The following is a 55,768-nucleotide window of genomic DNA, read 5'->3' as shown; positions in this document are numbered from 1 at the left end:
GCGATCGCGTCCAGCTCCATGCCCACCGCGTGCAGGCCGTAACCGGAGAGCATGTAGAACGACAGCAGCACTCCGCCGAGCGCCGAGCAGAACCCGCTGATCGTGTAGACCATGATCTTCGTCCGGCCCACCGGCAGCCCCATGAGCAGCGCCGACTGCGCGTTGCCGCCCGTCGCGTGGACCGACCGGCCGAAGCGGGTGTAGTGCAGCACGTACGCCGCCACCGCGACCACCACGAGCGCGATCACCACGCTCGGCGAGATCCACAGATCGGCGAACAGATCGACCCTGGTCTGCGCGAACGCCGTGAACGTGGCGTCCCTGATGGGGATCGAGTCGGTGCCGATCGTGTAGCAGAGCCCGCGCGCCAGGAACATGCCCGCCAAGGTCACGATGAACGGCTGGATGTCGAAGGCGTGCACGATGTACCCCATCACCAGCCCGAGCCCGGCCCCGATGGCCAGCACCAGCGGCACCACGAGGTACGGCGGCCACCCGGGCCCCGACACGAGGCTGGCCGCGATCATCGTCGACAGCGCCACCACCGACCCCACCGACAGGTCGATGCCCCCCGTCAGGATCACGAACGTCATCCCCACCGCCACCACCAGCAGGAACGCGTTGTCGATGAAGACGTTGAGAATGACCTGCCCGTGCGCGAACCCCTCGTAGCGGATCCCGCCCGCCACGAACATGGCCACGAACAGGCAGCCGGTCACCAGGACCGGCAGATACTTCGCCGGCACCGGCACCCGCCCGAGCGCCGCCGTCCCGCTCATCGTGCTCATGACCTCACTCCGTCCGGCGTGCTCGTGGCCTCACTGGGTGCCGCCGCCGTGGCCGGCGGGCCCGGCGGCGCGGCGCGCCCGCGCCGCCGCATCACCTTGGCGCGGAACGCCGGCGACTGGATCAGGCAGACCGCGGTCACGACCAGCGCCTTGAACAGCAGCGTCGTCTCCGGCGGCACGCCGATCGAATAGATGGTGGTGGTCAGCGTCTGGATGATGAGCGCGCCCAGCACCGTGCCGCCGAGCGAGAAGCGCCCGCCGGCCAGCGACGTGCCGCCGATCACCACGGCCAGGATCGCGTCCAGCTCGATCCACAGGCCGGCGTTGTTGCCGTCGGCGCTGGAGACGTTCGAGCTGATCATCAGGCCCGCGACGCCCGCGCACAGGGCGGCGAAGGCGTAGACCATGACGATGATGCCGCGCGACCTGATGCCGGCCAGCCTGCTCGCCTCGGCGTTGCCGCCGACCGACTCGATCAGCATGCCGAGCGCCAGCCGCCTGGTCAGGAACGCGGTGATCGCGAGCACCGCCACCACGATGAGGATGCCGAACGGCACGGTCAGGAAGTAGCCGCCGCCGATCACCTTGTACGCCGGGCTGTTGACGGTGATGATCTGCCCGTCGGTGATGAGCTGGGCCAGCCCGCGCCCGGCCACCATGAGGATCAGCGTGGCGATGATCGGCTGGATGCCGATGCCGGCGACCAGGAACCCGTTCCATACGCCGAGCACCAGGCACAGCCCGAGCGCCAGCGCCACCGCGGTGAACAGGCTCGCCTCCTCGCTGATGAGCAGGCAGGCCAGCGCGCCCGAGATGGCCACCACCGAGCCGACCGACAGGTCGATGCCGCCGGTCGCGATGACCAGCGTCATGCCGAGCGAGACCAGGATGAGCGGCGCGCCGAAGCGCAGGATGTCGATCAGGCTGCCGTACAGGTGGCCGTCCTTGACCTCGATCGAGAAGAAGCCGGGCGTGAAGAACACGTTCAGCGCCAGCAGCAGGGCCAGCACCACGACCGGCCACATCAGGCGTCTCATGAGGCCCGCCCTCCGCTCGCGATCGTCTCCATCAGCACGTCGGTCGTCAGCTCGGCGTCGTTGGGCAGCTCGGCCACCAGCCGCCGGTCACGCAGCACCTCGACCTTGTGGCTGAGCCGCAGCACCTCCTCCAGCTCCGCCGAGATGAACAGCACCGCCATCCCGCCGTCCGACAGCTCCGCCACCAGGCGCTGGATCTCGGTCTTCGCGCCGACGTCGATGCCGCGGGTCGGCTCGTCGAGGATGAGCAGCCTGGGCTCCAGGATCAGCCACCTCGCCAGCACCACCTTCTGCTGGTTGCCGCCGCTGAGGTCGCGGACCAGGTGCTCGGGGTTGGGCGGGCTGATGTTGAGCGCCTTGATGTACCTGCCGACCAGCTCGTCCTGCTGGTCGCGGGGCACCGGCCTGGTCCAGCCCCTGGTGGCCTGCAGGGCCAGGATGATGTTCTCGCGGACGGTGAGGTCGGGGATCAGGCCGTCGGTCTTGCGGTTCTCCGAGCAGAACGCGATCTTGTGGGTCATCGCCGTGCGCGGCGTGCGTAAGGACGCCGGTGCGCCGCCGACCGCGATCTCGCCCGTGCTCGCGTGGTCGGCGCCGAACAGCAGCCGGGCGATCTCCGTACGGCCGGAGCCGAGCAGCCCGGCCAGCCCCACCACCTCGCCTTCGTGGATGGTCAGGCTGAACGGCTCGATCGCCCCGGTACGCCCCAGCTCGCGCGCCTCGACCAGCGGCGTCTCGGACACCGTGGCCGTGCCGTGCAGCCGCTCCAGCGCGGCCAGCTCCTTGCCGATCATCTTCGCGACCAGCTCGACCTGCGGCAGCTCGCGGGTGGCGTACTCGCCGACCAGCCGGCCGTTGCGCAGGATCGTCATGCGGTCGGAGATCTCGTAGATCTGGTCGAGGAAGTGCGAGACGAACAGGATCGCGATGCCCTCCTCCTTCAGCCGCCGCATCACCCTGAACAGCTGGCGCACCTCGTCGGCGTCGAGGCTGGAGGTCGGCTCGTCCAGGATCAGCACCCTGGCGTCGATGTCGATCGCCCGCGCGATCGCCACCATCTGCTGGACGGCCAGCGAGTACGACGACAGCGGCGCCGCCACGTCCAGCTCCAGCTCCAGCCGGGCCAGCAGCTCACCGGCGCGGGCCCGCATGCGCCGCCAGTCGATGCGGCCGAGGCGGCGCGGCTCCCTGCCGAGCAGGATGTTCTCGGCCACGGACAGATTCGTGCAGAGGTTGACCTCCTGGTAGACCGTGCTGATGCCGGCCTGCTGCGCCTCCAGCGGGCTGGCGAACGCCACCGGCGCGCCGCCCAGCTCGATCGTGCCGGCGTCGGCGGCGTACACGCCGGTGAGCACCTTGATCAGGGTGGACTTGCCCGCCCCGTTCTCGCCCATCAGCGCGTGCACCTCGCCGGGCAGCAGCCGCAGGTTCACGCCGTCCAGGGCCGTCACCCCCGGAAACCTCTTGCCGATCCCGCTCATCGTCAGGACCGGCGCGGGTACGGCCATGTGCCTTTCCCCTTCCGTTGGGGCGGCGGCCCGGGCGCCTGCTCCGGGCCGCCGCTCGTCGTCGTCACGCCCCGCAGGTCAGTACTGGCGGGAGGGCAGCGCCTCCTTGGCCTGCTCCTGGGTGAACGTGGTCTCCTCTGTCACCACCCGGGTCGGCACCTCCCCGCCCGCGACGACCTTCTTGGCGAGGTCCATGAGCTGCGGGCCGAGCAGCGGCGAGCACTCGACGATGTAGTTGATCTTCCCGTCGGCGAGCGCCTGCATGCCGTCCTTCACCGCGTCCACGGTGATGATCTTGATGTCCTTGCCGGGCACCTTGCCCGCGCCCTCGATCGCCTCGATGGCGCCGAGTCCCATGTCGTCGTTGTGGGCGTAGAGGACGTCGATGTCGGGGTTGGACTTCAGGAAGGCCTCCATGACCTCCTTGCCCTTGGCCCTGGTGAAGTCGCCGGTCTGCGAGGCGATGATCTTGAACTTCGCGTCGGCCTGGATGACCTCGGCGAAGCCGGCCTTGCGGTCGTTGGCCGGGGCCGAGCCGGTCGTGCCCTGCAGCTCGACGATGTTCACGGTGTCGGAGGAGTCCTTGTACTCCTCGACCAGCCACTGGCCGGCCTTCTTGCCCTCCTCGATGAAGTCGGAGCCGAGGAAGGTCTTGTAGAGGGAGGTGTCCTGGGAGTCGACCGCGCGGTCGGTCAGGATGACCGGGATCTTCGCGTTCTTGGCCTCGTTGAGCACCGGGTCCCAGCCCGACTCCACCACCGGCGAGAAGGCGATCACGTCCACCCGCTGCTGGATGAACGAGCGGATCGCCTTGATCTGGTTCTCCTGCTTCTGCTGCGCGTCGGAGAACTTGAGCTCGATGCCCGCGGCCTTCGCCGACTCCTGGACGGACTTGGTGTTGGCGGTGCGCCAGCCGCTCTCCGCGCCGACCTGGGAGAAGCCCATGACGATCGTGTCGTCCGTCCCGCCACCGGCACCCGCGTCGCCACCGGTGCCACCGCCGCCCTCGCTGCCGCACGACGCCACCGCGAACGCGGTGAGTCCGGCGAGCACCAGCGCCGAGATCCTTCTTAACACGTGGGGGGTTCCTTTCGATGTGAGCGCTAACAAGCCCGGATGGGCACCAGCGCGTCCTGCCTTTCCACAGCTCACTCAGGCCGGAGGGGCCGTACTGGCCCTGGCCACGAACGAGGGCGGCACCACGAGCCGCTCCCGCTCGTCGAGGCCGCCTTTGAGCTGCCGTACCAGCACCTCGATGCTGTGTCTTCCCACCGCGCCGAAGTCCTGTCTGATGGTCGTGAGCGGCGGGGAGAAGTACGCCGACTCGGGCACGTCGTCGAAGCCGACCACGCTCACCTGCTCGGGCACTCTCACCCCCTGCTCACTGAACGCCCGCAGCACGCCGAGCGCCATCTGGTCGTTGGCGACGAAGACCGCCGTGACGTTCCTCATGCTCGCCAGGCTGCGGCCCGCCTCGTAGCCCGAACGCGGGCTCCAGTCACCGGCGAGCGGCCGCGGGACCTCGCGGCCCGCCTCCTCCAGCGCGGCCCGCCACCCCGCCACCCGCCCTTCCGCCTCCAGCCAGTCGGAGGGACCTCCGACGTGCCAGACCGTCTCGTGGCCGAGCGCGAGCAGGTGCTCGGTGGCGAGCCTGCCGCCCGCGACCTGGTCGACACAGACCACCGACACCTCGCCGGCCTGCCCGCCCTCGACGGCGACCGTGGGGATGCCGGACGGCAGGTCGGCCAGCGCCTGGGCGGCCGAGCGCTGCGGCGCGACCACCACGGCGCCGTCCACGCCCTGGTCGGCCAGGTAGTCGAGGGCGTCGCGGACGCCGGCCCTGTCGATCGAGGTGAGGCTGACGATGCTGACGAAGTAGCCGGCCGCCCTGGCCGCCTGCTCGATGCCGTAGACGGTGCTGGCCGGGCCGTACAGGGTGGTGTCGAAGCTGACCACGCCGAGCGTCCTGGAGTGCTTGGTGACCAGGGCGCGGGCGACGAGGTTACGGCGGTAGCCGAGCTTGTCGATGGCCTGGAGCACCCGCGTACGGGTCTCGCTGCGGACGTTCGGATGGTCGTTGAGCACGCGTGAGACGGTCTGATGCGACACGCCGGCCTCTCTGGCCACGTCGGCCATGACCGGTAGGCGGCGCCCCAGGGTGGATCTCACGGCCGTGCTCCTTTCCTGGCTTGGCCCCGACTGTGAACGCTCACAATCACTTCCGTCAAGGGCTCGCCGGATTACGGTCGGGTTACGCAGCCGCCTCTTGACGCCCCTGGTCGGACGTCCCTAACGTGGCGCCGATCGCGCTTGTTAACGCTCACTTCCGTGTTAACGCTAACAACCCGTGAGGAGCCCTCCGCTCATGTCGCGCATCATCCTGTCGGCCCTGCTCGTGGCCGCTTCCCTGGTGGCGCCCGCCCGCGCGCCGGCCGAACCCGCCCCCTTACCCGGCGGCGCCGTCGTGGACGAGTTCGACGGCACCACGCTCGGCCCCGACTGGAGCGTGCTGTCCCCCGACGACTCCCGGTGGAGCCTGTCCGGCGGCGCCCTGCACCTCGACACCTCCACCGGCGACACCCACCAGGCCACCAACAACGCGCGCAACCTCTTCCTCGTGGACGTCCCCGACGGCGACTTCGAGGTGGTGACGCGGCTCAGCGCCCCCGTGGCGCTCGACTACCAGAGCGCGGGCCTGCTGGCCTGGCAGGACTGGGACAACTACGTGCGCGCCGGGCTCGCCCACGTCGGCTTCGAAGGCGGCCCGGTCATCGAGACGGCCACCGAGGTCGGCGCCGCCTTCACCTCCGCCTTCTCGGCCCGGCCAGGCTCCACCGCCGAGGTGCTCAAGCTGGCGCGCACCGGCGACGCGTTCGTCTCCTCCTACTGGGACGGCGCCGCGTGGGTGGAGGCGTCCAGGATGACCGCCCGGCTCGCGGTCGGGCAGGTCGGGCTCTTCGGGCTCTCGGCCCAGAACGGCACCTCCATGCGGGTGGACTTCGACTACTTCGCGATCAAGGCGGCTCCCGGCCGGGCGGTGGTGCCGGAGGGGACGTTCACGCTGCGGGCGGCGGAGCGGCCGTACCTGACGGCCGAGCGCTCGGGCGCGGTGCGCGCCTCGGCGTCGGCGGGCATGACGAGCCTGGCCTTCACCGCCGAGCCGAGCGGTGACGGCGTCAGGCTCAAGGACGTGGCCGGCGGGAAGTACCTGGAGGCGGCGGCCAAGGTGCGCCTGTCCGCCCAGGGCTCGGTCTTCAAGCTCACCGACGCGGGCGGCGGCAAGGTCACGCTCACCTCGGGCGATCGGGCCGTCGCCGTCAGCGGCGGCGCGCTCGTGATGGGCACGCCGCCCGCCAGGTTCCGCGTCGAGGGGTACACCACGGGCGAGCTGACCGTGGACACCCGGGCCAAGGGCACGAAGGTCGGCCCCGACCTGTACGGGGTCTTCTACGAGGACATCAACCACGCCGCCGACGGCGGCCTGTACGCCGAGCTGGTGCAGAACCGCTCGTTCGAGTTCAACGCGACCGACGAGCCCACCTACACGGGACTGACCGCCTGGAGCAAGGCCGAGCGCGGCGCCACCGCCGCCCTGGCCGTCACCGGCGACCTCCCGCTCAACGCGAACAACCGCAACTACCTGCGCCTCGACGTGACCGGGACGGGCACGGCCGGAGTGAGCAACGCCGGCTTCAACCGCGGCCTGCCGCTGCGCAAGGGCGAGCGTTACGACCTGTCGCTGTGGGCCAGGCGCACCGAGCCCGGCACGCTCACGGTGACCGCCGAGGACGGCACGACGGTGGTGGGCCGGGCCACCGTGCGGGTGAAGGCGGGCGGCTGGGCCGAGTACCGGGCGTCGTTCACCGCCTCCGCCACGACCGACGCGGGGCGGCTCGTCGTGCAGGGGCCCGCCGGGCGGACCGACCTCGACATGGTCTCGCTGTTCCCGCGCGAGACGTACAAGGGGCACGGGATGCGGGCCGACCTGGCGAAACTGATCGCCGACCTCAAGCCGCGGTTCCTGCGCTTCCCCGGCGGCTGCGTGACGAACGTCGGCACCTACGACCCGTACGCGGAGACCGGGGACCGGCGCCGCATCTACCAGTGGAAGGAGACGATCGGCCCGGTCGAGGAACGGCCCACCAACTTCAACTTCTGGGGCTACAACCAGAGCTACGGCCTCGGCTACTACGAGTACTTCCAGTTCGCCGAGGACATCGGGGCGAAGGCGCTGCCGGTGCTGTCGGTCGGCGTGAACGGCTGCGGCGAGAACCGGCCGCTCACCGACGAGGCCAAACTGGCCCGCTGGGTGCAGGACACGCTCGACCTCATCGAGTTCGCCAACGGCCCCGCCACCTCCACCTGGGGGAAGAAGCGGGCCGAGATGGGGCATCCGAAGCCGTTCGGGCTGGAGTACATCGGGCTCGGCAACGAGGAGATCTACGAGGAGTTCTTCGCCAACTATCCGAAGTTCGCCGCCGCGATCAGGGCGAAGCACCCCGACATCAAAATCATCAGCAACTCGGGGCAGACCTCGCAGGGCGCCTGGTTCGACCGGATGTGGCAGTTCGCCCGTGACCAGAAGGCGGACCTCGTCGACGAGCACTACTACAACAACCCCGACTGGTTCCTCGCCAACAACCACCGCTACGACTCCTACGACCGCGAGGGGCCGCAGGTGTTCGTGGGCGAGTACGCCTCCCGGGGCAACACCTTCTACAACGCGCTGAGCGAGGCGTCGTACCTGACGGGCATCGAGCGCAACTCCGACGTGGTGAAGCTGGCGTCGTACGCGCCGCTGCTGGCCAACGTCGACTACGTGGACTGGTCGCCCGACCTCATCTGGTTCGACAACGACCAGGCGTACGGCTCGCCCAGCTACCACGTGCAGCGCCTGTTCGCCACGAACGTCGGAGACCGGATCGTGCCCAGCAGGTTCGCGGGCGAGCCGCGGCCGGTCGAGGACATCAGGGGCGCGGTCGGGCTGGGCGCGTGGAACACCGCGGTCCGCTACGACGACGTCAAGGTCACCGCGGCCGACGGCACCGTGCTGCTGGCGGACGACTTCTCGGCCGGCGCCGGCCGCTGGTCGCCGGGGCTCGGCACGTGGGCGGTCCAGGACGGCGCGTACGTCCAGACCGCGCAAATCGAGGACGCCAGGTCCACGGCCGGCTCGGCCGACTGGTCGAACTACACGATCGAGGTGACGGCACGCAAGACCGCCGGCGCCGAGGGTTTCCTGATCATGTTCGGGGTCCGCGACAGCGGCACCTACTACTGGTGGAACGTCGGCGGCTGGAACAACACCCAGTCCGCCGTCGAGAAGGCGGTCAACGGCGGCAAGTCGTCCGTCGCCACCTCCTCCACCACCGTCGAGACCGGCCGAGACTACCGCCTGAAGGTGCAGGTCAGCGGGCGCACGATCACGACCTGGCTGGACGGCGAGAAGGTCAACGAGTTCGTCGACGGCGCCCGGGTGGAGCCGCTCTACCAGGTGGTCTCCAGGAACGGGAAGTCGATCACGCTCAAGGTCGTCAACGCGCAGGACGGTGCCGTACGCGGGAGCGTGGACCTCGGCTCGGCCCGGCTCCGCCCGTCGGCGACCGTGACGACGCTGACCGGGTCGCCCTCGGACGTCAACTCCCTGTCCGACCCCGACCGCATCTCGCCGCGGCGGCAGCGGGTGACCGGCTTCTCCTCGGCCTTCACCTACGACTTCCCGGCGTACTCGGTGACGTTCATCGAGCTCACCGAACGGTGACCGTGCGGAGACGGGCCCCCTTGGGTCCGGGGCCCGTCTCCGCTCACGGCACGACGCGGTAGTGCGTGGTCGTCCTGGCGCCGTCGAACACGTGGAAGGCGATCAGCGGCGGCAGGGCGTAGTCGATGGCCTCGGCGAGGCTGACGCCGCCCTCCCAGGGCAGCTTCAGCGTGGACACCACGCCGCCGCCCACCAGCAGCGGCCGGCCCGCGAACGTGGTGGCGGCGGCCGTGTGCGCATGACCCACCAGCACGGCGGGCACGTTCGGGTGCTCGGCGAGCAGCGCTTCGAGGCGTTCCGTCTCGTGCATCCTGATGCCGTCGATGCCGGGGCCGTGCAGCATGACCGGCGGGTGGTGGAAGGCCACGAACACCGGCAGCCCGCCGCTGCCCGCCAGCACGCCCGCGAGCCAGTCGAGCGTCTCGTCCTCCAGGTGGCCCGCCGCCTCGCCGGGGATGGAGGAGTCGCACATCGCGTAGATCGCGTTCGGCGTGCGCAGCACCTGGTTGACCGGCCGGTCATCGGCCGGCCTGCCCAGCAGGACGCGGCGGAACTCGGCGCGCACGTCGTGGTTGCCGGGGCCGATCAGGACGGGGTGGCGGGAGGTGAGCAGCTTGGCGGCGCTTTCGTACTCCCCGGCCGTCCCGTGGTCGGCGATGTCGCCGGTGACCAGCACGGCGTCGAGGTCGGCGGGCAGCGCGTCGAGGTAACGCATGACCGCCGCCGTACGGGTGGCGGTCTCGGCCGTGGCGCCGATGTGGACGTCACTCAGATGCGCGATCACGATCATGTCGGTAGCCCCTTCCCTAGGTCCTGCTCATAACGTAGACCGAGCCCGCGGTCAGCCTCAGAGCCACTTCCGCGTGCGTACGCGCGACCAGTCCGGGAACCCGGCCGCCGTTCCGGACGTTCTTCCCACTGAGCGCATGACGGTGGAGGAGGGACAGTGGGCTGGCACTACAGCAAGTCGGTCAAAGTGGGTCCGTTCCGGATCAACCTCTCGCGGCACGGCATCGGCCACAGCTTCGGCGGCCGCCGCTTCCACGTCTCGACCACCCCCGACGGCCGCCGTCACGTGTCGGTGCACCTGCCCGGCGGCTTCCACCTCGGCAAGACGTTCGGCGGCCGGCGCCGCCATCACCACTACTGACCCTCGGCGGTCCTCGTGACCGCTTGTCATAGAAACAGGCCGGAGGCTCATGCCTCCGGCCCGCCCCTTTTCTCGCCGGGTCGGGGGCGTAGCGGGCGTCCCGCAGCACCCGCACCGCGTCGGGCGGCTCCTTCCCGGTGGCGCCCAGCGGGCGGGATCCACCCCGACCGCGCTCGCCGCCGCCTCCGCGCCCTCCATGAACGTCGCGGGCAGCGCCCGCAGCAGCTTGCGCAGCGCGGAGAGCATCCTGGTTCCCGGAACCACAACCGGAAGGACATGACATGCTCCGCGGATTCGCCGACCAGGAGGCCGCGCAGGCCTGGTACACCGAGTTCCTCGGCGTCGAGCCGTACTACCGCCGCCCCGGATACGTCGAGTTCCGTCTGGGCGACTACCAGCACGAGTTCGGCATCATCGACGGCCGCTACGCCCCGCCCGGCACGACCGGGCAGCTGGCGGGCGCCATCATGTACTGGCACGTGGACGACCTGGAGGCCACGGTGGAGCGGCTGCTCAGCATGGGCGCCAAGGAGCACCAGCCGATCAGGGAGCAGGGCGACGGCTCCGGCTTCGTGACGGCCTCGGTGGTGGACCCGTTCGGCAACGTGCTCGGCGTCATGCGCAACCCGCACTACCTGGCCGTGCTCGACGGCCGCTGAGCAGCCCCCGGAAACGTGGAACGCCCCGCCATCAGGCGGGGCGCCGCTCGAAATCCTGTGGAGCTATGGGGATTCGAACCCCAGACCTCCTCCATGCCATGGAGGCGCGCTACCAACTGCGCCATAGCCCCTTGCGATCAACAAGTGTAACGGAGGTTCGGAGCCCTCGTGTCACGTCGCGGCTCTGTGGTACGTCTTAGGGTTCATGCCGACCTTCGAGGAGCACCGCAGTCTGCTGACCGCCGTCGCCTACCGCATCCTGGGCAGTGTGACCGACGCGGAAGACGTCGTCCAGGAGGCGTGGCTGCGCTGGTCGGGGGCCGATCGCGCGGACGTCGCCGACCCCAAGGCGTATCTCGTCAGGGTGACCTCGCGGCTGGCCATCGACCGGTTGCGGCAGCTGAAGGCGCGGCGGGAGTCGTACGTCGGGCCGTGGCTGCCCGAGCCGATCTCCACCGGGCCCGACGTCGCCGAGCACGCCGCGCTGGCCGACTCCGTCGAGCTGGCGCTGCTGGTCGTGCTGGAGACGCTGACGCCGCTGGAGCGGGCCGTGTTCGTGCTGCGGGAGGCGTTCGACCTGCCGTTCGCGGAGATCGGGGAGATCGTCGGACGCAACGAGCCGGCCGTCAGGCAGCTCGCCAGGCGGGCGCGTGAGCGCGTACGCGAGCGGCGGCCGCGCTTCGACGTGGACCGCGACGAGCGCCGCCGGATCACCGAGCGGTTCTTCGGCGCGGCGGCGGAAGGCGACCTCGACGGGCTGATCACGCTGCTGTCCGACAAGGTGCAGCTGGTCAGCGACGGCGGCGGCAAGGCCAGGGCGGCGCTGCGCGCCATCACCGGCTCCGCGAACGTCGGCCGCTTCCTCGCCTCCATCACCACGCAGGAGAACATCGCCAAGTTCATGGCCTCGATCGGCCTGCCGGAGGTGCCGGACTGGTCGTTCACCATGGACACGATCAACGGCGCCCCCGGCATCGTCATGTCGGCCGGCGACCGGGTCGTCGGCGTCCTGTCCCTCGTGATCGTGGACGGCCGGGTCGAGACGATCTACCTGATGGCCAACCCCGAGAAGATCGCCCACCTCCATCCCCCCGGCTGATCCGGGGGTGTGGTCAGGCGGCGTCGCGGGTGGGGATGCCGGCCTCGTGGACCAGGGCCGCCACGTTCACGCCTGCGGCGCGCAGCATCCGTTCCGTGCCGTTGGCGGCGTCGGCGAGCAGGCCCCACAGGAGGCGTTCGCCGGTCACGGGGCCGGGGCGCCACTGCGCCACCTCCACCACCTTCCTGGCGTGCATGGTCAGCGGCAGCTCGCCGAGCGGCCCGTACAGGGTGACGCGGAGCGGGCGCAGGCGGGAGCGGCGCAACGACCACCGCCGGGAGTCGGCGGCACCGGCGCGGGTGCGCCGGTGCACCTCGTCGAGGTCGATGCCCAGCGTGGCGAGCAAGGCGCGGGGGTCGGGGAGCGCGGCGTGCCGGCGTACGTCGGCGGGGGCGGCGGTGAAGTGCTCCAGCCGGAACGGCCGCACCTCCGCGAGCCCGAGCAGGAGCGGCCCGGTGTCGAGCGCGGACATCCCGGCGTCGAGCGCGTGGATCCCGCCCGCGACCACGGCCGCGCGGGCGCCCTCGGTGAACCTGGCGAACATCATCAGCTTCTCCCCGTCCTGCGTGCGTGCTTGCGGTGCGCCGACTGCCGCCGGACTCCCAGCGCGTCGGCGATCTGCTCCCAGGACCAGCCCTGCGCGCGGGCGGTGGACACGTGGACCGCCTCCAGTTCCTCCAGCAGCGCCCTCAGCGCGGCCACGGCCCGCAGCCCGTCATGGGGGTCGCGTCCTGCGGCCGTCTCGGCCAGTTCCTTCACGTCCATGGTGTCAGCATGTGCTGACACGAGGCCATCTGTCAACACATGCTGACAGTCGTCCTCATGGTGAGCGCCGCGTCGTCCAGCGTGAGCGCGACCGAGACGCGGCCCAGCTCCGACGTACGGGTGAGGTGGGTGCCGCCGCACGGGATCGACGCCTCCCCCTCCGGCAGCGAGCAGTGCCACGTGCGCCGGGCGGTCAGCTCGGGCCCCGGCACCTCCACGCGTACGGGCGCGCCGGCGGCCACCCACCTCGCCAGCAGCTCGTTCACCTGCGCGGCGACCTGCGCGGGGTCGAGGTCCTCGGCCGAGAAGCCCTTCTTGCGCAGGGACTTGCCGAGCCGGTAGACGTCCACGCTGCCGTGGGGCTCGATGCGGGAGGAGGTGATCGCGGCCTGGTCGAAGTCGGGGTTGCCGAGCGAGTCCGGCCGCGCCTCCTTGCGCCACCGATCGGCCAGCACGGCGTTGAGCGCGAGCGCGGCGAGGTGGCAGGCGGTGTGACCGGCGGACAGCGCCGTACGGTGCTCGCGATCCACCTCCAGGTCCACCTCCTCGCCGACGGGCAGCGGCGCGGAGGTGACGTGGACCACCAGCCACTCCCACCCCTCGGCGCCCCGCCGCACGGGGATGGCGGGCCCCAGCAGGATCTCGCCGGAGCCGTCGGCCGCTCCCGTCACGCAGTCGAGCACCGGCAGCCCGCCGAGCGTGCCACGGTCGGCCGGCTGGTCGGGCCAGGTGTGATCGAGGGGATGGAAAGGGGTCTCGGACACGACGAGACCGTGCCTGCCCCCCTCAACCGGCACGGTCCCGACGATCTGTGAGCGGCCGCTGGTCAGGCCGCTGGGAAAGGTGACGACAGTGGATTTCACCCGGTCATTCTGGCAGCGTCGCGCTCGTCCTCCAGATAGCGGGCGCGGCCGGCGTACAGGCCGGTGAGGAGCTGGACCACGAGCACGACGAAGATCATTCCGAACGGCAGCGCCCAGCCGCCGGTCGTCTCCCGCAGCACGCCGACGAGGAGCGGCCCCGCGCCGGCGATGAGGTAACCGGCGCTCTGGCCGAAGGCCGACAGGGCGGCCGTGCTCTCCGGTGTACGGGTGCGCAGCCCCAGCATCATCAGCGCCAGCGGGAAGGAGCCCATGCCGACGGCGACGAACACCACCCACACCATGGCCGTCGAGGCCGGCGCGAACCACAGGCCGAGGAAGCCGACCGCGTAGAACGCGACGAGCCCGACGACGGGCGGCCGCTGGTCGCGGAAGCGCGAGGCGACCATGGGGACGACGATCGAGACGGGGATGTTCAGGGCGGTGAAGACACCGAGGATCAGCCCGGCCTCGGGGGTGGTGTAGCCGTTGTCGGTGAGCATCGCGGCGAGCCAGCCGAACATGATGTAGGCGATCATCGACTGGGTGCCGAAGTAGATCGCGATCATCCAGGCGAGCCTGCTGCGGAGCAGGGTGCGGATGCCCGCGTCCCGGCTCCCGGTGTCCCGCTCCGGCTCACTGCGCAGCAGCGCGAGCCACGGAATGGCGGCGACGAGAGCGAGCGCCGCCCACACGCCGAGCGCGACGTGCCAGTCCCCCGCCGCGCGCTCGATCGGCACGGTCGCGGCGGCGGCGAGCATCGTGCCGACCGCCAGGGCCGTGGTGTAGACGGTGGTCATGACCCCGGTACGCGCCGGGAAGTGCCGCTTGATCAGCGTCGGGATGAGCACGTTGCCGACCGCGCCACCGGACAGCGCGACCGCGCTGCTCACCAGGAACACGGGGGCGGAGCCGACCAGCGACCTGACCAGCAATCCTGCGCCGAGCGTGATGAGGGCGAGCAGCAGCAGCCGGTGCTCGCCGATCCGCCTGGCCAGGGTCGGGGTGATCGCGCCGACGCTGGCGAAGGCCAGCACGGGCAGGGTGGTCAGCAGGCCGGTGCCGACGCTGGACATGCCGAGCCCGGCGGCGAGCTGGTCGAGCAGCGGGCCTACGCTGGTGACCCCGGTGCGCAGGTTGAGTGCGGCTAGGACGATCCCCAGGACGAGGAGCCAGGCGAGGCGGGTGCTGCTGCCACGGGACTCTTGTGCGAGCACGGTCATGCTGGGGAGATCCTCCACTCATCAAATCATGGGACGAATGACCACCCTAACAGGAGTGAAATATCGCTTTATTCCTGGCACCAGAGAACCCCCGGACAAGTCCGGGGGTTCCCTACGCTCTCGGGGTACGACGCCTAGCCGGTCAGAGCACCGGCCTGGGCGGCGTCGCGGGGGGCTCGTTCGGGGGAATCGGGCCGGGAGGAGGCAGGGTGCCTCCGGGCTCCTGGCCGCCGCCGCCGATCGTGCCGGGCGGGACGGGCTGGCCGCTGCCGCCGTACGTGGAGCCCTCCTGATGCGGCCCCGGGACGTCGCCGCGCCAGGCGCCGGTCTCGCCGCCGCGCGACTCGATGAACGTCTTGAACCGCTTGAGGTCGCCGACCACGCGCATCCTGACGAGCTGCAGCCAGTCGCCGGCCGTCTCGACGAACCCCTCGGGGTCGTACTCCATCTGGAGGGTGACCCTGGTGGCGTTCTCGTCGATGCGGTGGAAGGTCACCACGCCGGCGTGGTGGGGGCGCTCGACGCTGCGCCAGGCGACGCGCTCGTCCGGGTGCTGCTCGGTGATCTCGGCCTCGAACTCGCGCCGGACACCGGCGATGTCGGCCACCCAGGCCGTACGCGTGTCACTGAGCTGTTTGACCGATTCCACGCCCTCCATGAACTCGGGGAAGCTTTCGAACTGCGTCCACTGGTCGTACGCGACGCGTACGGGGACCCTGACGTCTTCGGAATGTTCGATCGTGCTCATGGGGTCAGCCACTGCCCAGGCAGGTCCGGCGTTAACGCCGGCGCCACAGCCAGAAGAGGCCGACGAGGGGGAGCACGAGGGGGATGAACAGGTAACCCTTGCCGTAGGCGGACCACACGGTTTCGTCGGGGAAGGCGGCCGGGTCGAGCACGCTGAGCGTGCCGATGACGAGCACCCCGGCCAGCTCGATGCCGAGCGAGACGAGCGCCAGCCGGCGGGCGCCGCGCCACAGCGCGACGGTGAGCAGGATGTAGACCGCCGCCGCGAACGCCGACAGGCTGTAGGCCAGCGGCGCCTCACCGAACCTGGTGGCGATCTGCACGCCCGCCCGCGCCCCCGCGGCCAGCGCGAACAACCCGTAGACCGCGATCAGCGCACGTCCTGGCCCGGTGCCGATCGAGCCGGTCACGCCACGCCCTGCCAGATCTGCAGCAGCCTGGCCGTCATCACCGCGATCGCGAACCCGGCCACGGCCAGGATCGCCGTGCCCCACCTGCTGCGCTCGGCCAGCGCGAGGAACACCGCGGCCGGCGGGATCAGCACCTCGCCACCGACGTAGCCGAACAGCGTGGCCTTGTCGTCCGGCCCCGCGCCGCCCGCCACCCCGGCGATCACGAACCCGGCCTGCACCAGCACCGCCACCTCCAGCAGGGCGAAGCCGACCAGCAACACCATGCCCATCGGGCGGTTGCGGATCGCGACGATCAGGCTCATCAGCATCAGCAGCAGCGAGCCGGAGATGACGATCGTGGAGACGGTGGTGTTCATCGGGGGTAAGGCTATCGCCCGGATGCCCCGCCCCCGCTGACGACCGGCCCCGTGACGTCGTCGCCGACGCCCGGCCTCACCGGCTTCCGGCACCGCCGCCGACGCCCGGGCTCACCGGCCTTCCGGCGCCGCCGCCGACGACCCGCTTCACCGGCCGTCCGACGGGGGCCGGTCGCGCAGGTGCGCCTCGATGCCGTCGAGCACCCAGCCGAGCCCGCGCTCGAAGTTGTCGTCGACCCCCTGCACGCCCTGCTCGATCATCGGCCCCAGCAGGGGGAACTCGCCGCCCGCGATCAGCTCCCTGACGTGCGGCTCGGCCAGCGCGGCCCGCTCGGCCTCGCTGATGCCCGCCTCGCGCGGCGCCGCGCGCTCCAGCGCCTCCCTGATCACGAAGCCGGTCATGTAGTCGTTGAATGCCGCCAGGATCCGCCAGGCCGTCAGCCGGTCGACGCCCAGCTTGCCGATGGCCGCCAGCTTCTGCTCGACGTGCCGCAGCCCGTGGGGGCCGACCGCGACCCGCTGCGAGATGAGATCGACCCGCCAGGGGTGGCGGCGTACGAGGTCGCGTTCGAGGCGGGCGAGCAGCAGCAGCGCCTCGCGCCAGTCGTCGGGGAGCGGCTCATCGGCGTGCGCCTCGGCGGCGATCTCGTCGGCCATCAGCGCGAGGAGGTCCTCCTTGCGCTCGATGTAGGAGTACAGCGTCATCGTGCGGGCGCCGAGCTCGGCGGCCACCCGCCTGATGGAGACCGCGTCCAGCCCTTCGGCGTCGGCGAGCGCGATGGCGGCGGCCACGATCGCCTCCCTGGTCAGCGCCGGGCGGCGGGGCGGTGCGGGCTTCGACCATGGAGACGTCACGAGGTACAGCGTACGAGGGTGATACGGTGTACGACATGCGATACGCCGTACGAAGTTCCCTCTGGGCCACCGGCACCGCCGTCCTGCTCGGCGTGATCATGACGATGCTCGACACCACGATCGTCAACGTCGCGCTCGGCACCCTGGCCCGCGACTTCGGCTCGTCCCTGTCCGAGATCCAATGGACGGTCACCGGTTACCTGCTGGCGCTGTCCATGACGGTGCCGGTGACCGGCTGGGCGACCGGCCGGTTCGGCGCGCGCCGCGTCTGGCTGACCGCTCTGGTGCTGTTCGTGGCCGGGTCGGCGCTCAGCGCCGCCGCCTGGTCGGTCTGGAGCCTGGTCGCCTTCCGCGCCGTCCAGGGGATCGGCGGCGGCCTGCTCATGCCGGTCGGCCAGGCGATGCTGGCGCAAACGGCGGGCAAGGAGCGCATGGGCCGGGCGATGGCCGCGCTGTCCGTGCCGGCGATGCTGGCGCCGGTGCTCGGGCCGCCGCTCGGTGGCGTGATCGTGGAGGGGCTCGGCTGGCGGTGGCTGTTCCTGATCAACGTGCCGATCTGCGCGCTCGCGCTGGTGGCCGCGCTCGTCCTGCTGCCCGGCGGCCCTGGCGAGCGTCCGCAGCCGCTCGACGTGACCGGGCTCGCGCTGCTCTCCCCCGGGCTCGCGGCCGTCGTCTACGGGCTGTCGGAGCAGGGCGGCGCCGCGCTCCCCGTGCTGTTCGCGGGCGTGGCGCTGGTGGCGGCGTTCACGGTACGGGCGCTGCGCCGCCAGGGGACGCTGCTCGACCTGCGGCTGTTCGGCGACAGGACGTTCGCCGCGGCGGTCGGCGCGCTGGTCTGCTACTCGGCCGCGCTGTTCGGGTTCACCGTGCTCGTGCCGCTGCACGCCCAGCTCGCCGCCGGGGGCACCGCGCTGGACGCGGGCCTGCTGCTCGCGCCCATGGGCGTCGGGGCGGCGATCACGATGCCGCTGGCGGGCCGGCTCACCGACAGCAAGGGGGCGCGCGGCGTCGGCGCGGCAGGGGTGGTCGTCGCCGTGGCCGGCATCGCGGCGTTCACGCTGCTCGGCGGCGGCCTCGCGCCGATGTTCCTGCTGGGGCTCGGGCACGGGCTGGTGTCCACGTCGGTGATGGCGGCGGCGTTCACGACGCTGGAGCGGGCCGCGATCCCGGCGGCGACCACGCTGAGCACCATCGCCGTACGCCTGGCCGCGCCGTTCGGCGTCGCCGTGCTGGCCGTGCTGCTGCAGGCGTTCACCCGGGCGGGAGTGGCGCAGCCGTTCACGTACGCGTTCTGGGTGGTGGCGGCCCTGACCGCGGTCTCGCTGGTGCCGATCGCGCTCATAGGATCGAAGGCGTGGAGAGGATCCTCATCAGCGCCTGCCTGATGGGCCGCAAGGTGCGCTACGACGGCGGCGCCAAGACCAGCTCCGACGCGCTGCTCGCCGGGTGGCGGGAGGAGGGGCGGCTGGTGCCGTTCTGCCCCGAGGTGGCGGGCGGGCTGCCCGTCCCGCGTCCCGCGGCCGAGATCGAGGGCGGCCTGGGCGGCGCGGCCGTGCTCGACGGCACGGCCCGCGTGCTCGCGACCGACGGCGCCGACGTGACCGCCGCGTTCGTGGCGGGCGCGCGGGGCGCGCTCGCGGTCGCGCGCTCCCAGGGGGTCCGCATGGCGGTGCTCAAGGAGGGCAGCCCCTCCTGCGGAGTCCTCACCGTCTACGACGGCTCCTTCTCCGGACGCCGCGCACCGGGCCAGGGCGTCACGACGGCCCTGCTGGAGTCACACGGCATCCGCGTCTTCGCAGAAGACCAGGTGGCCGAGGCCGCCGACTACCTGCGCACCCTGGAGGCGTGACCGGACCGCATCCGCAGGCCGGCGCGCCCTCGCGCCGGTCATCCGCGCACGCGGGAGGCGTAGAACGCGGCCGCCAGGCCGGCGGTCAGCGCGGCGGCCATCACGCCGTGATACCAGAGCAGCACCACGGTCGTCCCGCCGCCCGGGCTCAGGGTGGTCGCCGCGATGCCGAGCAGCACGCCCCCCAGCGCGGCCGCGTGCCCGTAGAGGAGGCCGTCCCAGGCCCACGCCGGGCGGGCCGCCGCGCCGTACCCGCCGATGGCGACGGCCACGGCGCACAACGTCTCGACGACGACTGCGGGCGCGATCACCGGCTCGCGGAGCGGGCCGATCGCGATCCCGGCGTGCGCCAGCGCGAACGTCAGGAAGACGAGCGCGTACACCACCGAAGAACCGGCGAGCACCCGGCGCAGCAGATCCATGCGACCCACACTCCCATCCGGCGGCCCCGCGGCCGTCGTCCCTAGGGAGACGGCTCCGCTACGCCGTGCGGTGTAGGCAGCAGCCGCCTCACCAGCCGGATCACCTCGTCGATCGTCGCCGCGGCGTCGTCGTCGGTCTCGCAGGCGGCCACCTCGCGGCCCGCCTCGCCCATCATCGTGGTCAGCAGGACCACCAGCACGTGGCTCTCCCGCGTGTCCGCGAGGCCGAGCACCCGCTTGTTGCCGCCGATCCAGCCCCACCCGCGCTGCCGGCGCAGCGTGGTGAACTCCGCGGGCCCGTCGCTCTCCAGGAAGAGCCTGGCCACCTCGCGCTGCTCCCACGTCCCTTCGAGATAGGCGCGGGCGCCCGCGAGAAAACGTTCTGAGGCTCCGTCCGCCGCCTTGGCCGCCCGTGCGGTGCGTTCCTCCTGCCCGCGCGTGAACTGCTCCCACAACGCAAGGAACAAACCGGGCTTACCGCCGAAATGGTGATAAAGGCTGCCGACGCTGATGCCCGACGCCGCCACGATGTCGGCCACCGTGGCGTCGGCGTACCCCTTGGTCAGGAAGACGTCGCGAGCCGCGCGTAACAGCGTGTCGCGGGTGGCTCCGGAACGGCTCCACTGCCGGCTCCTCATCGCCGCCTCCGGACGCTCCGCGACGCATCGCTTTTCACCGTCACCACCCTAGAGGAGCCCTGAATGGGCATTCCCCGTTCCCGCCCATCGGGAAATCCACCGATCCCGTTATGGCGGAAACCTTCGGGGGCGTTCGCGAGTCGAAGGAGTGGGACGCGTTGAAAGGCGAGAGATTCTCGCGAACCTTTCTCCCTCAACGCGTAGGGGGTCCGATTTTTCACATAATCGGGAAACGGGGAAAGGGACACGCACGATGCCTGTCGACCTGACCAACGAACGACCTCTCGCCTGGGACTCGGCCGCGCTCGACGCCGACACCAAGGCGATGCTCGACGATCTGCAGCCGAACATCCTGCGCGCCCACGTACGCGAGCACCTGTCCGTGCTGTTCGTCCGGTTCAACGACGTGGCCGAGGGCCGGGCGTTCCTGCGCCGCCTCGCCACCACGAAGATGAAGTCGGCCCGGCAGCACCTGCAGGAGATCCGCGACTTCGGGGCAGGACGGAGGCCAGGCACCCCTTACGTCGGGGTCGGCATCAGCAAGGCCGGCTACCGCGACCTCGGCCATTCCGTCGAGGACGTCCGCAAGTTCGACGACCCGGTCTTCCGCGACGGCATGAAGCGGCGCACCGGCGAAGTCAACGACCCGCCCGTCGAGGAGTGGGAGCGCACCTACCAGCGGGAGATCCACGCCGTCATCCTCATCGGCGACGCCGAGCGCGGGCCCGTGGACCGGCTGCGCGAGGAGATACTCGGCGACCTGCCCGAGAGCGCCAGGCTGCTGGGCGAGGAGCGCGGCCAGGGCATGCGCAACCCGGCGGGCGACGGCATCGAGCACTTCGGCTACGTCGACGGGCGCAGCCAGCCGCTGTTCGTCAAGGACGAGGTGGACAAGGAGCAGAAGAAGCACTGGGACCCGGCGTTCCCGCTGTCCAACGTCCTGGTGCCGGACCCCTTCGCCCCGAACCCCGAGCGCCACCACGGCAGCTACCTGGTCTTCAGGAAGCTGGAGCAGAACGTACGGGCGTTCAAGGAGATCGAGCGCGACCTCGCCGACAGTCTCGGCCTGAAGGGCGCGGACCGCGAGCGGGCGGGCGCCATGCTCGTCGGCCGCTTCAAGGACGGCACCCCGTTGACGCTCAGGGCGAGGCCGGCCGGCGGCCCGGTCGTCAACGACTTCACCTTCGACGGCGACGACGGCTCCAAGTGCCCGTTCTCCGGGCACGTCAGGAAGACCAACCCGCGCGCCTTCGGCCGCGAGGTGGTCATGGCGCGGCGCGGGCAGACGTACGGCGAGCGCGCCGACGACCCGTGGGACGACTCCCCGCCGGAGCGGCGCCCGAGCGGCGAGGTGGGCCTGCTGTTCATGGCGTTCAACGCCAGCCTCCTCGGCCAGTTCGAGTTCATGCAGCAGACCTGGGCGAACAACCCCGACTTCGAGCTGCCGGCCACCGGGCACGACCCGGTCATCGGTCAGGGTGACCGCGACATCAAGGTGCGCTTCCCCAAGGTGTGGGGCAAGCCGGAGATGTCGGTCCCGCAGCCCCAGGTGCCGCAGACGGTCACCATGAAGGGCGGCGAGTACTTCTTCGCCCCCTCCCTGGCCTACCTGCGTAATCTCTGACGTCAGCAGTCCTCCTCCGGCGGCATGAGCACAAGGATGTACGCCGGTTTCACTCCGCCGGAGGAGGCAGGCCGGGGGGCGCGTTCCGCACACTTGTCCCCATGACCATCGCACTGCTGCTCACCCTCGCGGCTCTGGCGGTGATCGACAGCACGAGCTTCGGCACCCTCGGCATCCCCGTCTTCCTGCTGCTGACCACCGACCGCGACCGGGGCCGCCGGCTGCTGATCTACCTGGCCACCGTGGCCGGCTTCTACTTCCTGGCCGGCGTGGCGCTCATGCTGGGCGCGAGCGCCTTCATGGAGGCGTTCGGCGACGCGCTGCAGAGCAGGACCGCCTCCGTCGTGCAGCTCGCGGCCGGCGTCGGGCTGTTCGCGCTCAGCTTCAGGTTCGACCCGAAGCGGCGGGCCAAGCGGGGCCGGCCCGAGCGCACGTTCGTCCCCAGGACGGGGGGACCGCGCACGATGGTGCTGCTCGGGCTGACGGCCGGGGTCCTGGAGGTGGCCACGATGGTGCCGTACCTCGCGGCGGTCGGAATGATGACGAGCGCCGGGCTGGCGGCCGGGCAGTGGCTGCCGGTGCTGGGGGCGTACGTGCTGGTGATGATCGTGCCCGCGCTGGCGCTCATGGCGCTGCGCGCGGCGGCCGGCGGGCGGCTGGAGCCCAAGCTGGAACGGCTGCGCGCCTGGCTCGCCAAGCACTCCGCGTCGATGGTGGGCTGGGCGCTGGCGATCATCGGGTTCCTGCTCGCCCGCGACGCCGCCTTCTCCCTGTTCTTCCAGCCCTCCTAGCCCCCAGGGGCGCGGTTCACCTGCTGCTCGGGCCCGCCTAAGATCGGGCATCGGGGGGTGAAGATGCTGCGAGCGTTCTTCCGTACGGAAGCGGGCAGCACCACCGTGCTGCTCGTCGCCACGGTGGTGGCCCTGCTGTGGGCCAACTCCCCCTGGGGCGACAGCTACGAAGCGTTCTGGCACATCAACACCGGCCTGTCGTTCGGCGACGCCCACTTCATGCTCGACCTGCGCCACTGGGTCAACGACGGCCTCATGGCCGTCTTCTTCTTCCTCATCGGCCTCGAGGTCTCCTACGAGGTGCGGCTCGGGCAGCTCAGGGACCGGCGGCTGCTCGCGGTGCCGGCGGTGGCGGCGTTCGGCGGCATGCTCGTCCCCGCCGCCGTCTACCTGGCGCTCAACTTCGGCGGGCCCGGCGCGTCCGGCTGGGGCGTGCCGATCGCCACCGACACCGCGTTCGTGCTGGGCGTGCTGGCCGTGGTCGGGGCCCGGTGTCCCGAGCCGCTGCGCGCCTTCCTGCTGACGCTGGCCATCGTGGACGACGTGCTCGCGATCATGATCATCGCGATCTTCTACACCGACTCCCTGGCCCTGCCCGCCCTGCTCACCGCCGTGGTGCTGCTCGCGGCCATCCTCACGCTGCGGCGGCTGAAGATCTGGCGGGCGCCGGCGTACATCGTGCTGGGGTTCGCGCTGTGGGTGGCCACGCTGGAGAGCGGCATCCACCCCACGCTGGTCGGCATCGCGCTCGGCATCCTCGTCTTCGTCTACGCCCCCACCGACCACAAGCTGCTGCTGGCCGGCGAGGCCGTCCAGGGGTTCACCAGCTCGCCCACCGCCGAGGCCGCCAGGGAGGCCGCGCGGCGCGTCCAGCGGGCCGTGTCGGTCAACGAGCGGCTGCAGCTGCGCCTGCATCCCTGGAGCAGCTACGTCATCGTGCCGATCTTCGCGCTGGCCAACGCCGGGGTGCGGCTCGACGGCGAGACCCTGAGCGCGGCCATGACCTCGCCGATCGCCATCGGCGTGGCACTGGGGCTGGTGCTCGGCAAGTTCGTCGGCATCGCGCTCGGCACCTGGCTGCCGCTGCGCCTCAAATGGGGCATCCTGCCCGGCAACCTCGTGTGGGGCCAGCTGCTCGGCGGGGCCGCGGTGTCCGGCATCGGGTTCACCGTCTCGCTGTTCATCGTGGACCTCGCCTTCGACGACTCGGCCCTGCACGACCAGGCGAAGATCGGCATCCTGGCCGGGTCGCTGCTGTCGGCCGTCCTGGGCTGGGTGATCTTCCGCCTCGCGTGGGACCGCGGTGGCGTGTGCGCGCCGCCCGACGCCGAGCCGTCAGAAGACCTCCCCAAGACGCTCGCCGTACCCGTGGGGCCCGCCGACCATGTGCGCGGGCCCGCCGAAGCCAAGATCACGATCGTCGAGTACGGCGACTTCGAATGCCCCTACTGCGGCCGCCTCCAGCCCATCCTGGAGGAGGTCCGCAGGAGCAACCCCGACGTGCGGATGGTCTTCCGCCACTTCCCGATCCGCACCCTGCACCCGCGCGCCGCCCCGGCCGCCATCGTCGCCGAGGCCGCCGCCGACCAGGGCCGCTTCTGGGAGATGCACGACATCCTCTACGCCAACCAGCGCTTCCTCACCGACGCCGACCTGGAGCACTACGCCGCCCAGCTCGACGTCGACCCCTGGGCAGACGTGCCGCGCCACGTCGCCAGGGTCGCCGTGGACGAGGAGTCGGGGCAGGCGGGCGGGGTGCGCGGCACGCCCACGCTCTTCCTGAACGGCGTGCGGTACGAAGGCGGCCACGACCTCGACTCGATCACACGTGCGGTGGAAGATCTCCGCCAGTCCGCGTAGCGTCGTCTGGTCACTTTCGTCCCCTTTTGGAGATCTCACCGGATGACCATGCTGAACGTCATCATCAACATCGCGAATCTGCTCCTCATGGTCATCGTCCTAGGTGGTGGCATCGTCATGATGGCGATGCGCAGGAAGGATCACGGGCGGGGGGCCGGCCTCGGCATCGCCGGCTGCGTCGTGCTCCTCATCGGAGCCGTCGTCCTGACCGCCATCCAGTTCTCCGTCACCACGCTGGTCACCGAAATGGGGAGAACGGCGTACGAGATCATCTTGCCGCTGGGCAACCTGCTCGTGATCATGCTCCAGGTGACCGGCACGGCCCTGCTGGTCTTCGGCGTGGTCGCCCGCCGCACCCCCCAGCCCGCCGGCGCCCCCGCCGAGTCCTGGCCCACCCACCCCGGCCGGCACCAGCAGCCGGGCCACCATCCGGAATGGCAGCCCACCCACCCAGGCCGGCAGCCCGCCTGGCAGCCCCAGCCCGGCCAGCAGAGCTCGTGGCCCTCCGACCCCGCCGCCCAGCCCGGTGCCCAGGCCCCTTGGCAGCCTGAGCCCGGTGCGCAATCCCAGCCCGGCCAGCAGGCGCCTTGGCAGCCCGAGCCCGGCCGGCAAGGGCAGCCTGGTCAGCCGCAACCCGGTTGGTCGCCGCAGCAGCCCGCGCCCGATCAGCAGTCCGGCGGATCGTCGCCTCAGCAGGGCTGGCAGCCGCCGGTCCAGGGCTACCAGCAGCCCCCGTCCTGACAGCAGCCCCGTCCTGACAGCAGCCCCGTCCTGACAGCAGCCCCGTCCTGACAGCAGCCCCGTCCTGACGGCGGCCGCCGTCCTGAACGGCGCCTGGGGCGGTCGTTCAGGGGCGTGTGGGTGTGCCCAGGTAGTCGTCCCAGGTAATCGTGCCCCTGGGGTGTGCCTCGGTGATGAGGTGACCGGCGCGGAAGGCACGCCCCGAGGCGCCGGGCAGTCGCAGGCGGAGCACCGGCCGCCGCAGCCCGCGCGCCCGCTGCCACCGCCGTACGGCGTCCTCCATGGTGAGCGCCTCGGGCCCGCCGTACTCCTCGATCGTGCCGCCGGGCCCGCGAGCGACCAGCGCGAGGAGGTGCCCGGCCACGTCCCGGACGTCCACGGTCTGCATGGGGACGCGCGGGTCGGCGATCATGAAACCGAACCTGGCCATGCCCTGCAACCCGGCCGCCACGAACTCGTGGAACTGGGTGGCCCGCAGGATGGTCCACGGCACGCCACCATCGCGGACGAGCCGCTCAGCCTCCACCTTCGTCCGGAAATATCCCCACGGCACCCGATCCACACCCACGATCGAGACGTAGACCAGATGCCGCACCCCGGCCGCCCGAGCCGCCCCCAGCAGCGCCGCCGTGCCGTCGAGCTCCACCCGCCGGGTGTACCTCCCCTTGTACGGGGCCGACGCCAGATGCAGCACCACGTCGGCCAGCGACACGGCCTCGGCCACGCCGGTCCCGGTGGTCAGATCCGCCACCACCCACCGCACGCCCCCGGCCGCGGCCCTGGGCACCCGGCTTGCGGCCCGTACGTCGTACCCCGCCTCGACCAGCTTCTCCAGCACGACCCTGCCGAGCCGCCCGCTGCCTCCGGTCACCAGAACAGTTTCCATGCAGGCTGGACGACGCAGCCAGGAGAAGTGTGACAATGTGGGCGTAAATCCCTACTGCGCACGATCGTCTGAGGGGATCATGACGCGAGAGCAACCCGGCCCGCACGAGCCCGACCCCAACCAGACGATCAGGCACCGCTTCCCACATCCGGCCCCACCGCCGCAGGGCCCGCCGGAGTCGCCCTACACGCAGCGCCTCCCGTACACGCCCGACATGCTCCCCGACGTCCCCGTCTACGAGACCAAGCCGCCCAGGTCCGCCTGGTGGTGGGTGATCGTGGCGGGCGGGCTCGTCCTGCTGATCGCCGCCGTGGCCGTCGCCGTCGTCCTCTGGATCCGCAGCAACGCCGACACCACGACAGGAGCCCTCCCCCACCTGTCCGCCGCGCAGACCGTCACCCCGCAGACCATCGCCACGCAGACCGTCGCCACGCAGACCGTCACCCCGCAGACCGTCACCCCGCAGACCATCGCCACGCAGTCGGTCACGCCCGGCTGAAGTCCATGGTCCAGTTCGTCTCCCACGTACGCCCGCCGTCCTCCGAGAACGCCTGCTCCCACCGAGCCGCGCCGGCACCCGGAACCGTCCAGACGAACCTGCACCGCACCCGCCGCCCCGCCACGCTCTCCTCCCCGTGGAACTCCCCACGATCCCCCTCGAACCCGCCCACCATGGCCGAGGTGTCCAGCCGGCCGGTGGCGCTGTTCGCCCAGTAGATGGCCCACTGCCCGGCCCGCTCGTCGTACATCCGCACGGTCATCCCGCTGAACCCCTTGGTCGGGAACACGATCTCATCCACGCTGGCCGCGCCGTCGAAGTGCCGCGTCGCCACCGTGAACCCGGGGAACTCCTCCCATTCGCCGCTTCCCGACAGGGGCTTGATGAGGCGGCGGCTGGTGACGTTCCAGCGGCCGGCGAAGAAGTCGAAGTCGTTCATGCGGAGCACGGTAGACCCGGGTCACTGACAGGTAGTGTCAGTGATGTGCGCGCCTCCCGCCTCGTCTCCATCCTCCTGCTGCTGCAGACGCGCGGCCGGATGACCGCGCAGGAGCTGGCCGACCGGCTGGAGGTGTCCGTACGCACGATCTACCGCGACGTCGAGTCCCTCCACGCGGCAGGCATCCCGTTGTACGGCGACGCGGGCCCCAGAGGCGGATATCAACTCCTCGACGGCTACCGCACCCGCCTGACCGGCCTGACGGCCGACGAGGCCGAGTCGCTGTTCCTCGCCGGCCTGCCTGGTCCGGCCGCTGAGCTGGGCCTCGGGGCGGTGGTGACGGCCGCACAGCTCAAGCTGATGGCCGCGCTGCCGGTCGAGCTGCGCGACCGCGCAGGACGCATCCAGGAGCGCTTCCACCTCGACGCCCCCACCTGGTACCGCGACCAGGAGCCGGTGACCCATCTGCCGGCCGTGGCCGAGGCCGTCTGGAACGAGCGTCCCGTCCAGGTGCGCTACCGGCGCTGGCGGGCGCCGCAGGAGGTGGAGCGGCGGCTGGAGCCGTACGGGCTGGTCGTCAAGGCCGGGCGGTGGTACCTGGTGGCGCGGGCGGGCGAGCACGTACGCACGTACCGCGTCTCGCAGATCCTCGACCTGCATCAGCTGCCCGGCACGTTCGCCCGGCCTCCGGAGTTCGGCCTGGCGGCGTACTGGCAGGGCTACCTCGCCGAGTTCGAGGCCCGGCTGCGCTGGGGCGAGGCGGTCGTACGCCTGTCACCGCGCGGCATGGAGCGCCTGGCCGACCTGATGACGCCGGGCGTGGTGACGGCGGCCGAGGCGAGCGCGTCGCCGCCCGACGGGGAGGGCTGGACGCGGGTGACGGTGCCGATCGAGTCGATCGAGCACGCTGCGGGCGAGTTCCTGCGCCTGGGCACCGAGGCGGAAGTGCTGTCACCGCCCGAGTTACGCGACCGCCTGGCCGAGACGACGTACGAACTGTCCGCCCGCTACAACCCGCCCTGACGCGTGCGCTATGTCACACTTTCGGATGGAATCGCCGCGCAGCGCCCCGGGTTGCACGGATCGACTGACCAAAAGGCCAGCCGAGCACATACGCCCCTGGCGGAGGTTCTCATGAAGGCATGGTCACGCTGGCAGGACTGGGTCACCCTGGTCGCCGGCATCTACGCGGCACTCTCCCCGATCTGGGTCGACGGCGCGTCGGGCGCCGCTGCTTCACTGATCGTTCTGGGGGTGCTCACCGCGCTCACCTCGCTCGTGTCGCTGGCGAGACCGGGCATCGTGGCGACGGAATGGCTCAACGCCCTCTGGGGTGTGCTGCTGTTCATCGCGCCGTGGGCCATCACGTACACCGAGGCTCTGGGGGCGACCGTGACGTCCTGGATCGTCGGAGTCGTCACCCTGGTCCTCAGCCTCACCGCCATACCTGCGAGCCGCGCCGCACATCGTCAGGCAATCCAGCACTAACCGCTCATCCAAAGGCCGGGCCCCGCGCCCGGCCTTTGCCCTGACATCCACAGAACGCCCCAGACAACAACTCCCCATCCACAGAACCCGGTTCGGGCCCGCACGAGCCGCTGCCGACGACGCCGGCGTGGTGGCCGGGCGGCGAGCTGATCCTGGTCCCCCTACGCCTGTCGCAGGGCCTGACCGTATACGAAAAGGGCCGCCGAAAACTCAGCGGCCCTGACGCGAAAGGGGTGGAGCTATGGGGATTCGAACCCCAGACCTCCTCCATGCCATGGAGGCGCGCTACCAACTGCGCCATAGCCCCTGGTCACCGCTCCGAGTCCACCCGTTGCGGCGCTCCGAGAGCATATAGCCATCCGCCCCCATTCACCTAATCGCCAACGGTGACCCGGCATCGATACCTGCCCAGGCAGGGTGCCGCCGGGTTCGGCCGTTACGTCGGCCGTACCCGGCGGGTCAGCCGCCCAGGGACCACTCCCAGGCGGGTCATACCTCCGCATCCGGTTTGTCGTCGCTGCGTACCGGCTCAGGCAGGGTGCCGGCGTTGTGTTCGAGCAGCCGCCACCCCCGGCGCCCTTCCTGCAGCACGGACCACGAGCAGTTGCCCAGTCCGCCCAAGGCGGGCCAGAGCTGCTCGGGCAGCCCCAGCAGCTCACAGATGCCGAGCCGCAGGGCGGCCCCGTGCGAGGCCACGACGAGCAGCCCGTCGTCGTCCAGGCGGGCCGCCCAGCGCCGCATGGCTCCGGCGACCCGGCTGGCGACGTCGGTGACGGGCTCGCCGTCAGGCGCCTCCCAGGCGGCGTACTCCTCGGGCCACCGTGCGGCGATCTCCTCCCGGGTGAGACCTTCCCACTGACCACCGCCACGTTCGCGGAAGTCCTTGTCGATCGCCACGTCGAGCCCGACGATGCGGCCGAGGGCGAGCGCGGTGTCGTTGGCCCGCTGGAGGTCGGAGGAGACGATCATGGTCGGCCGCAGCGAGGCCAGCAGCGAGGCGGCGCGTGCGGCCTGTGCGACACCGGTCTCGTCGAGGGGGATGTCGGAGTGGCCCTGGAAACGCTGCTCGACGTTCCACAGAGTCTGCCCGTGACGCAGACACACGATCCTTTTGCTCATGCAGATTGCTCGCAATCGGCACGAGACCCCACGTTGTGTCGGTCGGTCACGCGCGCGCCCGCTGGAGGTTGGCCTGGATGACGCTCTCCGGCAGGGTGATGGCCGGGCAGTCCTTCCACAAGCGCTCAAGCGCGTAGAACGTACGGTCCTCTTCGTGCTGTACGTGCACGACGATGTCGATGTAGTCGAGCAGCACCCACCGCCCTTCACGCTCGCCCTCACGGCGTACGGGCTTGGCGTCGGCCTCGGTGCGCAGCCGCTCCTCGATCTCGTCGACGATGGCGCGGACCTGACGGTCGTTGGTGGCGGAGCAGAGCAGGAAGGCGTCGGTGATGACGAGCTGTTCGCTCACGTCGTAGGCCAGGATGTCATCGGCCAGCTTGTCGGCCGCGGCCTCCGCGGCGATGCGCACGAGCTGGACGGATCTGTCAGATGCGGTCACGATGCGGGTCTGTCCTCCTGTGTCGGCAGCATGCCCTTATGTTGAGGGTACCCTTCCGGGCCGAAACCCCTCACCTACGCCACGAGGACGCCCTGAGAAGGCTCATCCGGCCGCGTGATACAGCCCTCGCTTGTTGATGTACTGAACGATTCCGTCGGGCACCAGATACCAAATGGGCTCGCCCTTTGCGACCCGCTGACGGCATTCGGACGAAGAGATGGCCAGGGCGGGGATTTCCAGCAAGGTCACGCGGCCTTCCGGCAGGCCGGGGTCGTGCAAAGTGTGCCCCGGCCGGGTGCAGCCGACGAAATGGGCGAGCTCGAAGAGTTCGTCGGCGCTCTGCCAGTCGAGGATGGCGCCGAGCGCGTCGGCGCCGGTGATGAAGAACAAATCAGCCTCAGGACCGTAAATTTCCGCAATATCGCGCAATGTGTCAATCGTGAACGTCGGTCCCGGCCGGTCGACGTCCACCCGGCTGACGGAGAAGCGCGGATTCGAGGCGGTCGCGATGACCGTCATCAGATAGCGGTCCTCGGGCGCCGACACCTCGCGCTCCGACTTCTGGTACGGCCGCCCCGTCGGGACGAAGACCACTTCGTCGAGCTGGAAGTGGTGAGCCACCTCGCTGGCGGCGACGAGGTGGCCGTGGTGGATGGGATCGAACGTCCCACCCATCACACCTACTCGCCGCTTCCCCTGCACACCAGGCGCGTTCATCATGAAACGGACCTTACGCGGACGCTCCCGGACAACATGACAGCACCCCCCTGCGCGATGACCGCGCATCACTTCCGTTGCGGACGTAGCATGCCGGGCATGACGACCACCCCGGACCGCAGCCGCGTCCAACTGCCAGGCATCTCGTCCCGAGCCTACGAACACCCAGCAGACCGGTCCGCCCTGGTCGCTCTGCGTAAGTTGAGTGGGTTCGACACCGTTCTCAAGCAGATGTCCGGCCTCGTCAGCGAGCGCCGGCTCCGCCTGATGTACCTCGCGTCCGCCGTACGCGTGAGCGAGACCCAGTTCCGCTCCCTCTACGACATGGGGCGCGACGCCGCCTACACCCTCGACCTGCACCGCATCCCGGAGATCTACGTCCAGCAGGACCCGCAGGTCCAGGCCAAGGCCATCGGCTTCGACGACCCGTTCATCGTCGTGACCACCGGTCTGCTCAACCTCATGAACGAGGAGGAGCAGCGCTTCGTCATCGGCCACGAGACCTCGCACATCCTGTCGGGGCACGCGGTCTACCGGACGATGCTCGACATCCTCACCCGCCTCGCCACCCGCGTCGCCTGGATCCCGCTCGGCTACATCGGCCTGCGGGCGATCGTCGCGGGCCTCGAGGAGTGGTACCGCAAGTCCGAGCTGTCCTCCGACCGCGGCGGCCTGCTCGTCGGGCAGAACCCCGAGGCGGCCAAGCGCGCGCTGATGAAGCTGGCGGGCGGCGACTACACCCACGAGATGAACATCGAGGCGTTCCTGGAGCAATACCAGGAATACGACACCGCGGGCGACCTTCGCGACGGCTTCCTCAAGGTGCTCAACCTGCTCGGCACGACCCACCCGTTCGCGGTGGTGCGCGTGGCGGAGCTGGACAAGTGGCAGCGCAGCGGCGAATACGACCGGATCATCGGCGGCGACTACCCCCGCAGGGAGGACGACGCCAATGCCAGGGTCACCGACGAGATCAAGGCGGCGGCCGAGTCCTACCGCGCGTCGTGGCAGCAGTCGCAGGACCCGTTCATCGGCGTCCTCCGCGACGTGGCCGAGGGCGCGGTCAACGCGGGCGAGCGCATCTTCAACCGCTTCTCCCGCCGCGACGGCGGCCAGGGCTGAGCACCGCCTCGCCACCGCGCGACGGATCCGCTTGATCGGCCGCGCCGGCCCGCCGCACCACGGCGGCGGGCCACCACCGGCCCAGCCGACGCCCGCCGCGAACGCGCGGGTCAGAGGAGCAGGGCGATGGCGCGGACGGCCGCCGCGCACAGCGCTACGAAACCGCCCAGAACGGCCAGCGCCCGCAGCCCTTCCCTGCGCAGATCGGGCAACCGCTGACCGATGCGCTCGATCTCCCGCCCGGTGATCCCGCCACAGAGCATCCCGAACACCACACCTGCCACGGTCACGGGCGCGGCCTGCTGCCACCAGTCGGGAGTGATCTCCCCGCCGCCGACGGCCCACAGCGCCCCGCCCGCCGCCACCGCGACGGGCACGCCGGGCCACACGACGGCGGTCGAGGCCGCCCCGGTCAGCGCGATCGGGAAGGACAGCACGCGCAGCGCCACCCGCGTACGCCGCGAGCTGCGCTTCCTGACCATCCAGTGCCCCATCCACAGGGTCCTGGTCAGCACCACGAACGCGGTCGTGATGGCGATCGAGGCGATCGGCCAGATCACCGACACCACCACGCACGGCACGGCCAGCACCGCGAGCAGCAGCAGCGCCCCGTTGCCCGCGGGCAGCGTGGTGTGCGACTCGCCGCGCAGCCCGGCGGCCTTGCGCCGGTCCTGCGTGGCCGTCCTGCTCCTGACGGCCGCCGCCGTACGCTGCCGCGACGCGGTGACCTTGGCCCGTGGCCCGGTGTTCTTGCCGTCACCTCCGGTACGCCCGCGCGGCGCCGGCACCTTGCCCTCGGCCCGGCTCCGCGCGAGCGCCGACCCTCCGCCGTCGGGCACGGCCCGGTTCCCGGACCGCCCGCTGTCCGGCACGGCCCGCCCGGACCGCCCGCTTTCAGGCGTGACCCGCCCGGAACGGTCGGGCACCGCACGCCCGGTACGCCCGTTCTCGGGCGCGGCACGTCCAGAACGCCCGCTGTCAGCACGCCCGGTACGCCCGCTCTCCGGCAGCGCCCGGCTGCCGCGCCCGCGCGGCGGCGGCACCTTGCCCTCGGCGGGCACCGCGTTGGGCCGGCTCCTGGCCCTGGCCTCGCCGCGCGGCGTGGCCGGCTCCTCGGCCGTCCTGCTGCGCACGGCCGTGCCCTTGGGCGGAGTGTCCTCCGCGGAGTCGGCGGCCCGCCCGGCGGCGGCCTGAGGCTCGGGCTCGGCCGCGCTCGTGGCCTTGGCCAGCCGCGACAGCCGATCGGCCAGCAGCGCCGCCGTGGGCCGCTTGCCCGGCTCCCTGTTGAGCGCCGCGCGCACCAGCGGCAGCAGCTCGACCGGCACGCCCTTGAGATCGGCCTGCCCGTTGAGCACCGCGTACATCTGCGCCTCGGCCGTGCCCCGCCCGAACGCCGGCCGCCCGGTCGCCGCGAACGCCACCGTCGCGGCCCAGGCGTGGATGTCGGCCGGCGAGTCCACCTGCTCGTCGGCGAAGATCTCGGGAGCGGTGTAGCCGGGGGTGCCGAGGAACGTACCGGTCATGGTGAGCCGCGTCGCGTCGAGCACCTGGGCGATGCCGAAGTCGATGAGCACGGGCCCCCGCGTGCCCATGATGATGTTGCCCGGCTTGAGGTCGCGGTGCACGACGCCGGCCGCGTGGATGATCGCCAGCGCGGCGGCGATGCCCTGCGCGAGATCGACCAGGCCGGAGACGTCGAGCGGCCCGTTCTGGCGCACCCGATCGAGCAGCGTGACGCCCTCGATGTGCTCCATCACCAGGTACGGCCGCGCGCCGTCGAGATCGGCGTCGAGCACCTTGGCGACATACGGGCTCTCGACCCTGCGCAGCGCTCGAACCTCGCGCTCCAGGCGGATGCGCGAGGTCTCGTCTTCGGCTAGGTCGTGCAGGACCTTGAGCGCGACTCGCTCACCGCGGCGGGTGGTCGCGAGGTAGACCTCGCCCATGCCACCCCGGCCGAGCCGCTCGACCAGGCTGTACGGCCCGACCTTGCCGAGCTTGCTCACCGTCCCTCCCCGCCCGGCGCGCCCATAAGGGACACAACCCTAGCGCCGGTGAGCGTGTCGCCGCGTGAGGCACGCCGAAGGTTTATCGGCGTGTGTGGTCGGAGAGCATGCTGTCGAGCCGCGCGGTGGGCTCGTCCGACAGCTGCCGACGTCCTTTCCTGCGCCAGTTGACGTGGCCGCGGCTCTCCAGCCACAGCATCAGCCGGTCGGCGCCGAACAGCACCGCGGCGGAGAAGACGAGGGCGACGACGATTTCCATGTGCCCCAGTCAAGCGACGCACCCGGCGCCGGTCAGGCCGACACGCCGACTAACCGGCCACCACCGTGCCCTCTGACGTGCGCAAATGCCCCTCACCCGTATAGATCCACTTGGTGGAGGTGAGTTCGGGCAGCCCCATCGGGCCGCGCGCGTGCAGCTTCTGGGTGGAGATGCCGATCTCCGCCCCGAACCCGAACTCCCCGCCGTCGGTGAACCGCGTCGAGGCGTTGACCGCCACCGCGGCCGAGTCGACGAGCGCGACGAACCGCCTGGCGGCCCGCTGCGACCGGGTGACGATGGCGTCGGTGTGGCCGGAACCGTAGCGCCTGATGTGGGCCACGGCCTCCTCCAGCGAGCCGACGACGGCGGCGGCGATGTCGAGCGAGAGGTATTCGGCGTAGAAGTCGTCCTCGGTGACGGGCACGACCTGCGCGTCGTAGCCGGCGACACGCTCGTCGCCGTGCACGGTCACGCCGGCCTCGCGCAGCGCGGCCAGCGCCTTGGGCACGAACGCGTCGGCGACGTCCTGGTGGACGAGGAACGTCTCGGCGGCGTTGCACACCGACGGCCGCTGCGCCTTGGCGTTGACCAGGATCTGCACGGCCAGGTCGACGTCGGCCTCGGCGTCGACGTAGACGTGGCAGTTGCCGACGCCGGTCTCGATGACCGGCACCGTGGACTCCTCGACCACCGAGTTGATCAGGGACGCGCCGCCGCGCGGGATCAGCACGTCGACCAGGCCGCGGGCGCGCATCAGCTCCTTGACCGAGTCGCGGCTCTGGCCCGGCACGAGCTGGACCGCCCCGGCCGGCACCTCGGTGCCCGCCAGTGCGTCCTGCATGACGCGGACGAGCGCGGTGTTGGAGGAGTAGGCGCTGGAGGAGCCGCGCAGCAGCACCGCGTTGCCGCTCTTGAGGCAGAGCGCGGCGGCGTCGACGGTGACGTTGGGGCGGCCCTCGTAGATGATGCCGATCACGCCCAGCGGCACCCTGAGCTGGCGCAGCTCCAGCCCGTTGGGCAGGGTCGTGCCGCGGACCACCTCGCCGACCGGGTCGGGCAGGTCGGCCACCTGGCGTACGGCCTCGGCGATCGCGGCGATCCTCGCCTCGTCGAGCCGCAGCCGGTCGACCATCGCCTCCGACGTGCCCTGCGCCCTGGCCCGCTCGACGTCCTCGGCGTTGGCCGTGACCAGCTCCGCCGCGTGGGCGACCAGGGCGTCGGCGACGGCGCGCAACGCCCGGTCCTTGGGCGCCCGCGGCAGCGGGGCCAGCTCGGCGGCGGCCTCTCGTGCCGCGCGGGCGACCTTCAGGAACTCTTCGGACATCGCGTGCTCCCCGATGGAACGTTCAGTTGTGGGATTCCAGTATGACGATGTCGTCGCGGTGGATGAGCTCGCGTTCGTATTCTGGACCGAGCGTGCTCGCCAGCTCCTTCGTCGAACGCCCGAGCAGGCCGGGGATCTCGACGGCGTCGAAGTTCACCAGCCCCCGCGCCACCACGGCGCCCTGAGGGGCGCACAGGTCCACCGGGTCGCCCGCCGCGAAGTCGCCCTCCACCGACGTCACCCCGGCGGGCAGCAGCGACTTGCGACGCCCCACGATGGCCTCCACCGCGCCGTCGTCGAGGTGGAGCCGGCCGCGCCCGGTGGTGGCGTGGGCGAGCCACAGCAGCCGCGTGCCGGGGTGCCGGCCACCGGGGTGGAAGTAGGTGCCGACGTCGGCACCGGCCAGCGCCTGGGCCGCGTGGGCGGCCGCGGTGAGCACCACGGGCACGCCCGCGCCGGTCGCGATCCTGGCCGCCTGCACCTTGGTCACCATGCCGCCGGTGCCGACAGACGCGCCGTTCTTGCCCAGCTCGACCCCGGCGAGGTCTTCGGACCCGCGGATCTCGGCCAGCCGGCGCGAGCCGCTGCGGCTCGGCGGGCCGTCGTAGAGCGCGTCGACGTCGGACAGCAGCACCAGCGCGTCGGCGTGGATGAGGTGCGTCACCAGCGCGGCCAGCCGGTCGTTGTCGCCGAAGCGGATCTCGTCGGTCGCCACCGTGTCGTTCTCGTTGACGATGGGGACGATGCCCAGCTCCAGCAGCCGGTTGAGGGTGCGCTGGGCGTTGGCGTGGTGGGCGCGGCGCATCATGTCGTCGGCCGTCAGCAGCACCTGGCCCACGCGCAGCGAGTAGCGGGCGAAGGAGGAGGTGTAGCGGGCCACCAGCACGCCCTGCCCGACGGAGGCGGCGGCCTGCTGGGTGGCGAGGTCACGCGGTCGCGCGCTCAGCCCGAGCGGGCCGAGGCCCGCCGCGATCGCTCCGGAGGAGACCAGGACGATCTGCGTCCCGGCCCGGCGCCGCGCCGCCAGCACGTCCACCAGGGCGTCGACGCGATCGACGTCGATCATGCCCTGGGGGGTGGTGAGCGAGGAGGAGCCGACCTTGACGACGACCTTCGACGCTGAGCTGATCTGTTCCCGCACGTCTGGCAGCCTATCCGCTCACACCAGGACGGACCGCATCGAGCACCACCCCCGAGAACCCACTCCACCCCCGCTCCCAGCCCCTGAACGATCTCCCGAGAACCGGCTCCATTTCCCTGGGAACCGCTTCCCCGACCGATCGTTCGAGCGCTTGCGCACACGCGTGCCCTTCTGTGCGGGCCGCACGTCGGTGCGGCCGAGCGGGGCGGGGTGCAGCGCGGGTCAGCCCAGGCGGTTGTCGGTGCCGCGCGGCCCCTGTCGTACGGACTCCGCCCGCATCGTCGGCTGCCAGTCGAAGACGTAGCCGCCCTCCATGGGCCCGATGACCACCTCAGCGCCCGCCTGGGCACCGGCCTTGGCCAGCTCCTCCTCGACCCCCAGCCGCTCCAGCCGGTCGGCGAGGTAGCCGATGGCCTCGTCGTTGGTGAAGTCGGTCTGCCTGATCCACCGCTCCGGCTTCTCACCGGTGATCTGGAACAGGTTCTCGTTGACCCGCCGCACCCGGAACCCGGCGTCCCCGAGCTGCTTGGGCCTGATGACGAGCCGCGTGGGCTCCTCGACCGGCTTGGCGGCCCTGGCCGCCGCGACCCACTCGCCCATCTCGTACGCGAGCTCCCGCAACCCGTCGTGCGTGGCCGCCGAGATCGTGAAGACCTTCAGCCCCCGCTCCTCGAACTCGGGCCTGACCATCTCGGCCAGCTCCCGCGCGTCGGGCACGTCGGCCTTGTTGAGCACGACCAGCCGCGGCCGGTCCTCGAGCTTCCCGTACGCCCGCAGCTCGCCCTCGATGACCTCGTAGTCGGTGACCGGGTCGCGCCCGGGCTCCATGGTGGCGCAGTCGATGACGTGCACGAGCATGTCGCACCGCTCGACGTGCCGCAGGAACTCGTGCCCGAGCCCCTTGCCCTCCGACGCCCCGGGGATCAGCCCGGGGACGTCCGCGACGGTGAACACGTTCTCCCCCGCGGTCACGACGCCCAGGTTGGGGATCAGCGTGGTGAACGGGTAGTCGGCGATCTTCGGCTTGGCCGCGCTCAGCGCCGCGATGAGCGAGCTCTTGCCCGCGCTCGGGAACCCGACCAGCGCCACGTCCGCGACGCTCTTCAGCTCCAGCATCACGTCGAGCGCGTCGCCCGGCTCCCCGAGCAGCGCGAACCCGGGCGCCTTCCGCTTGGTGGTGGCCAGGGCCGCGTTGCCGAGCCCGCCGTGGCCGCCCTGCGCGATGACGTAGCGGGTGCCGGCCCCCACGAGGTCGACCAGCACCTCACCGGTGGCCGCGTCCTTGACCACGGTGCCGTTGGGCACGGCGAGGATCACGTCCTCGCCGTTGGCGCCGTCGCGGTTGGAGCCCTGCCCCTGCTTGCCGTTGGGCGCCTTGCGGTGAGGGCGGCGGTGGTAGTCGAGCAGGGTCGCCGTGTTGGGATCGACCTCCAGGATGACGTCGCCGCCGCGCCCGCCGTTGCCCCCGTCGGGGCCGCCGAGCGGCTTGAACTTCTCCCGGTGGATGGAGGCGCACCCGTTCCCTCCGTCACCGGCCTTGACGTGCAGGACCACCTGGTCCACGAAGTCCGGCATGCCTTATCCCTCCATCGCCCCCCAAGGAGGCATCTCATACCCACACAACCCGGCCGCACGGCCGTACCAACACCAAAGGGGTGGATCGACGTGTCGATCCACCCCTGAAAGGTCGAAGGAGAAGGAGGAACCTTACTCCGCGACGGGAACGATGCTCACGGCCCGCCGGCCGCGCTTGACGCCGAACTGCACGTGGCCGGCGGCCAGCGCGAACAGCGTGTCATCGCCACCACGGCCGACGTTGTCGCCGGGGTGGAAGTGGGTGCCGCGCTGGCGGACGATGATCTCGCCCGCGTTGACCAGCTGCCCACCGAAGCGCTTGACGCCCAGGCGCTGGGCGTTGGAGTCACGACCGTTCCGGGTGGACGACGCGCCCTTCTTGTGTGCCATCTCTCAAACTCCCGTCAGGCCTGCTCGATACCGGTGATCTTCACCTGGGTGTACCGCTGGCGGTGACCCTGGCGCTTCTTGTAACCGGTCTTGTTCTTGTACTTGAGAATGCGGATCTTCGGGCCCTTGGTCTCGCCGAGAATCTCGGCGTTGACCGTGAACTTGCCCGCCTCGGTGGTCACGTCGCCATCGTTGACGACGAGCACCGTCGGCAGCGCTACCGAAGAGCCGACCTCGCCGGCGACCTTGTCCACCTCGAGGACGTCACCGACGGAGACCTTCTGCTGCCTGCCGCCGCAACGAACGATCGCGTACACCGCGGAACCCTTCTACTGACTCACTGTTGCTTTCGATCATCAGCCGCCTCACGGAGAGGCGGCCGCCGAATGCTGCGCCCGTCATTCGGCCGGTCTGAAACCGACGAACCGAGTAAGCGCGCCAACAGGGCACGTCACCTGACGCACCGGTTCACCAGGGTACCGGATTAACGGGCCCCTAGGCGAACCGGACGGATCGTCGGAAGCTCACCGAGTGCTACTCGGCGGACTTGGCTCGGCGCGAGCGTCGCCGCCCCCTGCCGGAAGTCTGGTTTGCCTGGTCGTCCTCAGCCGGGACGTCTTCAAGCGCACCGGTCACGGTATCACGGCCAGAGGTGTCCTTGGCCGCGGAAACCTTGTCCGAGACCGCCTTCTCGACCGCCATCTTGCCCTGCGTCCCGCGCGGCTCCGGCTTGCTCTCGACCGGCTCGGTCGAGACCAGCAGACCACGCCCGTTGCAGCACTCGCACGGCGTCGAGAACGCCTCCAGGAGTCCCTGCCCGACTCTCTTACGGGTCATCTGGACCAGGCCCAGCGACGTCACCTCGGCCACCTGGTGCTTGGTCCTGTCGCGGGCCAGGCACTCGAGCATCCGCCGCAGCACCAGGTCGCGGTTGGACTCCAGCACCATGTCGATGAAGTCGATGACGATGATGCCGCCGATGTCGCGCAGCCTGAGCTGGCGCACGATCTCCTCGGCCGCCTCCAGGTTGTTCCTGGTGACGGTCTCCTCCAGGTTGCCGCCCTGGCCGGTGAACTTGCCGGTGTTGACGTCGACGACGGTCATCGCCTCGGTGCGGTCGATCACCAGCGAGCCGCCGCTCGGCAGCCACACCTTGCGCTCCAGCGCCTTGCCGAGCTGCTCGTCGATCCGGTACGACTCGAACACGTCGCCCTGCTCGGCGTCCCACTTCGACAGCCGCTCGCCCAGGTGGGGCGCGACGTACTTGACGTACTCGTCCACCGTCTCCCAGGCGTCGTCGCCCTGCACGACCAGGTTCGTGAAGTCCTCGTTGAAGACGTCGCGAACGACCCGGATCGTCAGGTCGGGCTCGGCCGACAGCAGCTCGGGCGGGCTGGCCGACTTCGCCTTCTTCTGGATGTTCTCCCACTGCGCCGACAGCCTGGCCACGTCGCGGGCCAGCTCCTCCTCGGAGGCGCCCTCGGCCGCCGTACGCACGATCACGCCCGCGTTCTCCGGCATGACCTTCTTCAGGATGCTCTTGAGCCGGCTGCGCTCCTTGTCGGGCAGCTTGCGGCTGATGCCGGTCATCGACCCGTCGGGGACGTAGACGAGGTATCGCCCAGGAAGGCTGATCTGCGAGGTCAGCCGCGCGCCCTTGTGGCCGATCGGGTCCTTGGTGACCTGCACCAGCACCGACTGGCCCGACTTCAGCGCCGACTCGATGCGCTTCGGCTGGCCCTCCATGCCGACGGTGTCGAAGTTCACCTCGCCGGCGTACAGGACCGCGTTCCTGCCCTTGCCGATGTCCACGAACGCCGCCTCCATCGACGGCAGGACGTTCTGCACCTTGCCGAGGTAGACGTTGCCCACGTAGGACTGGCTGGCCTCGCGGTTGACGTAGTGCTCGACGAGCACGCCGTCCTCCAGCACCGCGATCTGCGTACGGTCGCCCTGACGGCGCACCACCATCATCCGGTCGACCGACTCGCGGCGGGCCAGGAACTCCGACTCGGTGATGATCGGCGGGCGCCTGCGGCCCAGCTCGCGGCCCTCGCGGCGGCGCTGCTTCTTGGCCTCCAGCCGGGTCGAGCCGCGCACGCTCTGCACGCCGTCGGTGGCGGTGTCGAGCGTCGTCGTACGTCCCGAGCGCGGCGCGCGGATGCGCACCACGGTGTTCGGCGGGTCGTCGCTGGCCGGCTCGGTGCCCTCCTCGGTGCCCCTGCGGCGGCGCCGGCGCCGGCGGCGCGAGCCGGACTGCTCCTCCTCCTGCGCCTCCTCGGCCGGCTCCTCGTCGGTCTCCTCCTCAGACTCCTCGGCGTCCTCGGACTCGTCGCGCTCACGGGTCTTGCCGCGGCCCCTGCCGCCCCTGCGGCGGCGACGGCGCCGGCTGCCGCCCTCATCCTCCTGCTCGTCGGAGGTGTCGAGGTCGGTCTCCTCCTCGGTCGCCGTCTCGTCGACGACCTCCTCGACCTCTTCCTGCTCGGGCTCGGGCTCGGGCTCCGGCTCCGGCTTGCGCGTCACGGCCGGCTTGGCCCTGCTGGGGTCGGGCGCCTGGAACAGCGGCTCGAAGATCGCCGCAGGCCGCCGGAAAGCGGTGCCTCCCGGCTCGGTCTCCCTGCGCACGGTCAGCCCGAAGGGGTCGGCGAGCAGGCTCGGCCGCACGTTGTCCTCGTCGAGGTCCTCACCGGCGGGCTCGTCGTCCAGCGGCTCGTCCTCGGGCAGGATCTCGATGATGTCCTCGTCCCGGTCGTCGACGTCCGCACCTGCCGCAATCGGCTCGGCCGCACCGTCCGCGTCGCCCGCGACCGCACCGGCCGCCTGAGCGTCCCCGCTCGGCGCCGGCTCTCCGGCCCGGCCGCCGACGCCCTGAGCGGCCTCTTCAGCCTGCGTACCGGCCGCCCGGGTGCCTGCCGCCGCCTGCGCCCCCGCGACGGGCTCTGCGCCCGTCTCAGGCCCGCCCTCGGCGGTCTCATCAGCGGCGCGGGTCCTGCTGCGGCGCGTCGAGGTGGTGCTCCTGGTACGGGTCCGCGTCGTCCGCGTACGCCCGGCCGGCGCCGCCTCAGCGTCACCTTCACCGGCCACGACGGCCGCATCACCGGCACCCACCGCGGCACCGGCATCCTGACCACTCACCACAGCACCGGCGTCCTGCGCGGCACCGGCATCCTGGCCGACGCCGCCCTGGGCACCCGCCTCATCACCGGCGGCCGTGGCCGCCCCGGCGTCCACGGCGGACTCCTCTGCCGCCGGCGCCTCGGCAGCGGCCTCCGCCTTCTTACGCGTCCTGGTCCGCTTCACCGGCGCAGGAGCCTCACCCTCGGGCAGCTCCCCCTCGGCCGCCGCCTCGGCGGCCTTCTTCGTGACCCGCCGCCGCGTCGTCGTGGCGGTGGACCGCGTCCTCGTCGTCTTCTTCGGCTTCTCTTCAGCCGCCTGAACGTTCTCGGCCGCGCTCTCCGCCACGCTCTCCGCCACGGCGGCCTCGACCGGGCTCTCCCCGGCGGCGCCATCGGCTTCGGCAGGCGTGACGACGGCAGCCGTACCGGCGGGACCGGTCGTCACCGCCGGCGTGTCGCTCGCGGAGGCGAGCAGCTCAGGCGCCGGCTCGCCCGCCGCACGCTGGACGGCCTTGACCTGCACCGGTTGCACCTCGGCCACCGAAGGCGCCGCCTGGGCGGCGACGACGGTGACCGGCGCGGACGCCGGCTCCTCTGGCAACTCCGGCGGAGGACCCGCCGGCCTGCTGGAGCGGCGACGCTTCGTCACCTGCGGCTGTTCATTTGTCTCCCCGTCAGGGCCAGTGGCCCCGGCGTTGGGCTCGTTGTCGAGCATGCGGGCGCTCTCCCGTCAGCTCCCGGGCGCGTCGCCGCGCCGCGCAGGAGCCCTCGTGTCTCGTTGTCCGCCGGCGCGCTCATCGCGAGCGCGCCGGCGCCAAGTCCTGTCAGCGGTCGTGCTCGGCTCGTGCCGGGCACATCCTTAACCGGCGACGTGCTCACCCGCCGACGCCGCCTCGCCGCCGCGCGTGTCGTCGCGGTCCAGGCCGAGCGGATCGGCAAGCGCACCAGTAGTCGCGTCGAGCGGCCCCTGCGCCAGCCTGGTCACCTCGGGGGGAACCGGCGGCGCGAAGTCGGCCACAAGGCGCAGCCCTGTGAGCACATCGTCGGGTCGAACGGCAGGCGTCATGTGCCGAACAACCATGCGCAGTATGACACACGGCTCCTCGCGCACCTGAGCTGCGGTTCTGGCTGTTCCCTCGGACACCGTGAGCCCCAGGACGGCCTCCCGCGCGTCGAAGCGACGGGGGCCCTTCTTGGTGAGGCGCTCGACTTCCACCGTGCCTGCCGCGAGGAACTTCTGCGCCGCCACCTCGGCGAGCTCGCGATCGGCACCGTACAGCCGTACCTCCCAGTCGGAGACCTCCAAGCGGTCGGCCAGCCCCCCCGGACCCGCCTCCACAACGTCGAGCACATCGAGCCCAGGCGGCAACGACGCGTCCAGGTCCTGTCTGACCTGTACGGGGTCGCACGGCGCGGTAACACCGATCTCGAGGTATTCGGCTTCGCTGGCGACGCCGGTCGGCGCCGCGCCCGCGTAGGAGATCTTCGGGTGGGGCGAGAAGCCCGCGCTGTAAGCCACCGGAATGCCGGCACGGCGGACCGCTCTCTCGACGGCCCGCGAGATGTCGCGGTGGCTGGTGAAGCGCAGGCGACCGCGCTTGGCGTAACGCACACGCAGGCGCTGCACCGTGGGCGCGGGCGGAGGCCCTTCGGGAACAGGTTTCAGAGCTTGTCGTCCTTCCCTTGTAAGAGTTCCTACGTCTCAGGATAAGCCGCCCCGGCGCGTGAACGTGTACGCCGAGACACGGCTCGCCCACTGAGCGCGCTAGACCACCGTCAGAGGAAGGAGTTTCCGCCCTGTGGGGCCGATCTGGATCTCAGTGCCCATGGTGGGACAGACGCCGCAGTCGTAGCACGGGGTCCAGCGGCAGTCCTCGACCTCGGCGCCGGAGACGGCCTCCTGCCAGTCCTGCCAGAGCCACTCGCGGTCGAGCCCGGCGTCGAGGTGGTCCCACGGAAGGACCTCGTTCTCCTCGCGCTCGCGGGTGGTGTACCAGTCGACGTCGACGCCCACCTGCTCGGCGGCCGTCATCCAGCGCTCGTACGAGAAGTGCTCGCTCCACCCGTCGAAACGGCCGCCGTCCTCCCAGACGGCCCTGATGACAGCCCCGACCCTGCGGTCGCCCCGCGACAGCAGGCCCTCCACGATGGACGGCTTGCCGTCGTGATAGCGGTAGCCGATCGCGCGGCCGTAATTCTTGTCGCTCCGCAGCGCCTCGCGCAGTGCCTTGAGCCGCCGGTCGACGGTCTCGTGGTCGGCCTGAGCGGCCCACTGGAACGGGGTGTGCGGCTTGGGGACGAACCCGCCGATGGAGACCGTGCAGCGGATGTCGCGGCTGCCGGTCGCCTCGCGGCCCGCCTTGATGACCTTTTTGGCCAGGTCGGCGATGCCGAGCACGTCTTCGTCCTGCTCGGTGGGCAGTCCGCACATGAAGTAGAGCTTGACCTGCCGCCACCCCTGCGAATAGGCCGTGGTGACGGTGCGGATCAGGTCTTCTTCGGTGACCATCTTGTTGATCACCTTGCGCATGCGCTCCGAGCCGCCCTCGGGCGCGAACGTCAGGCCCGAGCGCCTGCCGTTCCTGGAGAACTCGTTGGCGAGATCGATGTTGAACGCGTCGACCCTGGTCGAAGGCAGCGACAACGACGTGTTGCTGCCTTCGTAGCGGTCGGCCAGGCCCTTGGCGATGTCGCCGATCTCGGAGTGGTCGGCCGACGACAGCGACAGCAGGCCGACCTCGTTGAAGCCGGACTCCTTGATGCCGTTGTCGACCATCGCGCCGATCGTGGTGATCGAGCGCTCGCGTACGGGACGCGTGATCATGCCCGCCTGGCAGAACCGGCACCCGCGCGTGCAGCCGCGGAAGATCTCCACGCTGAACCGCTCGTGCACCGTCTCGGCCAGCGGCACGAGCGGCTTCTTCGGGTAGGGCCACTCGTCGAGGTCCATCACCGTGTGCTTGTGCACCCGCCAGGGCACGTCGGGCCGGTTGGGCGCGACGCGCTTGATACGGCCGTCGGCGTGGTATTCGACGTCATAGAACTTCGGCACGTAGACCCCGCCCGATTCGGCGAGCCGCATGAGCAGCTCGTCACGGCCGCCGGGCCGGCCCTCCGCCTTCCACTCGCGGACGACCTCGGAGATGGCGATGGAGATCTGCTCACCGTCGCCGAGCACGGCCGCGTCGAGGAAGTCGGCGATCGGCTCGGGGTTGAAGGCCGCGTGGCCGCCCGCGAGCACGATCGGGTCGTCCTCGCCGCGCTCGACGGCCGGCAGCGGAATGCCGGCCAGGTCGAGCGCGGTCAGCATGTTGGTGTAGCCGAGCTCGGTCGAGAACGACACGCCGAGCACGTCGAAGGCCCGCACGGGGCGGTGCGCGTCGACGGTGAACTGCGGCACGCCCTCGGCGCGCATGAGCGCCTCGAGGTCGGGCCAGACCGCGTAGGTGCGCTCGGCCAGCGTGCCCGGCAGCTCGTTGAGGATCTCGTAGAGGATGGCCACGCCCTGGTTGGGCAGCCCGACCTCGTAGGCGTCCGGGTACATCAACGCCCACCGCACGTCGGCGGAGTCCCAGTCCTTGACGGTCGAGTTGAGCTCACCCCCGACGTACTGGATGGGCTTCTGCACCTTGGGCAGCAGCGCTTCCAGGCGGTGGAAAATCGACTCGACAGGCATACGTCAAGCGTAGCGGCGCTCGGCCCCTGCCGTGTCCGCCCACCGGCCGCCACGCCGTCACGGACGCTATTCGAACGACTGTCTGCGCACCTTGATGGCCTGCAGCAACCCCACCGCGATGAGATTCGCGAAAGTGGCGGTGCCGCCGTAGGAGACGAACGGCAGCGGCAGCCCCGTGATCGGCATGATCCCGATCGTCATGCCCACGTTGATGAACGCCTGGAACGCGAACCAGCACACGATCGTGCCCGCGACCAGCGTCCCGAAGCGGTCCTCGCACTGCCTGGCGATCTTCAGCCCGCGCAGCAGCACCACCCCGAGCAGCAGCACCACCGTGACGGACCCGAGGAACCCGAACTCCTCCCCCGCCACCGTGAAGATGAAGTCGGTGTGCTGCTCGGGCACGAACCGCCCGGTCGTCTGCCCGCCGCCGAGCAGCCCCTTGCCCAGAAGCTGCCCCGACCCGATGGCGATCATCGACTGCGTGCTGTTGTAGCCGACCCCGCGCGGATCCACGCTCGGATCGACGAACGCCGTGAACCGCGCCACCTGGTACGGCTCCAGCATCTGGAAGTAGAACACCGCGAACACCGCGCCACCGGCGGCCAGCACCATCAGCGCGATGACCCGTTTCCGCACGCCCCCGACGATCAGCCCGGCCGCCGTGATGACCGCGAGCACCATCGCCGTGCCCAGGTCGGGCTGGAGCATGACCAGCCCCATCGTGATGCCGGCGGCGACGAGCGCCAGCACGACGTCTAGCCCGCGCGGCCGGTCTGTGCCCTCGGCCGGTTGCGCCAGCAGCATCGCGATGATGAGCAGCAGCCCCACCTTCGCGAACTCCGACGGCTGCACCGCGAACCCGCCGCCCAGCAGGATCCATGAGTGCGACCCGTTGATCGTCGCCCCCAGCGGAGTGATCACCAGCCCCAGCCCGACCAGCGACAGCAGGAACACCAGCGGCGCGTACGCCCGCATCGCCCGATGGTCGATGGTCGCGACCAGCCCGCACATCACCATGCCGATGGCCTCGTTGAGCAGGTGCTTCTTCACCAGCCCCGTGGACCCTGGCGCCCACGTCCTGGTGGACGACCACACCAGCAGCGTGCCGATGATGGACAGCCCGGCGACGGCGACCAGCATCAGCCCGTCGAGGCGCCGCACGGTCGAGTTCTCGCGAGCCATCCGCCGAAGGAGCGAGGGCCGCCGAATCGCCACCGAACGCGCGTTCATCCCGCCTCCCTCTCCCCGCCGCCAACCCCACTCATCCCCCGGTCACATCCCCATCGGGCAAGAACACGGGCAACCGCGCCGCCAACCACCCACCCGGCGTCCCCGACCCCAAGCCCACTCATCCCCCGGTCACCGTCCCGTCGGGCAGGAACTTGGGCAGCCGTGTCGTCAGGCGCCCGCCCGGGACCGCGGCCTTGCGCTTGATGCCGTAGATGCCCTCGTAGATCTCCCTGGCCGCCGGCGCCGCCGTCTGCGCGCCCATGCCGCCCTGGGAGACCATGACGACGACCACGAACTGCGGGTTCTTCGTGGGCGCGAAGGACGCGAACCACGAGGTGTCCTGCTTGCCCCAGACCTCCGCGGTGCCGGTCTTGCCGCCCACGCGCACCTTGTTCATCGGGAACCCGGCGAAGGCTCCCGCCGCGGTGCCGTCCTGAGCGACCTGGCTGAGCGCGTTCTTGATGTAGAGCCGCTCCTTCTCGCTCAGTGGCAGCTTGCCGACGACCGGCACCGGGATCGTACGGACGACCTTGCCGTCGGGCCGCACCTGCGCCCACCCGATGCGCGGGCTGCGCACCTTGCCGTCGCTCACCAGCGCCGCGTACGCCCTGGCCAGCTGCATCGGCGTGACGAGCACGTCGCCCTGGCCGATGGAGAAGTTGGCCGAGTCTCCCGGCCGCAGCAGGAAGCCCTCGGTGCAGTTCTCCAGCGCCAGCCGCTTGAGGAACTCGGCCCGCGCCTTGTCCTTGACCTCCGGATAGCCCCTGCGCGACCGCTCACAGTTGATCGCGCTGGTCTGGTTCCACAGGTTCTTCTTCCAGGTGCGGTCCGGGATGCGGCCCGACGACTCGCCCGGCAGGTCGACCCCGGTCGGCGAGCCGAACCCGAAGGCCCTGGCCGTGTTCGCGAAGATCTCCTTCGGCTTCTTCTTCGGATGGCGCCCGCCGTCCTTGAGGTATTGCTCGTAGGCCGCCTTGTAGAAGATCGTGTCGCACGACTTGACCAGCGCCGTGTGCATGCTGAGCGTGCCCAGCGGAATGCCGCGGAAGTTGTTGAAGGCCCGCCCGCCCACGTTGACGGAGCCGGGGCAGCCGTAGGTGCCGTTGATCGGGTAGCCGGCCCGCAACATCGACGCCACCGAAGTGATCTTGAACGTCGAACCAGGCGCGAACTGCCCGTTGATCGCCCGCGACACGAGCGGCTTGCCCGACTTCTCCGACATCAGCCACTGGTAACCGCGTGCCGAGATGCCGCCCGCCCAGATCTCCGGGTCGTAGTTGGGCGCGCTGGCCAGCGCCACCACCCGGCCGGTGCGGGCGTCGAGCACCACGGCCGCACCGCCGTCCGCCGACGGCGCCGACTTCATGGCCTTGCTCAGCGCCTTCTCGGTGACGTCCTGCACCCGCGCGTCGATGCTGGTCACCAGATGGTCGCCGGGGATCGGCGTGACCTGCTCCTCGACCCCGAGCGCCTTGCCCATGCGATCGACCTGGACCCTGCGCAGCCCGGCCTTGCCGCGCAGCGCGTCGTCGTAGACGTATTCGAGCCCGTCGCGCCCCGCCAGGTCGACCCCCGAGAAGGCGGCCTTGAGCCCCTCCCGCTTCTCCAGCTCGGCCTCGGTGACGGGCTGCAGGTAGCCGAGCATCTGCGCGCCCGCCCTGCCCAGCGGATATTGCCGTACGGGGTGGATCTCCGCCGTCACCCCGGGGAACTCCTCCTGCCGCTCCAGGATCTGCAGCGCCTCGCGGGTGTCGACCTTCTCGTCGAGCGGAACCGGCTGGTACGGCGACCCCGTCCAGCACGGCTTGCCCACCCCAGGACCGCACGGCGTGATGCGCTGCTGCAGGTCGGAAACCGGCTTGCCGAGCACCTGCGACAGCTTGCGCAGCACATGGACGCCGCCGTCCTTCATCCGCAGCAGCCGGGTCCTGTCGACCGAGACGACCAGCGCGGTCTTGTTGCGCACCAGCGGGCGGCCCCTGGCGTCGAGGATCTGCCCGCGCACGGCCGGCACGATCACCGCCCGCGTCCTGGTCTCGGTCGCCCGCGTCACGAACTCCTGCCCGCGTACGACCTGCACCTGCCACAGCCGCATCGCCAGCACGACGAGCAACGTCAGCACGATCACGTGCAGCACCAGCAGCCGGGCCCGCATCCTGGTCATGTCGAGAACCTCGCCTGTCTGCCTCGCGTCGTCAGCCAGATCACGATCGGCGAGACCAGCAGCGTGTAGACGATCGTGACCGGCACCTGCTCGGTCAGCGTGGCCATCGTCACCCGGGGGTCGGAGATCAGCCCGCCCACGGCCGCCGCCAGCAGCGGCGCCATGAGCACGCACAGCACGACGGTGGTGACCGGCCCGCCCGCGCCGCGCCCGGCGATGTAACCGACCAGGGCCAGCACGAACGCGTACTGCCCCACGAGGTGCGCGGTCGGCGGCATGACATCGACGAGCAGCCCGGTGCAGAACCCGAGCACAGCGCCCGGCGCGGCCCCCCTGGTCAAAGCGATGCCGATGACGGCGAGCAGCACCAGATCAGGCGCGCCACCACCGGGCAACGCCACCCGATTGACCAGCATCACCTGCGCCAGCAACGCCAGCACCACCGAGAACCCGCCGATCACCACGCCCCCTTCCCACGACCACGCACCCCGCCCCGGCACAACGCCCGCCGGTCACCGGCAGCCGCGAGCAGCCAGCGCCCCGCCACCGAGCCGCCTCCTCCGCAGGCCCCGTGACCACGCGGGCGCCCCGTCATCGGGCCGTCTCCTTCGCGGGCAGCACCGCGTCACGCGGGTCCCGCTTCGGCGCCTCCACCACCACACCGACCACGTCGAGCGCCGTCAGGTCGGCGTACGGCCGCGCGTAGGCGATGCGGGTCAGCTCGCCGGGCGTGGACTCCACCCGCTCGATCACCCCGATCGGCACCCCCGGCACGTACGGCCGCCAGTTCTGTGACCCGAAGCTGACGATCCGCCCGCCCCTGCTCATCGGCGCCGTCGAGTCGAGCAGCCGGAACTGCACCAGCCGCCCATGCTCCCCTACGCCATGGACGACGCCGATCTCCTTGCCGCCCTCGAGCCGCGCACCCACCGACGAGGCGGGATCGCTGACCAGCACCACCGTCGACGTACGCGAGGTGGTGTGCACCACCCGCCCCACCAGCCCGTCGCCGTTGATGACGGTCATCTCCGGCCGGACCCCGTCACTGGTGCCCACGTCGATCTGCACGGCGTCCTCGAACCCCGGCAGCCCGCGCCGCGCGATCACGCTGCCGGTGACCATCTTGTAGCCCCCCGTGCCGGCCAGCCCGATCAGCTTCTTCAGCTCCTTGGACCGATCGGCGTCGAGCTTGCCCGCCACCAGCCCGGCCCGCAGCTTCGCGTTCTCCTCCTTGAGCGTCTCGATGCGCTCCTGAGCGGCCGGCGCGGTGACGATCGCGTGCAGGAACGCTCCTACGGGCCGCACCACCACGTTGCCGAACTGCTCCGCCGTGCCGAACAGGTAGGCGCCGGCCGCCCGCAGCGGGCGCAGCGGCGAGCTGTCACCCGTGCGGTGGTCGACGGTCAGGATGACGAGTGCCGCCGCCAGCAGCACTCCCAGGATCAGCCGGGCACGGCGCGAATCTCTCATCAGTGCCGCGACTCCGGAACCAAGACCTGCTGCAGGGCCTCGAATTCCTCCGCGCACTTGCCCGACCCGATGGCCACCGAGTCGAGCGCGTTGTCGACCAGGTGGACCGGCATGCCCGTCTCCGCCTTGACCCGCTCGTCGAGCCCTTTGAGCAGGGCGCCGCCGCCGGTGAGCGCGATGCCGCGGTCCATGATGTCGCCGGACAGTTCGGGCGGGCACTTGTCGAGCGTGGTCTTGACCGCGTCGACGATCGCGTTGACCGGCTCCTCGGTGGCCTTCCTGATCTCTTCGCTGGACACGATGACGGTCTTCGGCAGCCCGCTGACCAGGTCGCGCCCGCGCACCTCCGCGTGCGACTCCTCGCCGATCGGGCAGGCGGAGCCGATGGCGATCTTGATCTCCTCGGCGGTGCGCTCGCCCAGCATCAGCGAGAACTCCTTCTTCGCGAAGGCGATCACCGCCTGGTCGAGCTCGTCACCGCCGATCCTGATCGACTGGCTGGTGACCACACCGCCCATCGAGATGATGGCCACCTCGGTGGTGCCGCCGCCGATGTCGACGACCATGTTGCCGGTCGGCTCGTGCACCGGCAGCCCGGCGCCGATGGCCGCGGCCATGGGCTCTTCGACGATGTAGACCTTCCTGGCCCCCGCCTGGTAGCCGGCCTCTTTCACCGCCCGCTGCTCCACGCTCGTGATGCCGCTCGGCACGGCGATGATGATGCGCGGCTTGGCGAAATGGCGTCGCCGATGGACCCGCTGGATGAAATATCGCAGCATCCGTTCGGTGACGTCGAAGTCTGCGATCACGCCGTCTTTGAGCGGACGGACCGCGATGATGTTGCCTGGCGTGCGGCCGATCATCCGCTTCGCCTCGATGCCGACCGCCACGATCTTGCTGGTTGCCGTGTTGATCGCGACGACTGACGGCTCGTTGAGCACGATGCCGCGGCCACGCACGTAGACCAACGTGTTGGCGGTGCCCAGGTCGACCGCCATGTCACGGCCGAGGAACGCGAGCTTGCTGCCCATGGGGAACGGAGCCCTCCGTAACGTCGTTCGCGAGTGACTACGGAATGAATTCGAATCGTAACGTGACGTACCCACCGATGCGCGCAATGAGCCATCGCGCCCGTCAAAAATCTCCAGCCCCTACCTCAACCGCAGCTTTGCCCGGATTGCACCACAACATCCGATCGGAACCTGGAACGGTCCACCCCGTGATCTCTCCGCACCCTACGGCAACCCGCCGGCAAAATCCCCGTCAGCAACATCCCGCGCTTGCGATGTCAGAACCATACGCCGCCCCGCCGACAGAAAAGCCCGCGCAGCCGGAACTGCGCGGGCTCGAAGGTGCGGATCGGTCAGAACCGGTCCGGGAAGAAGATCTTGATCTCCCTCGCGGCCGACTCGGGCGAGTCGGAGCCGTGGACGACGTTCTCGCCGATCTCGAGGGCGTGGTCGCCGCGGATCGTGCCGGGAGCGGACTTGACCGGGTCGGTGGCGCCGGCCAGCGCGCGGAAGGCCTCGATGGCCCGCGGGCCCTCCAGGACCAGGGCGACGAGCGGCCCGGAGGTGATGAACTCGACCAGCTCACCGAAGAACGGCCGCTCGGAGTGCTCGGCGTAGTGCGCCTTGGCGGTGTCGGCGTCGAGGGTGCGCAGGTCCATCGCCACGACCTTGAGGCCCTTGCGCTCCACACGGGCGATCACGTCACCGATGAGGCCGCGCTTAACCCCGTCGGGCTTGATCAGGACAAGAGTGCGCTCGGACACGTGGGGTTCTCCTTCGAACATGGGTGTGGTCGCGGCTGCAGGCACCCGCCTGGCCGCGAGGTCGCGTCGCGGGGCACGCGCCCACGCGCCGCCGTAGCAGGGCCCTCAGCTTACCGTTACCGCGCCCCTGCCCTCGTTTCCGCGGTAGCCGCTCATCCTGACCCGGCGTCCTCAGGCGACTGCCCAGGGGGAGGCACCGCCGGTTTGCCCGCCCCATCGAACGCCCCCCACTTCACGACGGGCGTCGCCACCTGCGGCGCGTCACCGTCAGTCCGGTCATCCTCAGCGCGGTCATCGTCGACCGGCGCACTGACGAGCAGCACATCACCGGGCTCGGACGGCCCCGCACAGGGCTCCTCTTGCACCGCAGGCTCATTTCCGGGCCGCCGCACCATCAGCGAAGCCAGCACGATGATCGCCACGACCAGGAACCCGCTGATCAGCGCCCACCAGTGCAACGCCCCCACGAACCCGTCGACCAGTTCCTGCGGCGACCGTACGCCGTCCAGCATCGCCATCTGCACACCCGCGCCGAGCAGGAACCCGGTCAGCACGCCCGTGCAGCACAGCGTCAGCCCGTAGACGGCCGCACCGAGCCCGACGTCCTGCAGCGCCGCCGTGATCGCGACCGCCGCACCCACGGCGAGCAGCGTGAACGGCACCGCCAGCACCATCCCGTCGGCCGACGGCACCACCAGCCGTACCGAGCAGAGCCCGCCCACCACGGCGAGCAGCCCCAGCGGCGCGAGCCACCGCCCGCCACCCCGCCCGAGCAGCCGCACCGCCACCGCGGCCGCGATCGCGAGCACCCCCGCCACCGCGTACGGCACCCACAACCCGCGCAGCCCCGGCCCGCCGAGCCCGCCCATCTCGACCAGCGTGATCTGCGCCGCGCTCGGCAGCAGCACCACGCCGACGGCCACCATCGTGTACGCCGACACCCGCCGCACCGCACCCCCGACGGACGCCAGCGCCAGCAGTCCCGCCACCGCGAGCGCCGCCAGCAGGACCACGGCTCCCGACCGCCACCCCGCGCTCGCCGTGCTGACGGCCGCAGCCGCGACCACCGCGACCGGCGCCACGGCCAGCAGCAACCGCTTCAGCTCGCCGTTCCCGAGAGGGTCGCCGTCGGGCCTGCCGAGCACCAGCCACACGACCAGATGCACCGCCGCCAGCGCCAGCGCGATGCCGGTGACCAGCGGATACGGCTGCAACGTCACCCGCCAGCTGGTCACCTCGTCGAGCGGCCACAACGCGAGCGCCTGCGCGGTGAGCAGGCTGAGCGCGAACACGCCCGCCCACAACCCGCGCAGAACCGGCGCCCGGTGCCAGGCGGCGGCGAGCGTGACGGCGATGACGGCGCCGGAACCGGCGCCGCGCAGCACCCGCACCACGCCGACGACGAGCTCCGACGCCGCGTACCCGCCCGCCGCGTCGGACAGCGCCACCACGGCGAGCGCGCCGACCAGCAGCGGCGCCGCCGGCACTCGCCGCATCAGCACCAGCGCGAGCGGCACCGCCAGCATCAGCGCGGGCAGGGCGAGCCCGTGCGTACGCATGAGCCCGGCCTGGTCGAGATCGTCCGGCAGCAGCCCGGCGACGACGGAGAGCGTGTTGGGCACCGCGACCACCGCCAGGGGCAGCGACGTCACGATGAGGAGCCCGAGCAGGATGTCGAGCGACCAGGGTCGGCTGAGGCGCGCCTGAAGCGGCGGCCGCGTGTCTGGGGGGACGGCCATACCGGCCGACTTTAGCGGGAAGTAGCGCCCTCGACACGGCGAGCGACGATAATCGCCGTGATCCACAGTGCGGCGAAGATCGCGCCGAGGAAGAACATCGTCGGTACGAGGAAGCCCGTGCAGATCGCCAGCACCTGTACGACGGTCCCCGCGACGTAGCCGAACGGCCACTTGAGCAGGCCCGCGATGACCACGCAGAGCACGGCGAGCCCGATGCCGACCGTCACCGCGAGCCCGGTCGCGACCCCGCCGCTGATCGCCACCGGCGTAAGGAGCCCGACCACGATGGCCTCCATGCCGAGCACGGTGCCGCCGAGCCTGCGCATGCCTGGGGTGACCTCGAACTTCATGGCTTTCCGTCCGCTTTGAGCAGCAGCCGCGCATCGCCCGCCGTGACGACGGACCCGGTGATGAGCACGCCGGTGCCGCTGAACTCGCCTTCGGCGTCAGCGATGCCGATGGCCTGGTCGATGGCGTCGTCGAGCCGCTCGACGACAAGGACGCGGTCTTCGCCGAAGAGCGGCACGGCCAGCGCCGCGAGCTCGTCCACCGGCATGGACCTGGGCGAGGAGTTACGCGTGAGCACCACCTCGTCGAGGATCGGCTCGAGCAGCTCCAGCAGCGCCCCGACGTCCTTGTCGCGCATCACGCCGACCACGCCGATCACCTTGGCGAAGTCGAACGCCTCGTGCAGCCCCTCCAGCGTGGCCTGCATGCCGCCGGGATTGTGCGCCGCGTCGATCACCACCGTCGGCGTACGCCGCACCACTTCCATCCGTCCCGGCGACGACGCCTGAGCGAACGCCTGGCGTACCAGATCGACGTCCAGCGGATCGTCACCGCCGGTCAGCGCCTCGACGGCGGCCAGCGCGCACACCGCGTTGCTCGCCTGGTGAGCCCCGTAGAGCGGGAGGTAGACGTCGTCATAGATGCCCTTGAGCCCGCGCAGGGTGACCAGCTGCCCGCCGATCGCCACCTCGCGGCTCATGACCCCGAACTCCAGGCCCTCACGCGCCACCACCGCGCCCACCTCGGCCGCCCGCCGCATCAGCACCTCGGCCGCCGCCAGCTCCTGCTGCGCGAACACCGCGGTCTGCCCCGCCTTGATGATGCCCGCCTTCTCGGCGGCGATGCTGGGGATGTCGGGCCCGAGCCGGTCGGTGTGGTCGAGCGAGATGGGCATGATGACGGACACCATGCCGTCCGCGACGTTCGTCGCGTCCCACGACCCGCCCATGCCGGCCTCGATCACCGCGACGTCGACGGGCGTGTCGGCGAACGCCGCGAACGCCATCGCCGTCAGCAGCTCGAAGAACTGGATCCGCCGCCCCTGGGTGTCGGTCAGCTCGACGTACGGGATGACCTCCTCATAGACCTGCGCGAACCGCTCCTCGCTGAGCGGCTCTCCGTCCACCGTGATGCGCTCGCGCATCGACACGAGATGCGGGCTGGTGAACCGCCCCACCCGCAGATTGCGCTCCCGCAACAGCGCCTCGGTCAGCCGCGCCGTGCTCGTCTTGCCGTTGGTGCCGGCGATGTGTATGACCGGGTACGCCCGCTGCGGCGAGCCGAGAAGGTCAAGAAGGGCCGCGATCCGATCGAGCGTCGGCTCGAAATCCCACTCGACGCCACGATCCATGATCGCGCGTTCTACCGCACGATAATCCACCCCTCAACCCTACTGACCCCCCACAGCAGTCCGTACGCCCCCACCCCGGCGCCCGGTCCCTGGAAAAGCAAAAGGCCCGGCCTCACCTCGGCTCGAGCCTTCACCCCAACAACAACCACCACACGTCCCAGGACACCGCCTAACCGCCGACCGCCCCGAATACAAACACTGACGGAACCCCGAGAACCGGCACCAGCGCCAAAAGCCGACACCACCCGAAAAGACTGCGCCCCCCGAAGACCGCCGAATATCCCGGACACGCGGGAAAAGGGGTCTGGACATGCGGAAAGGGCCCCAACACCAGAACCTGGCGTTGAGACCCTTCCCTTGAAAGATTGTGCGGCGGTGACCTACTCTCCCACACCCTCCCGAGT

Annotated in this window: 54 protein-coding genes and 2 tRNA genes (1 of these 56 cut by a window edge); 14 read left to right on the top strand and 42 right to left on the bottom strand. The window is 70.9% G+C overall.

The window, feature by feature from the left end; genetic code table 11:
* From yjfF to AB0K18_RS27275, 5 genes are all read right to left on the bottom strand, one after another.
* Positions 1–788 carry the 5' portion of a galactofuranose ABC transporter, permease protein YjfF gene (yjfF, locus tag AB0K18_RS27295; protein WP_364919384.1) on the bottom strand. 208 nt of this gene lie to the left of the window's left edge, so only the first 788 of its 996 coding nucleotides appear in the window; it begins with the start codon at positions 786–788; its stop codon lies beyond the left edge, outside the window.
* Positions 785–1,825, bottom strand: coding sequence for an ABC transporter permease (locus tag AB0K18_RS27290; protein ID WP_364919381.1), 1,041 nt, complete (start codon positions 1,823–1,825; stop codon positions 785–787). The genes yjfF and AB0K18_RS27290 overlap by 4 nt, the downstream gene beginning before the upstream one ends.
* Positions 1,822–3,333 (bottom strand): sugar ABC transporter ATP-binding protein, encoded by a 1,512-nt coding sequence (locus AB0K18_RS27285; RefSeq protein WP_364919378.1) that lies wholly within the window; start codon positions 3,331–3,333, stop codon positions 1,822–1,824. The genes AB0K18_RS27290 and AB0K18_RS27285 overlap by 4 nt, the downstream gene beginning before the upstream one ends.
* 78 nt (positions 3,334–3,411) lie before the next feature.
* Positions 3,412–4,410 (bottom strand): ABC transporter substrate-binding protein, encoded by a 999-nt coding sequence (locus AB0K18_RS27280; protein ID WP_364919375.1) that lies wholly within the window; start codon positions 4,408–4,410, stop codon positions 3,412–3,414.
* A 75-nt stretch (positions 4,411–4,485) separates the two neighbouring features.
* On the bottom strand, positions 4,486–5,469 hold the full coding sequence (locus AB0K18_RS27275) for a LacI family DNA-binding transcriptional regulator (RefSeq protein WP_364919714.1): 984 nt from the start codon (positions 5,467–5,469) through the stop codon (positions 4,486–4,488).
* A gap of 229 nt (positions 5,470–5,698) precedes the next feature.
* Here AB0K18_RS27275 and AB0K18_RS27270 point away from each other — a divergent pair, with 229 nt between their 5' ends.
* Positions 5,699–9,094, top strand: a complete 3,396-nt coding sequence (locus tag AB0K18_RS27270) for an alpha-L-arabinofuranosidase C-terminal domain-containing protein (RefSeq protein WP_364919372.1) — start codon at positions 5,699–5,701, stop codon at positions 9,092–9,094.
* 43 nt (positions 9,095–9,137) lie between these two features.
* Here AB0K18_RS27270 and AB0K18_RS27265 read toward each other — a convergent pair whose 3' ends face one another.
* A complete protein-coding gene (locus AB0K18_RS27265; protein ID WP_364919368.1) occupies positions 9,138–9,884 on the bottom strand; it encodes a metallophosphoesterase in 747 nt (248 codons plus the stop codon).
* Between the two features lie 156 nt (positions 9,885–10,040).
* On the opposite strand from AB0K18_RS27265, the gene AB0K18_RS27260 reads away from it, so the two are divergent.
* Together AB0K18_RS27260 and AB0K18_RS27255 are read left to right on the top strand one after the other, a co-directional pair.
* Positions 10,041–10,244, top strand: a complete 204-nt coding sequence (locus AB0K18_RS27260; RefSeq protein ID WP_364919365.1) for a DUF4236 domain-containing protein — start codon at positions 10,041–10,043, stop codon at positions 10,242–10,244.
* Positions 10,245–10,525: 281 nt separating this feature from the next.
* On the top strand, positions 10,526–10,903 hold the full coding sequence (locus tag AB0K18_RS27255; protein ID WP_364919363.1) for a VOC family protein: 378 nt from the start codon (positions 10,526–10,528) through the stop codon (positions 10,901–10,903).
* 58 nt (positions 10,904–10,961) lie between these two features.
* Here AB0K18_RS27255 and AB0K18_RS27250 read toward each other — a convergent pair.
* Positions 10,962–11,034 (bottom strand) — tRNA-Ala (locus tag AB0K18_RS27250).
* Positions 11,035–11,108: 74 nt separating this feature from the next.
* On the opposite strand from AB0K18_RS27250, the gene sigJ reads away from it, so the two are divergent.
* Positions 11,109–12,002, top strand: a complete 894-nt coding sequence (gene sigJ, locus AB0K18_RS27245) for an RNA polymerase sigma factor SigJ (RefSeq protein WP_364919360.1) — start codon at positions 11,109–11,111, stop codon at positions 12,000–12,002.
* Positions 12,003–12,015: 13 nt separating this feature from the next.
* Here sigJ and AB0K18_RS27240 read toward each other — a convergent pair whose 3' ends face one another.
* From AB0K18_RS27240 to AB0K18_RS27205, 8 genes are all read right to left on the bottom strand, one after another.
* Positions 12,016–12,549: a hypothetical protein gene (locus AB0K18_RS27240; protein WP_364919358.1), complete on the bottom strand. Its 534-nt coding sequence runs from the start codon at positions 12,547–12,549 to the stop codon at positions 12,016–12,018.
* A complete protein-coding gene (locus tag AB0K18_RS27235) occupies positions 12,549–12,767 on the bottom strand; it encodes a helix-turn-helix domain-containing protein (RefSeq protein WP_364557592.1) in 219 nt (72 codons plus the stop codon). Before AB0K18_RS27235 ends, AB0K18_RS27240 begins: the two co-directional genes overlap by 1 nt.
* Positions 12,768–12,799: 32 nt before the next feature.
* Positions 12,800–13,531 (bottom strand): metal-dependent hydrolase, encoded by a 732-nt coding sequence (locus AB0K18_RS27230; protein ID WP_364919355.1) that lies wholly within the window; start codon positions 13,529–13,531, stop codon positions 12,800–12,802.
* Positions 13,532–13,626: 95 nt separating this feature from the next.
* Positions 13,627–14,850, bottom strand: a complete 1,224-nt coding sequence (locus AB0K18_RS27225; RefSeq protein WP_364919352.1) for an MFS transporter — start codon at positions 14,848–14,850, stop codon at positions 13,627–13,629.
* A gap of 142 nt (positions 14,851–14,992) precedes the next feature.
* Positions 14,993–15,598 carry an SRPBCC family protein gene (locus AB0K18_RS27220; protein WP_364919350.1) on the bottom strand — a complete coding sequence of 202 codons (606 nt, stop codon included), beginning with the start codon at positions 15,596–15,598 and terminating at the stop codon, positions 14,993–14,995.
* A 31-nt stretch (positions 15,599–15,629) separates the two neighbouring features.
* Positions 15,630–16,007, bottom strand: a complete 378-nt coding sequence (locus AB0K18_RS27215; protein ID WP_364557603.1) for a hypothetical protein — start codon at positions 16,005–16,007, stop codon at positions 15,630–15,632.
* Positions 16,004–16,366: a hypothetical protein gene (locus AB0K18_RS27210; protein ID WP_364919348.1), complete on the bottom strand. Its 363-nt coding sequence runs from the start codon at positions 16,364–16,366 to the stop codon at positions 16,004–16,006. Before AB0K18_RS27210 ends, AB0K18_RS27215 begins: the two co-directional genes overlap by 4 nt.
* 147 nt (positions 16,367–16,513) lie before the next feature.
* Positions 16,514–17,221, bottom strand: coding sequence for a TetR/AcrR family transcriptional regulator C-terminal domain-containing protein (locus AB0K18_RS27205; RefSeq protein ID WP_364919346.1), 708 nt, complete (start codon positions 17,219–17,221; stop codon positions 16,514–16,516).
* Positions 17,222–17,256: 35 nt separating this feature from the next.
* Between AB0K18_RS27205 and AB0K18_RS27200 the strand changes: the two genes are divergently transcribed.
* Both AB0K18_RS27200 and AB0K18_RS27195 read left to right on the top strand, forming a co-directional pair.
* On the top strand, positions 17,257–18,606 hold the full coding sequence (locus AB0K18_RS27200; RefSeq protein ID WP_364919712.1) for a DHA2 family efflux MFS transporter permease subunit: 1,350 nt from the start codon (positions 17,257–17,259) through the stop codon (positions 18,604–18,606).
* Positions 18,576–19,070: a DUF523 domain-containing protein gene (locus AB0K18_RS27195; RefSeq protein WP_364919343.1), complete on the top strand. Its 495-nt coding sequence runs from the start codon at positions 18,576–18,578 to the stop codon at positions 19,068–19,070. Before AB0K18_RS27200 ends, AB0K18_RS27195 begins: the two co-directional genes overlap by 31 nt.
* Positions 19,071–19,108: 38 nt before the next feature.
* On the opposite strand, the gene AB0K18_RS27190 is transcribed toward AB0K18_RS27195, so the two are convergent.
* Entirely contained in the window at positions 19,109–19,492 is a 384-nt protein-coding gene (locus tag AB0K18_RS27190) for a hypothetical protein (protein ID WP_364919341.1), read from the bottom strand.
* 41 nt (positions 19,493–19,533) lie between these two features.
* Positions 19,534–20,130 (bottom strand): helix-turn-helix domain-containing protein, encoded by a 597-nt coding sequence (locus AB0K18_RS27185; protein ID WP_364919338.1) that lies wholly within the window; start codon positions 20,128–20,130, stop codon positions 19,534–19,536.
* Between the two features lie 253 nt (positions 20,131–20,383).
* On the opposite strand from AB0K18_RS27185, the gene AB0K18_RS27180 reads away from it, so the two are divergent.
* The 4 genes from AB0K18_RS27180 to AB0K18_RS27165 all read left to right on the top strand — a co-directional run bounded on the left by AB0K18_RS27180 (position 20,384) and on the right by AB0K18_RS27165 (position 25,146).
* Positions 20,384–21,754 (top strand): Dyp-type peroxidase, encoded by a 1,371-nt coding sequence (locus tag AB0K18_RS27180; protein WP_364919335.1) that lies wholly within the window; start codon positions 20,384–20,386, stop codon positions 21,752–21,754.
* 101 nt (positions 21,755–21,855) lie between these two features.
* Positions 21,856–22,545, top strand: a complete 690-nt coding sequence (locus tag AB0K18_RS27175; RefSeq protein ID WP_364919332.1) for a GAP family protein — start codon at positions 21,856–21,858, stop codon at positions 22,543–22,545.
* A 63-nt stretch (positions 22,546–22,608) separates the two neighbouring features.
* Positions 22,609–24,405: a Na+/H+ antiporter NhaA gene (nhaA, locus tag AB0K18_RS27170; protein ID WP_364919709.1), complete on the top strand. Its 1,797-nt coding sequence runs from the start codon at positions 22,609–22,611 to the stop codon at positions 24,403–24,405.
* 42 nt (positions 24,406–24,447) lie between these two features.
* Positions 24,448–25,146 carry a hypothetical protein gene (locus tag AB0K18_RS27165; RefSeq protein ID WP_364919330.1) on the top strand — a complete coding sequence of 233 codons (699 nt, stop codon included), beginning with the start codon at positions 24,448–24,450 and terminating at the stop codon, positions 25,144–25,146.
* Between the two features lie 106 nt (positions 25,147–25,252).
* On the opposite strand, the gene AB0K18_RS27160 is transcribed toward AB0K18_RS27165, so the two are convergent.
* Positions 25,253–26,017, bottom strand: a complete 765-nt coding sequence (locus tag AB0K18_RS27160; RefSeq protein ID WP_364919327.1) for an NAD(P)H-binding protein — start codon at positions 26,015–26,017, stop codon at positions 25,253–25,255.
* 94 nt (positions 26,018–26,111) lie between these two features.
* Between AB0K18_RS27160 and AB0K18_RS27155 the strand changes: the two genes are divergently transcribed.
* Positions 26,112–26,531: a hypothetical protein gene (locus AB0K18_RS27155; RefSeq protein ID WP_364919326.1), complete on the top strand. Its 420-nt coding sequence runs from the start codon at positions 26,112–26,114 to the stop codon at positions 26,529–26,531.
* Here AB0K18_RS27155 and AB0K18_RS27150 read toward each other — a convergent pair.
* Positions 26,518–26,970 carry a hypothetical protein gene (locus AB0K18_RS27150; RefSeq protein WP_364919323.1) on the bottom strand — a complete coding sequence of 151 codons (453 nt, stop codon included), beginning with the start codon at positions 26,968–26,970 and terminating at the stop codon, positions 26,518–26,520. The genes AB0K18_RS27155 and AB0K18_RS27150 overlap by 14 nt on opposite strands.
* 45 nt (positions 26,971–27,015) lie before the next feature.
* Here AB0K18_RS27150 and AB0K18_RS27145 point away from each other — a divergent pair, with 45 nt between their 5' ends.
* Both AB0K18_RS27145 and AB0K18_RS27140 read left to right on the top strand, forming a co-directional pair.
* Positions 27,016–27,993, top strand: a complete 978-nt coding sequence (locus AB0K18_RS27145) for a YafY family protein (RefSeq protein WP_364919321.1) — start codon at positions 27,016–27,018, stop codon at positions 27,991–27,993.
* 111 nt (positions 27,994–28,104) lie between these two features.
* Positions 28,105–28,458, top strand: coding sequence for an SPW repeat protein (locus tag AB0K18_RS27140; protein WP_364557641.1), 354 nt, complete (start codon positions 28,105–28,107; stop codon positions 28,456–28,458).
* Between the two features lie 234 nt (positions 28,459–28,692).
* Here the strand turns inward: AB0K18_RS27140 and AB0K18_RS27135 are convergent.
* From AB0K18_RS27135 to nadD, 4 genes are all read right to left on the bottom strand, one after another.
* Positions 28,693–28,765 (bottom strand) — tRNA-Ala (locus AB0K18_RS27135).
* Between the two features lie 182 nt (positions 28,766–28,947).
* Positions 28,948–29,577, bottom strand: coding sequence for a histidine phosphatase family protein (locus AB0K18_RS27130; RefSeq protein ID WP_364919319.1), 630 nt, complete (start codon positions 29,575–29,577; stop codon positions 28,948–28,950).
* A 46-nt stretch (positions 29,578–29,623) separates the two neighbouring features.
* Positions 29,624–30,019 (bottom strand): ribosome silencing factor, encoded by a 396-nt coding sequence (gene rsfS / locus AB0K18_RS27125; RefSeq protein ID WP_364919316.1) that lies wholly within the window; start codon positions 30,017–30,019, stop codon positions 29,624–29,626.
* A 102-nt stretch (positions 30,020–30,121) separates the two neighbouring features.
* Positions 30,122–30,739, bottom strand: coding sequence for a nicotinate-nucleotide adenylyltransferase (gene nadD, locus AB0K18_RS27120; RefSeq protein ID WP_355412895.1), 618 nt, complete (start codon positions 30,737–30,739; stop codon positions 30,122–30,124).
* 96 nt (positions 30,740–30,835) lie between these two features.
* On the opposite strand from nadD, the gene AB0K18_RS27115 reads away from it, so the two are divergent.
* Complete coding sequence (locus tag AB0K18_RS27115) at positions 30,836–31,858, top strand: M48 family metallopeptidase (protein ID WP_355412893.1); 1,023 nt, start codon at positions 30,836–30,838, stop codon at positions 31,856–31,858.
* Positions 31,859–31,968: 110 nt separating this feature from the next.
* Here the strand turns inward: AB0K18_RS27115 and AB0K18_RS27110 are convergent, their stop codons facing one another.
* The 19 genes from AB0K18_RS27110 to AB0K18_RS27020 all read right to left on the bottom strand — a co-directional run bounded on the left by AB0K18_RS27110 (position 31,969) and on the right by AB0K18_RS27020 (position 55,364).
* A complete protein-coding gene (locus AB0K18_RS27110; protein WP_364919313.1) occupies positions 31,969–33,864 on the bottom strand; it encodes a protein kinase in 1,896 nt (631 codons plus the stop codon).
* 82 nt (positions 33,865–33,946) lie between these two features.
* Positions 33,947–34,123 carry a hypothetical protein gene (locus AB0K18_RS27105; protein ID WP_345387938.1) on the bottom strand — a complete coding sequence of 59 codons (177 nt, stop codon included), beginning with the start codon at positions 34,121–34,123 and terminating at the stop codon, positions 33,947–33,949.
* A gap of 49 nt (positions 34,124–34,172) precedes the next feature.
* Positions 34,173–35,447, bottom strand: a complete 1,275-nt coding sequence (locus AB0K18_RS27100; protein ID WP_364919311.1) for a glutamate-5-semialdehyde dehydrogenase — start codon at positions 35,445–35,447, stop codon at positions 34,173–34,175.
* Between the two features lie 22 nt (positions 35,448–35,469).
* Positions 35,470–36,597, bottom strand: a complete 1,128-nt coding sequence (gene proB, locus AB0K18_RS27095; RefSeq protein ID WP_364919706.1) for a glutamate 5-kinase — start codon at positions 36,595–36,597, stop codon at positions 35,470–35,472.
* Between the two features lie 213 nt (positions 36,598–36,810).
* Positions 36,811–38,163: a GTPase ObgE gene (obgE, locus tag AB0K18_RS27090; RefSeq protein ID WP_364919308.1), complete on the bottom strand. Its 1,353-nt coding sequence runs from the start codon at positions 38,161–38,163 to the stop codon at positions 36,811–36,813.
* Between the two features lie 132 nt (positions 38,164–38,295).
* Positions 38,296–38,553, bottom strand: a complete 258-nt coding sequence (gene rpmA / locus AB0K18_RS27085; protein ID WP_012893687.1) for a 50S ribosomal protein L27 — start codon at positions 38,551–38,553, stop codon at positions 38,296–38,298.
* 14 nt (positions 38,554–38,567) lie between these two features.
* Positions 38,568–38,870 carry a 50S ribosomal protein L21 gene (rplU, locus tag AB0K18_RS27080; RefSeq protein WP_355412885.1) on the bottom strand — a complete coding sequence of 101 codons (303 nt, stop codon included), beginning with the start codon at positions 38,868–38,870 and terminating at the stop codon, positions 38,568–38,570.
* A gap of 217 nt (positions 38,871–39,087) precedes the next feature.
* Complete coding sequence (locus AB0K18_RS27075) at positions 39,088–42,318, bottom strand: Rne/Rng family ribonuclease (protein ID WP_364919305.1); 3,231 nt, start codon at positions 42,316–42,318, stop codon at positions 39,088–39,090.
* A gap of 210 nt (positions 42,319–42,528) precedes the next feature.
* Entirely contained in the window at positions 42,529–43,296 is a 768-nt protein-coding gene (locus tag AB0K18_RS27070) for a TIGR03936 family radical SAM-associated protein (RefSeq protein ID WP_364557664.1), read from the bottom strand.
* Between the two features lie 138 nt (positions 43,297–43,434).
* Positions 43,435–45,345 (bottom strand): TIGR03960 family B12-binding radical SAM protein, encoded by a 1,911-nt coding sequence (locus AB0K18_RS27065; RefSeq protein WP_364919302.1) that lies wholly within the window; start codon positions 45,343–45,345, stop codon positions 43,435–43,437.
* Between the two features lie 66 nt (positions 45,346–45,411).
* Positions 45,412–46,530: a rod shape-determining protein RodA gene (rodA, locus tag AB0K18_RS27060; protein ID WP_364919299.1), complete on the bottom strand. Its 1,119-nt coding sequence runs from the start codon at positions 46,528–46,530 to the stop codon at positions 45,412–45,414.
* Positions 46,531–46,696: 166 nt separating this feature from the next.
* Positions 46,697–48,742, bottom strand: coding sequence for a penicillin-binding protein 2 (mrdA, locus tag AB0K18_RS27055; RefSeq protein ID WP_364919296.1), 2,046 nt, complete (start codon positions 48,740–48,742; stop codon positions 46,697–46,699).
* Complete coding sequence (mreD, locus tag AB0K18_RS27050; protein ID WP_364919294.1) at positions 48,739–49,203, bottom strand: rod shape-determining protein MreD; 465 nt, start codon at positions 49,201–49,203, stop codon at positions 48,739–48,741. Before mreD ends, mrdA begins: the two co-directional genes overlap by 4 nt.
* Before the next feature lie 130 nt (positions 49,204–49,333).
* A complete protein-coding gene (gene mreC, locus AB0K18_RS27045; RefSeq protein WP_364919292.1) occupies positions 49,334–50,212 on the bottom strand; it encodes a rod shape-determining protein MreC in 879 nt (292 codons plus the stop codon).
* Positions 50,212–51,243 (bottom strand): rod shape-determining protein, encoded by a 1,032-nt coding sequence (locus tag AB0K18_RS27040; RefSeq protein WP_345387961.1) that lies wholly within the window; start codon positions 51,241–51,243, stop codon positions 50,212–50,214. Before AB0K18_RS27040 ends, mreC begins: the two co-directional genes overlap by 1 nt.
* A gap of 332 nt (positions 51,244–51,575) precedes the next feature.
* On the bottom strand, positions 51,576–52,007 hold the full coding sequence (gene ndk, locus AB0K18_RS27035) for a nucleoside-diphosphate kinase (RefSeq protein ID WP_364919290.1): 432 nt from the start codon (positions 52,005–52,007) through the stop codon (positions 51,576–51,578).
* 131 nt (positions 52,008–52,138) lie between these two features.
* The gene (locus AB0K18_RS27030; protein WP_364919288.1) at positions 52,139–53,725 is read right to left on the bottom strand and encodes a hypothetical protein; all 1,587 of its coding nucleotides are present in this window, start codon (positions 53,723–53,725) and stop codon (positions 52,139–52,141) included.
* 11 nt (positions 53,726–53,736) lie between these two features.
* Positions 53,737–54,075, bottom strand: coding sequence for a DUF4233 domain-containing protein (locus tag AB0K18_RS27025; protein ID WP_345387969.1), 339 nt, complete (start codon positions 54,073–54,075; stop codon positions 53,737–53,739).
* Positions 54,072–55,364, bottom strand: a complete 1,293-nt coding sequence (locus tag AB0K18_RS27020) for a folylpolyglutamate synthase/dihydrofolate synthase family protein (RefSeq protein ID WP_364919285.1) — start codon at positions 55,362–55,364, stop codon at positions 54,072–54,074. The genes AB0K18_RS27025 and AB0K18_RS27020 overlap by 4 nt, the downstream gene beginning before the upstream one ends.
* Between the last annotated feature and the right edge of the window lie 404 nt (positions 55,365–55,768).

It is taken from the genome of Nonomuraea sp. NPDC049421 (assembly GCF_040677005.1).
Lineage (GTDB): Bacteria > Actinomycetota > Actinomycetes > Streptosporangiales > Streptosporangiaceae > Nonomuraea > Nonomuraea salmonea.
The sequence above is the reverse complement of the archived record's forward strand: the minus strand, read 5'-3'. Positions and strand labels throughout refer to the sequence as shown.

Excerpts from the sequence above, each read along its gene's own strand:
- AB0K18_RS27290 (WP_364919381.1), bottom strand. The coding sequence starts at position 1,825 with ATGAGACGCCTGATGTGGCCGGTCGTGGTGCTGGCCCTGCTGCTGGCG.
- AB0K18_RS27285 (WP_364919378.1), bottom strand. The coding sequence starts at position 3,333 with ATGGCCGTACCCGCGCCGGTCCTGACGATGAGCGGGATCGGCAAGAGG.
- AB0K18_RS27275 (WP_364919714.1), bottom strand. The coding sequence starts at position 5,469 with ATGGCCGACGTGGCCAGAGAGGCCGGCGTGTCGCATCAGACCGTCTCA.
- AB0K18_RS27270 (WP_364919372.1), top strand. The coding sequence starts at position 5,699 with ATGTCGCGCATCATCCTGTCGGCCCTGCTCGTGGCCGCTTCCCTGGTG.
- AB0K18_RS27265 (WP_364919368.1), bottom strand. The coding sequence starts at position 9,884 with ATGATCGTGATCGCGCATCTGAGTGACGTCCACATCGGCGCCACGGCC.
- AB0K18_RS27255 (WP_364919363.1), top strand. The coding sequence starts at position 10,526 with ATGCTCCGCGGATTCGCCGACCAGGAGGCCGCGCAGGCCTGGTACACC.
- sigJ (WP_364919360.1), top strand. The coding sequence starts at position 11,109 with ATGCCGACCTTCGAGGAGCACCGCAGTCTGCTGACCGCCGTCGCCTAC.
- AB0K18_RS27240 (WP_364919358.1), bottom strand. The coding sequence starts at position 12,549 with ATGATGTTCGCCAGGTTCACCGAGGGCGCCCGCGCGGCCGTGGTCGCG.
- AB0K18_RS27235 (WP_364557592.1), bottom strand. The coding sequence starts at position 12,767 with ATGGACGTGAAGGAACTGGCCGAGACGGCCGCAGGACGCGACCCCCAT.
- AB0K18_RS27225 (WP_364919352.1), bottom strand. The coding sequence starts at position 14,850 with ATGACCGTGCTCGCACAAGAGTCCCGTGGCAGCAGCACCCGCCTCGCC.
- AB0K18_RS27220 (WP_364919350.1), bottom strand. The coding sequence starts at position 15,598 with ATGAGCACGATCGAACATTCCGAAGACGTCAGGGTCCCCGTACGCGTC.
- AB0K18_RS27210 (WP_364919348.1), bottom strand. The coding sequence starts at position 16,366 with ATGAACACCACCGTCTCCACGATCGTCATCTCCGGCTCGCTGCTGCTG.
- AB0K18_RS27200 (WP_364919712.1), top strand. The coding sequence starts at position 17,257 with ATGCGATACGCCGTACGAAGTTCCCTCTGGGCCACCGGCACCGCCGTC.
- AB0K18_RS27190 (WP_364919341.1), bottom strand. The coding sequence starts at position 19,492 with ATGGATCTGCTGCGCCGGGTGCTCGCCGGTTCTTCGGTGGTGTACGCG.
- AB0K18_RS27185 (WP_364919338.1), bottom strand. The coding sequence starts at position 20,130 with ATGAGGAGCCGGCAGTGGAGCCGTTCCGGAGCCACCCGCGACACGCTG.
- AB0K18_RS27180 (WP_364919335.1), top strand. The coding sequence starts at position 20,384 with ATGCCTGTCGACCTGACCAACGAACGACCTCTCGCCTGGGACTCGGCC.
- AB0K18_RS27175 (WP_364919332.1), top strand. The coding sequence starts at position 21,856 with ATGACCATCGCACTGCTGCTCACCCTCGCGGCTCTGGCGGTGATCGAC.
- nhaA (WP_364919709.1), top strand. The coding sequence starts at position 22,609 with ATGCTGCGAGCGTTCTTCCGTACGGAAGCGGGCAGCACCACCGTGCTG.
- AB0K18_RS27165 (WP_364919330.1), top strand. The coding sequence starts at position 24,448 with ATGACCATGCTGAACGTCATCATCAACATCGCGAATCTGCTCCTCATG.
- AB0K18_RS27155 (WP_364919326.1), top strand. The coding sequence starts at position 26,112 with ATGACGCGAGAGCAACCCGGCCCGCACGAGCCCGACCCCAACCAGACG.
- AB0K18_RS27150 (WP_364919323.1), bottom strand. The coding sequence starts at position 26,970 with ATGAACGACTTCGACTTCTTCGCCGGCCGCTGGAACGTCACCAGCCGC.
- AB0K18_RS27140 (WP_364557641.1), top strand. The coding sequence starts at position 28,105 with ATGAAGGCATGGTCACGCTGGCAGGACTGGGTCACCCTGGTCGCCGGC.
- AB0K18_RS27130 (WP_364919319.1), bottom strand. The coding sequence starts at position 29,577 with ATGAGCAAAAGGATCGTGTGTCTGCGTCACGGGCAGACTCTGTGGAAC.
- nadD (WP_355412895.1), bottom strand. The coding sequence starts at position 30,739 with ATGATGAACGCGCCTGGTGTGCAGGGGAAGCGGCGAGTAGGTGTGATG.
- AB0K18_RS27115 (WP_355412893.1), top strand. The coding sequence starts at position 30,836 with ATGACGACCACCCCGGACCGCAGCCGCGTCCAACTGCCAGGCATCTCG.
- AB0K18_RS27105 (WP_345387938.1), bottom strand. The coding sequence starts at position 34,123 with ATGGAAATCGTCGTCGCCCTCGTCTTCTCCGCCGCGGTGCTGTTCGGC.
- AB0K18_RS27100 (WP_364919311.1), bottom strand. The coding sequence starts at position 35,447 with ATGTCCGAAGAGTTCCTGAAGGTCGCCCGCGCGGCACGAGAGGCCGCC.
- obgE (WP_364919308.1), bottom strand. The coding sequence starts at position 38,163 with ATGCCGGACTTCGTGGACCAGGTGGTCCTGCACGTCAAGGCCGGTGAC.
- rpmA (WP_012893687.1), bottom strand. The coding sequence starts at position 38,553 with ATGGCACACAAGAAGGGCGCGTCGTCCACCCGGAACGGTCGTGACTCC.
- AB0K18_RS27065 (WP_364919302.1), bottom strand. The coding sequence starts at position 45,345 with ATGCCTGTCGAGTCGATTTTCCACCGCCTGGAAGCGCTGCTGCCCAAG.
- rodA (WP_364919299.1), bottom strand. The coding sequence starts at position 46,530 with ATGGCTCGCGAGAACTCGACCGTGCGGCGCCTCGACGGGCTGATGCTG.
- mrdA (WP_364919296.1), bottom strand. The coding sequence starts at position 48,742 with ATGACCAGGATGCGGGCCCGGCTGCTGGTGCTGCACGTGATCGTGCTG.
- mreC (WP_364919292.1), bottom strand. The coding sequence starts at position 50,212 with ATGAGAGATTCGCGCCGTGCCCGGCTGATCCTGGGAGTGCTGCTGGCG.
- AB0K18_RS27040 (WP_345387961.1), bottom strand. The coding sequence starts at position 51,243 with ATGGGCAGCAAGCTCGCGTTCCTCGGCCGTGACATGGCGGTCGACCTG.
- ndk (WP_364919290.1), bottom strand. The coding sequence starts at position 52,007 with ATGTTCGAAGGAGAACCCCACGTGTCCGAGCGCACTCTTGTCCTGATC.
- AB0K18_RS27030 (WP_364919288.1), bottom strand. The coding sequence starts at position 53,725 with ATGGCCGTCCCCCCAGACACGCGGCCGCCGCTTCAGGCGCGCCTCAGC.
- AB0K18_RS27025 (WP_345387969.1), bottom strand. The coding sequence starts at position 54,075 with ATGAAGTTCGAGGTCACCCCAGGCATGCGCAGGCTCGGCGGCACCGTG.
- AB0K18_RS27020 (WP_364919285.1), bottom strand. The coding sequence starts at position 55,364 with ATGGATCGTGGCGTCGAGTGGGATTTCGAGCCGACGCTCGATCGGATC.